General features: G+C 63.4%; 45 protein-coding genes and 1 tRNA gene (2 of these 46 only partly in view). 7 read left to right on the top strand and 39 right to left on the bottom strand.

The genetic code is table 11. From position 1 onward, the window contains the following. From epsG to CSQ95_RS17430, 23 genes are all read right to left on the bottom strand, one after another. Positions 1–375: the start of a chain length determinant protein tyrosine kinase EpsG gene (gene epsG, locus CSQ95_RS17540; RefSeq protein WP_099410430.1), read on the bottom strand. The gene continues 504 nt to the left of window position 1, outside the view; the window shows 375 of its 879 coding nt (coding positions 1–375); it begins with the start codon at positions 373–375; the stop codon falls past the left edge of the window. A gap of 18 nt (positions 376–393) precedes the next feature. Further along, entirely contained in the window at positions 394–1,803 is a 1,410-nt protein-coding gene (gene epsF, locus CSQ95_RS17535) for a chain length determinant protein EpsF (protein ID WP_099410429.1), read from the bottom strand. A 62-nt stretch (positions 1,804–1,865) separates the two neighbouring features. Beyond that, positions 1,866–2,654, bottom strand: a complete 789-nt coding sequence (epsE, locus tag CSQ95_RS17530; RefSeq protein ID WP_180279087.1) for a polysaccharide export protein EpsE — start codon at positions 2,652–2,654, stop codon at positions 1,866–1,868. A gap of 46 nt (positions 2,655–2,700) precedes the next feature. Then, positions 2,701–3,675, bottom strand: coding sequence for an EpsD family peptidyl-prolyl cis-trans isomerase (locus CSQ95_RS17525; protein ID WP_373632283.1), 975 nt, complete (start codon positions 3,673–3,675; stop codon positions 2,701–2,703). 631 nt (positions 3,676–4,306) lie between these two features. Beyond that, positions 4,307–5,689 (bottom strand): undecaprenyl-phosphate glucose phosphotransferase, encoded by a 1,383-nt coding sequence (locus CSQ95_RS17520; RefSeq protein WP_099410486.1) that lies wholly within the window; start codon positions 5,687–5,689, stop codon positions 4,307–4,309. Between the two features lie 8 nt (positions 5,690–5,697). Continuing rightward, positions 5,698–6,969 (bottom strand): XrtB/PEP-CTERM-associated polysaccharide biosynthesis outer membrane protein EpsL, encoded by a 1,272-nt coding sequence (gene epsL, locus CSQ95_RS17515; protein WP_099410485.1) that lies wholly within the window; start codon positions 6,967–6,969, stop codon positions 5,698–5,700. Positions 6,970–7,009: 40 nt separating this feature from the next. After that, a complete protein-coding gene (locus tag CSQ95_RS17510; protein ID WP_180279086.1) occupies positions 7,010–7,672 on the bottom strand; it encodes a CAAX prenyl protease-related protein in 663 nt (220 codons plus the stop codon). Positions 7,673–7,848: 176 nt separating this feature from the next. Next, positions 7,849–9,741: an ATP-binding cassette domain-containing protein gene (locus tag CSQ95_RS17505; protein ID WP_099410425.1), complete on the bottom strand. Its 1,893-nt coding sequence runs from the start codon at positions 9,739–9,741 to the stop codon at positions 7,849–7,851. 159 nt (positions 9,742–9,900) lie between these two features. After that, positions 9,901–9,975: transfer RNA gene (locus CSQ95_RS17500), tRNA-Arg, on the bottom strand. A gap of 77 nt (positions 9,976–10,052) precedes the next feature. Then, positions 10,053–10,784 (bottom strand): PEP_CTERM-anchored TLD domain-containing protein, encoded by a 732-nt coding sequence (locus CSQ95_RS17495; protein ID WP_230503970.1) that lies wholly within the window; start codon positions 10,782–10,784, stop codon positions 10,053–10,055. A gap of 119 nt (positions 10,785–10,903) precedes the next feature. Next, entirely contained in the window at positions 10,904–11,296 is a 393-nt protein-coding gene (locus CSQ95_RS17490; RefSeq protein ID WP_099410484.1) for a RidA family protein, read from the bottom strand. Between the two features lie 26 nt (positions 11,297–11,322). Further along, positions 11,323–12,483: an acyl-CoA dehydrogenase family protein gene (locus tag CSQ95_RS17485; RefSeq protein WP_099410423.1), complete on the bottom strand. Its 1,161-nt coding sequence runs from the start codon at positions 12,481–12,483 to the stop codon at positions 11,323–11,325. A gap of 4 nt (positions 12,484–12,487) precedes the next feature. Next, positions 12,488–13,342 (bottom strand): enoyl-CoA hydratase family protein, encoded by an 855-nt coding sequence (locus tag CSQ95_RS17480; protein WP_099410422.1) that lies wholly within the window; start codon positions 13,340–13,342, stop codon positions 12,488–12,490. Positions 13,343–13,352: 10 nt separating this feature from the next. Further along, positions 13,353–13,874 carry a MarR family winged helix-turn-helix transcriptional regulator gene (locus tag CSQ95_RS17475; RefSeq protein WP_099410421.1) on the bottom strand — a complete coding sequence of 174 codons (522 nt, stop codon included), beginning with the start codon at positions 13,872–13,874 and terminating at the stop codon, positions 13,353–13,355. Positions 13,875–13,887: 13 nt separating this feature from the next. Beyond that, positions 13,888–14,688, bottom strand: coding sequence for an SDR family NAD(P)-dependent oxidoreductase (locus tag CSQ95_RS17470; protein WP_099410420.1), 801 nt, complete (start codon positions 14,686–14,688; stop codon positions 13,888–13,890). A 1-nt stretch (position 14,689) separates the two neighbouring features. Further along, positions 14,690–17,092 (bottom strand): bifunctional salicylyl-CoA 5-hydroxylase/oxidoreductase, encoded by a 2,403-nt coding sequence (locus tag CSQ95_RS17465; RefSeq protein ID WP_099410419.1) that lies wholly within the window; start codon positions 17,090–17,092, stop codon positions 14,690–14,692. Further along, positions 17,089–18,708 carry an AMP-binding protein gene (locus tag CSQ95_RS17460; RefSeq protein WP_099410483.1) on the bottom strand — a complete coding sequence of 540 codons (1,620 nt, stop codon included), beginning with the start codon at positions 18,706–18,708 and terminating at the stop codon, positions 17,089–17,091. The genes CSQ95_RS17465 and CSQ95_RS17460 overlap by 4 nt, the downstream gene beginning before the upstream one ends. A 218-nt stretch (positions 18,709–18,926) precedes the next feature. Then, entirely contained in the window at positions 18,927–19,634 is a 708-nt protein-coding gene (locus CSQ95_RS17455; RefSeq protein ID WP_099410418.1) for a response regulator, read from the bottom strand. Positions 19,635–19,720: 86 nt separating this feature from the next. Beyond that, positions 19,721–23,884 (bottom strand): two-component regulator propeller domain-containing protein, encoded by a 4,164-nt coding sequence (locus CSQ95_RS17450; RefSeq protein ID WP_099410417.1) that lies wholly within the window; start codon positions 23,882–23,884, stop codon positions 19,721–19,723. 119 nt (positions 23,885–24,003) lie between these two features. Further along, the gene (locus CSQ95_RS17445; protein ID WP_070224601.1) at positions 24,004–25,173 is read right to left on the bottom strand and encodes a patatin-like phospholipase family protein; all 1,170 of its coding nucleotides are present in this window, start codon (positions 25,171–25,173) and stop codon (positions 24,004–24,006) included. 207 nt (positions 25,174–25,380) lie between these two features. Further along, positions 25,381–27,156, bottom strand: coding sequence for a gamma-glutamyltransferase (gene ggt / locus CSQ95_RS17440; protein WP_099410416.1), 1,776 nt, complete (start codon positions 27,154–27,156; stop codon positions 25,381–25,383). A gap of 210 nt (positions 27,157–27,366) precedes the next feature. Next, positions 27,367–28,125, bottom strand: a complete 759-nt coding sequence (locus tag CSQ95_RS17435) for a 3-hydroxyacyl-CoA dehydrogenase (protein ID WP_099410415.1) — start codon at positions 28,123–28,125, stop codon at positions 27,367–27,369. Positions 28,126–28,274: 149 nt separating this feature from the next. Further along, a complete protein-coding gene (locus tag CSQ95_RS17430) occupies positions 28,275–28,697 on the bottom strand; it encodes a hypothetical protein (RefSeq protein ID WP_143449995.1) in 423 nt (140 codons plus the stop codon). A 279-nt stretch (positions 28,698–28,976) separates the two neighbouring features. Here CSQ95_RS17430 and CSQ95_RS17425 point away from each other — a divergent pair, with 279 nt between their 5' ends. Next, positions 28,977–31,034, top strand: coding sequence for a TonB-dependent receptor domain-containing protein (locus CSQ95_RS17425; RefSeq protein ID WP_099410413.1), 2,058 nt, complete (start codon positions 28,977–28,979; stop codon positions 31,032–31,034). On the opposite strand, the gene CSQ95_RS17420 is transcribed toward CSQ95_RS17425, so the two are convergent. From CSQ95_RS17420 to CSQ95_RS17380, 9 genes are all read right to left on the bottom strand, one after another. After that, on the bottom strand, positions 31,031–31,531 hold the full coding sequence (locus CSQ95_RS17420; protein WP_180279085.1) for a glycine zipper family protein: 501 nt from the start codon (positions 31,529–31,531) through the stop codon (positions 31,031–31,033). The two genes, CSQ95_RS17425 and CSQ95_RS17420, sit on opposite strands and share 4 nt — an antisense overlap. Before the next feature lie 13 nt (positions 31,532–31,544). Next, positions 31,545–31,931 carry a hypothetical protein gene (locus tag CSQ95_RS30095; protein WP_099410411.1) on the bottom strand — a complete coding sequence of 129 codons (387 nt, stop codon included), beginning with the start codon at positions 31,929–31,931 and terminating at the stop codon, positions 31,545–31,547. A 200-nt stretch (positions 31,932–32,131) separates the two neighbouring features. Continuing rightward, on the bottom strand, positions 32,132–34,255 hold the full coding sequence (locus CSQ95_RS17410) for a sodium-translocating pyrophosphatase (protein ID WP_099410410.1): 2,124 nt from the start codon (positions 34,253–34,255) through the stop codon (positions 32,132–32,134). A gap of 194 nt (positions 34,256–34,449) precedes the next feature. After that, complete coding sequence (gene adk, locus CSQ95_RS17405; protein ID WP_070224611.1) at positions 34,450–35,106, bottom strand: adenylate kinase; 657 nt, start codon at positions 35,104–35,106, stop codon at positions 34,450–34,452. 275 nt (positions 35,107–35,381) lie between these two features. Next, positions 35,382–36,140, bottom strand: a complete 759-nt coding sequence (gene kdsB / locus CSQ95_RS17400; RefSeq protein WP_099410409.1) for a 3-deoxy-manno-octulosonate cytidylyltransferase — start codon at positions 36,138–36,140, stop codon at positions 35,382–35,384. Positions 36,141–36,142: 2 nt separating this feature from the next. After that, a complete protein-coding gene (locus CSQ95_RS17395) occupies positions 36,143–36,319 on the bottom strand; it encodes a Trm112 family protein (RefSeq protein ID WP_010395789.1) in 177 nt (58 codons plus the stop codon). Continuing rightward, positions 36,300–37,355 carry a tetraacyldisaccharide 4'-kinase gene (lpxK, locus tag CSQ95_RS17390; RefSeq protein ID WP_099410482.1) on the bottom strand — a complete coding sequence of 352 codons (1,056 nt, stop codon included), beginning with the start codon at positions 37,353–37,355 and terminating at the stop codon, positions 36,300–36,302. The genes CSQ95_RS17395 and lpxK overlap by 20 nt, the downstream gene beginning before the upstream one ends. Positions 37,356–37,468: 113 nt before the next feature. Continuing rightward, complete coding sequence (locus CSQ95_RS17385) at positions 37,469–37,912, bottom strand: biopolymer transporter ExbD (RefSeq protein ID WP_099410408.1); 444 nt, start codon at positions 37,910–37,912, stop codon at positions 37,469–37,471. Further along, positions 37,909–38,514, bottom strand: a complete 606-nt coding sequence (locus CSQ95_RS17380; RefSeq protein WP_058050625.1) for a MotA/TolQ/ExbB proton channel family protein — start codon at positions 38,512–38,514, stop codon at positions 37,909–37,911. The genes CSQ95_RS17385 and CSQ95_RS17380 overlap by 4 nt, the downstream gene beginning before the upstream one ends. A 1,329-nt stretch (positions 38,515–39,843) precedes the next feature. Here CSQ95_RS17380 and xseA point away from each other — a divergent pair. Then, positions 39,844–41,205 carry an exodeoxyribonuclease VII large subunit gene (gene xseA, locus CSQ95_RS17375; protein ID WP_099410407.1) on the top strand — a complete coding sequence of 454 codons (1,362 nt, stop codon included), beginning with the start codon at positions 39,844–39,846 and terminating at the stop codon, positions 41,203–41,205. Positions 41,206–41,300: 95 nt separating this feature from the next. Here xseA and CSQ95_RS17370 read toward each other — a convergent pair whose 3' ends face one another. From CSQ95_RS17370 to CSQ95_RS17345, 6 genes are all read right to left on the bottom strand, one after another. Further along, positions 41,301–43,751 carry a TonB-dependent receptor gene (locus CSQ95_RS17370; protein ID WP_099410406.1) on the bottom strand — a complete coding sequence of 817 codons (2,451 nt, stop codon included), beginning with the start codon at positions 43,749–43,751 and terminating at the stop codon, positions 41,301–41,303. A gap of 107 nt (positions 43,752–43,858) precedes the next feature. Next, the gene (locus CSQ95_RS17365; RefSeq protein WP_099410405.1) at positions 43,859–44,911 is read right to left on the bottom strand and encodes an ABC transporter ATP-binding protein; all 1,053 of its coding nucleotides are present in this window, start codon (positions 44,909–44,911) and stop codon (positions 43,859–43,861) included. A 1-nt stretch (position 44,912) separates the two neighbouring features. After that, on the bottom strand, positions 44,913–46,289 hold the full coding sequence (locus CSQ95_RS17360) for a GH1 family beta-glucosidase (RefSeq protein WP_099410404.1): 1,377 nt from the start codon (positions 46,287–46,289) through the stop codon (positions 44,913–44,915). A gap of 32 nt (positions 46,290–46,321) precedes the next feature. Next, entirely contained in the window at positions 46,322–47,140 is an 819-nt protein-coding gene (locus CSQ95_RS17355; protein WP_099410403.1) for a carbohydrate ABC transporter permease, read from the bottom strand. Further along, on the bottom strand, positions 47,137–48,129 hold the full coding sequence (locus CSQ95_RS17350; RefSeq protein WP_099410402.1) for a carbohydrate ABC transporter permease: 993 nt from the start codon (positions 48,127–48,129) through the stop codon (positions 47,137–47,139). The genes CSQ95_RS17355 and CSQ95_RS17350 overlap by 4 nt, the downstream gene beginning before the upstream one ends. Positions 48,130–48,136: 7 nt before the next feature. After that, positions 48,137–49,414: an extracellular solute-binding protein gene (locus CSQ95_RS17345; RefSeq protein ID WP_099410401.1), complete on the bottom strand. Its 1,278-nt coding sequence runs from the start codon at positions 49,412–49,414 to the stop codon at positions 48,137–48,139. Between the two features lie 425 nt (positions 49,415–49,839). Here CSQ95_RS17345 and CSQ95_RS17340 point away from each other — a divergent pair, with 425 nt between their 5' ends. The 5 genes from CSQ95_RS17340 to CSQ95_RS17320 all read left to right on the top strand — a co-directional run bounded on the left by CSQ95_RS17340 (position 49,840) and on the right by CSQ95_RS17320 (position 56,198). Then, positions 49,840–50,859, top strand: a complete 1,020-nt coding sequence (locus tag CSQ95_RS17340) for a LacI family DNA-binding transcriptional regulator (protein ID WP_099410400.1) — start codon at positions 49,840–49,842, stop codon at positions 50,857–50,859. A 211-nt stretch (positions 50,860–51,070) separates the two neighbouring features. Next, complete coding sequence (locus CSQ95_RS17335; protein WP_034751750.1) at positions 51,071–51,649, top strand: superoxide dismutase; 579 nt, start codon at positions 51,071–51,073, stop codon at positions 51,647–51,649. Between the two features lie 125 nt (positions 51,650–51,774). Then, a complete protein-coding gene (locus tag CSQ95_RS17330; RefSeq protein ID WP_099410399.1) occupies positions 51,775–54,747 on the top strand; it encodes a sensor histidine kinase in 2,973 nt (990 codons plus the stop codon). Positions 54,748–54,872: 125 nt separating this feature from the next. After that, positions 54,873–55,244: a lysozyme inhibitor LprI family protein gene (locus CSQ95_RS17325; RefSeq protein ID WP_099410398.1), complete on the top strand. Its 372-nt coding sequence runs from the start codon at positions 54,873–54,875 to the stop codon at positions 55,242–55,244. A 78-nt stretch (positions 55,245–55,322) separates the two neighbouring features. After that, positions 55,323–56,198, top strand: a complete 876-nt coding sequence (locus CSQ95_RS17320; protein WP_099410397.1) for a Kdo hydroxylase family protein — start codon at positions 55,323–55,325, stop codon at positions 56,196–56,198. A gap of 54 nt (positions 56,199–56,252) precedes the next feature. On the opposite strand, the gene CSQ95_RS17315 is transcribed toward CSQ95_RS17320, so the two are convergent. Further along, a protein-coding gene (locus CSQ95_RS17315) for a CYTH and CHAD domain-containing protein (protein ID WP_180279084.1) crosses the window boundary here: on the bottom strand, positions 56,253–57,671 show its 3' portion. 189 nt of this gene lie beyond the right edge of the window; 1,419 of the gene's 1,608 nt are visible here — the last part of the coding sequence; its start codon lies beyond the right edge, outside the window; the stop codon is at positions 56,253–56,255.

Raw genomic sequence — 57,671 nt, 5'->3', positions numbered from 1 at the left:
CACGACCAGCGCCTTATGGCCGCGCGCAAACCAGCGCAACATGAGTTGACTGCGCACAGCGCGCAACGTTTCCACTTGGGCACTGAATGGCTGATAGGCCGCCACCAGCTTGTCGGAAAAATCCCCCTGCCCCGCTTGCAGATAAGGGTAGTCAAACTGGCGCGCCAGAACTTGCTGAATATCGGCTTCCGTCACAAGCCCAAGGCGCTGCGCGGCTTCGCCAAAACGAATGCCCAGCTCTTTTTGCATGCGCAATACGCGCTCGGCATTTTCAGGCGAAATCTTGCCCGATTCAAGCAGCAAGCCGCCAATGCTCGAGTCGCCGCCACGCGGCAGGGTTGGGGTGGTCTGAACAGAATGTGGGACTGGATTCATGATGCTTTCCAAGAAAAATTAATTTGCGCGCAAAGAGCGCGGCAACAGCGACCAGAAACGATTCCCCCGTGTGCGGGCTGGCGCATTCCAGGCAATGCTGCCAAGCATGGGCAACTGCAAGGCATCGGAAAGATCATTTTCAGAACGCACGCGGCGATCCAGCATTTCAGCCAGCAAGGCCACACCGATACCGAACATTGTGCCAAGGAACAGGGCTAGTACCGTATTCAACAAGACCTTGGGGCCCGCCGGCTGGCTGGGTGGCACTGCCGGATTCAACAGCGAGATATCAGACTGCTCAGATTGCCCTTCCAGGCGCGTCTGGGACAAGCGCTGCGACGTCGCTTCGAAAGCACGCTGGGCACTTTCCACATCCTTTTGCAAAACGCCCATCTCGTCCCGGGTACGGTTCAATTCCAGCACTTTCGCCTTTTGCGCGGCAAGCGCGGCACGAATGGCACCTTCGCGCTGCGACATGATCTGCGCATTATTGCCGACACTGTTTGACGTGACGCGCAAGCTTTCCTTCAGGTCGCTGCGTAATTTATCGACTTCAGCCTTTGCAGACTGATACTGCGGGTGATTGGTGCCCAGTCGCTGGCCAATCTCGGCAAGCTTGGATTCAGCGCTACCCAGCCCCACCTTCAGGCTTTGGATCAGCGGGTTGGCCGCCACGTCGGGCGATTCGGCAAAGGCACCGCCCTGTGCCATGCGCTGGCGCGACGTCGCTTCCATTGCCAACCCTTGTGCCGCGACCAACTGCGCCGACAGGTCGTTGAGGCGGTTCGACTCGACATCGAGACGGTTATCAAGGCTAACGATGCCATTTTTTTGTTGATACTCGGACAGACGGCTTTGCGCGCTCTCCAGGGCATCGCGCAACAGCTTCGTCTGTTCCGTGAAATACGTCGATGCCTTTCTCATGGGATCGACTTTAAGTTGAATACTGGTCTTTTGATATTCGTCAGCAAAGGCATTGGCTACAGCTGCAACAAATTGCGGATCGCTGCCCTTGAAACTGATGTCGACCACGCTACTTTCGTGCGACGGAACAATTTCCAGCTTGGCCAACAGTAACTCGGCAAGCCAGTCACGCACATTGCCTACGCCCTTCGAGGCCTCATTAAACTGCGCAATCACGGCTGGACTTTCCGCCAGGTGCAATTGATCGACTACACGCAGTGCAACATTCTTGCTGCTGATAATATCAATCTGCGTTGCCATGTAGCCGGGTAACAACTGTCCAGGCATCGCCATCCCGGTAACGGGATCAATACCTTTGTAGTTCATCAATACCGACGCCGATGCCTTGTATGTCTTGGGCAGCAGCGCGCTGACGATAACGGTCGCCCCCACCGTAATCAGCAAGGTAATGATCAATATCCATTTGCGCGCACGCAGGATCAGTAAAAATTGTGAAAAATTCATGGTACAGCTCTCATATCAGAGAAATCGATTCAGACAAATTATCCGGACGTGCGCGACGCAAATTAAAACAGGCTTTCCCTGACATAAACGACGTCGTCCGTTTGCAGAAGATCATCGTGCTTCGCTTCAATCGTTTCCAATTTACCTGCGCCATCGCGACGCTTGATGCGCATGCTGCGCTCCGTGCCACGCTGCGTCAGGCCGCCACCGACAGACAGCGCCTGCAGGACGGTCATTCCCCGTTCGAGGCGGAAGGTCCCAGGTCGCTGTACCTCTCCATAGATATAGAAACGCGGCGTGCGTTCCACGTAAATCACGTCATTGCCAGTCAGATCAACGTCACGGTCCAGTGAACCGGCGCGCACCATTTCGATAATGTCGATCACTTCCTTGCTGGTCTTGCCATCGCGCTTACGGATCAGATTGATGGTATCGCCCGCTTCGGCTGTAAAGCCGCCCGCCATTGCCAGCACATCCATCAGGCTGCGCTTGCCTTCGAGCGGATAGCGTCCAGGGCGATTCACCTGTCCCAGCACGGATACCTGCTGGCTCTGCAACGACGTTACGATGATATTGACCTGTGCCTTGCGCAGAAAACCGCCACCTTCGAGAAGGTTGCCAATTTTCTTTTCTGCAGCGGCAACGGAAAGCCCCCCGATGGGTACGGCGCCAACCAGAGGAAACGTGATCTCACCCGCTTCGCTGACGCGGGTTTCCAGACCAAGGTCCGGGCTACCGTACACGGAGATTTTCAGCACATCGCCTGCACCGAGCAAAACATCGGCGGCACCGGCCACACCAGCGGTCAGCGCAAAAAAGGCTGCCATTATCCACATTGCAAGTCGTTTCATGATTTGCCTGCTTCCATAAAAATTTGCGTTCATCTTATACCTGGCATCACTTCAGCCCGGCTGCTCCACGTTCATTCACGTCGTTCGACACTGCGGCCGGCCCGGCAGGCGCTGACGCCGGCGTCGCCGGCGTAACTGTCGAGGCCGCGTCCTTGCCCGCCGCAGGCTGGTTCAAATATTCGATCTTTGCCGTTGCGCGCAAACGCTTGAGCTCAGCATCGGCCACATCCTTGGTTTTCTTATTAGTAAGAAACTGTTCGATTTGCGGCGCCGCCTGGGCCAAGGTCACAGGGCTATCCTTGATATCGGCCAGCGAAATCAGCAAGGTACGGTCACCTTCGCGAATAATGAATAACTGCCCTTTCGGCATGGCCAGCAACTTCCCGCTCAGCTCTGGCGCCAAGTCGGCGCTCGAACGGGATAGTTGCGTACGACCATACTTCACCTGATGCGTATCGAGCCAGGCTGCCACCTCATCGAGCGACTTGGCCGCGTCCATTGCGGCCTTCAGCGCATCATTCATATCGGCGCTGGCAATAATCAACTCGCGCATATCGAACTGCTTGCGCTGGGTGAAATATTGCGGATTCTTTTCAAAATACGCTTCCACCTCGGCCTTGCCGGGACGGGGCAGCGATCCGATCTTTTTCTGCATATAGGCCTGCGCAATGATCAAGGACTTCGCGCGCTCGACCGCCTGCACGACCTTGGGATCGCGGTCCATTTTCTCCTTGACTGCTTCATTCAACAGCAGTTGGCGATCAATCAACGATTCCAGCAGTTGTTTGCTCGCAGCATCTTGCTGCGCAGCCTGTACATTGGCACGCTGCATCTCTTCATTGAGCTGAAGAACAGTAATTTCCTCGCCATTCACACTTGCCAGTGCCTGCCCGGCCTTCTTTTCCTTGTTGCCACACGCGGCCATACCTACAGCGGTCAGCAAGACCAAGGCCGAACACAGCATACGAGAGTTCAGTCCCGGCACGTGCACACTCCAACGTTGTTTATGCAAGAGGTTCAAAATTACTCCTTTAGTTCAGAAAAGAAATCGCTCACGACAATTTAATGACAAAAAATACAACTATACTATCAAAAAATATTGCCAAAATAGCAGATTTCTCATGGAATTATGGGACTAGACCACACAATTGTCAATATTATAAATATGATACACAATGTACAAGAGCTGCCGGAAACTATTTGCTTAAAAATCCATTAAGCAGATTTAAAAACAACTGTTTCCAAGAAAACTTACAGCCAGACGCCTGTCATTCTTTATCTGCTCAGGCTTAAAAATAGCATTTCTTGTACTTGGTACGAATTTAGTTTTCCTGTAAGAACGCTGTAGCGACGCGTTCCCGTGCAGGATCGGCGAGGATGGGGCCGTAGTCTGAAGCGCAGCATGGACAAACACCGGTGCGTGAGATGGCGAAGCCGTGCGAACCAAGCCGGCGGCCGGTAAGGCAACCGAAGCAATACGCGTCGCCACCTGCCGCTACATGATGCTGTCGCGCCTTTCTGCTATTGTTCTTTGCATTACGCCCGATTCGCCGGTACAGACCATGGGTCCGTACTTCGAATGCTTGCTTCATTTTAACGCGTATTGATCTGACGCAAAACAAATTCCATGCAGTGTTGCTCGGTCCCTTCACTCAATGGGCATTGTCCCGTTTAAGCACAACCTTCACCGTGCGCATGATAATCCACAGATCCAGCCAGAGTGACCAGTTGCGCAGGTAGTCGAGGTCAAAATGAATGCGCGCTTCCATCTTGTCCAGGGTTTCTGTCTCGCCGCGCAAACCATTTACCTGCGCCCATCCAGTGATACCGGGCTTGACCTTGTGACGCAGCATGTAGCCTTTGATCAACTTACGATACTGCTCATTGTGCGCCACAGCATGGGGACGCGGCCCGACTATGCTCATGCGGCCCTGTAGCACATTGATAAATTGCGGCAATTCATCGAGTGAACTGCGGCGCAGGAAACCGCCGATGCGCGTGACGCGCTGGTCGTTTTTCGTGGCCTGCACCACCTTATCGCCATCCTCGCTGACCGTCATCGAGCGGAATTTATACACAATAATTTCCTCGCCATACAAGCCGTAGCGGCGCTGGCGGAAAATCACGGGACCTTTCGAGGTCATCTTCACGGCGATGGCGATGACGAGCATCACTGGCAACAACATGATCTGGATCAGCAGGCCCAGCACGATGTCGCTGCCACGTTTGACCATGCTGTTAAAGCCCGTGAACGGCGACTCGCGGATGGCGATCACCGGCATGCCGCCTACGTTGTCGAAACGCGCCTGCATCAGATCGAAGATATAGATATCCGGCAGGAAATACACGGATGCCGTCGTATCCTGCAATTCATCGAGCATCTTGCGGATGCGCGGCTGGGCTGAAATCGGCTGGCTGATGAATATCATCTTGATATTGTGTTCGCGGACATAGGCGGCAATATCGGCCATCTTCCCCAGCATGGGTTCACGCATTTTCTCTGGCCAGCGGTCATCGGTACGGTCGTCGAAGAACCCCCGCACGTTCATGAAAAGGTTCGGATTGCGCTCCACGGTCTTGGCAAACTTCAGGCTGGCGTCATTGGCCCCGATGATGACGACCGAGCGCACTTCGCTGTCGCGGCCGGGATCGGCCACCATGCGCCGTGCGGCAAGATGACTGAGCAGCAATATGAATGGCGTCAGCAGAAACCAGGCCAGTACCAGCTCGCGGTCGAAATGGAACGCCAGCCCCGTCGCCGAGCCAAGAAAGATCAGAATCAGGGCGGTAATGGTCCAGCTGACAAAGATATCGCGCGCGTAGGCGAGCATGCGGCCACTGCGCCACGTACGGTACGGATCAACATATTGAAACACCGACGATGAAATAAAAAACGCCAGTATCATCAGTACCAGCGAATAACCGGTAAAGGGCGAGCCCGACAAGGCGGACAACAAATACAGCGTGCCCATGATGATCAAAGGATCGAGGATGCGCTGGAAAAACGAAATCAGGGGTATATCATTGACCGTCATAATACTCATCAGAACTGAATGCTGGCGTTAATGGAAGCGCCTTTGGCACGGTAACTACCTGTGTTGATAATGGGAGCGCCTCTGCGCGTATCGCGGAATGCGCTGACGCCCAATTGAATATTTGGCCGCGGCACATACGTCAGACCGATGCTGGCCGTTTTCGTGGTGTCGTCGACATTAACGGGCAGCACCAAGCCGCTCGCCGCGGAAAAATCGCGTTTCTCGCGCCGCAGTTGCGCATCCATGCGCACTTTAGCCGAGATATCCCAGGCAGCAGCGAGGCTGGCGCCATTGTTCAAGCTACTGGTAATCAGGGAATTTTCCACTGCTGCAAATTCATGCCACAGGCTACCCGTAAAACGCACCTTGCCAAGCGGGGCCCAGTTCACAGTGATGCGCCCATTGGCGCCGCTGGAATCACGCCCGGAAAATAGCTCGTTCTTGCGTTTCACCCAGCCGCCAAGCAACTGCATTTGCGTCACGCCGCTGAGATTCCAATAAATATTCGCCTTCACTTCGTCCTGCTCATACCCCTGCTCGATACCGAACGCGGCCAGGTTTGCCCGGTTCGGAAAGCTCCCTTTCAAATGGCGCAGCTGTATGCCGATCCGGCTTCCGCTGGCAGGCAAATAATCGAAGCCCAGTTCAATGGCATCTTCTTGCCTGTTGGAAAATCTTTGCGCAATCGAATCATAACTATATCGATCGCGTGAGAATCCCCCCCGCACGCGCCAGCTGGGGTGAAAGCGCCAGCCGCCATTCGCATACTCGCGGCGTATCGTGCGCAGGTTACGTTCCGAGCTTCGCAAATCGCTGAACGGCGTCAGTGTCTGTGCATAGCTGGCGCCCAGGTGGCCTTCGAGGTGATTCGCAATATGCCACTCGAGATCAGCCAGATAGTCTTTGCCCGTGTAGTCGAGCTGGTCAAAATGATCAAAGTAGACGCGTGACCACTTTACCTGCCCCGTCAGCAACTGCCGGCCGATGGGACGATTGATCCGGAATCCCGCTTGCACCTGGCGCGAGGTGTCGGAACGCTGCCCATCAAAACCGGGCACATTGTCATCGATGCGGAACAAATTATCGTCATACGAGTACGACGTCGCAATAAAAGGCGAAATCGTATCGCTGATGGCGGCGCCAGCCGGCAAACTGCATGCCGCGCCACCGGCTGCCAACAGCGTAGCGGGCAATATGCGGGCCAGAACCGAGGCCAAACGGTTGCGCTGCAATCCGGATTGCCCGATATGGGCCTGGCAATGATACGGTGAAGTCAACATGGGCATTGTCTTTGAAAGAGCAAACAGTTGGTTGGCAATATTACCAGTAAGTCCAGTGGCCGCCAGAAATAATCCAGAGGCCCAACACGCCGTTCGTCACACCATGGGCGAGGATGGGCGACCACAGGTTCTGGCTGCGCATGTACAGCAAACTGTAGGCGGCGCCGGCAACGATACCGGCCAGCCACAAATTGTGTTCGAAGCCAAACAGTACCACGCTGACAACAAAAGCCTTGGCACTGGCCAGGCGTGGCTGAAATTTCAGGAAATCAGGGGCATCGATCCAACGCAGCAGGAAAGAGCGCCAGAACAGCTCTTCCATCACTGGCACCACGAGAGCCGCGCCGGCGATGCGCAGCACCACCAGACTCCATTCGACCTGGCCATCATTGCGCGGGTCGAATCCGTCCGCATTGCCGATCGTCATCCAGCCTGCATCGAGGTTGATCCACAGCAGAAAAACAACAATGCCGGTGGCCAGCGCCGCGGCCAGCGCACGCGCGCCCAATGGCACCCAGGCCAGTTCCGTGTAGCTGCGGCGCCAGTACAGCAACATACCCAGCACGACGCCGATCTTGACGGCGTACAGCCAGCGCAAGTCCTGCGCGGCGAAGCCCGCCCGGCCCAGCATGTCTGCGATAAAGATAAAGGAGAGATAGGCCAGGAATGGCGCTACCCGGGGCAAGGCGGCGCGGTCAAACATACTGATGCGCACCGGAGGTGAAACCACGCGCCGGACGCGGTGGTCCGGAGCGCGTGTTTTTGATAACAAACATGCATCCCCCGATGTAAAAAATATAATTATATAATTATATCAAGCAGAACCGTTGCCGTGGCAAATAATCCTAACTTAATTACAACAGGAGAGGCAGAAAACAATCAACCGTTGGCGCGCGCCTCGATCTGCTCCCACTTTTCCAGCGCTTCCAGCAGTTCGCCTTCGATCTCGGCCACGCGCGCATTCAGGCGCTTGCCTTCGGCCGGCGTCTTCTTGTAGAAGTCCGGATGCGACAGTTCGGCGGCCAGCACCGATTGCTCGTCTTCCAGCTTGGCGATCAATTTCGGCAGTTCTTCCAGCTCGCGCTGCTCCTTGTAGCTGAGCTTTTTCTGCTTGGCAACGGGTGTGGCGGCCTCGACCTTCACGGCCGGCTTGCTGGCCGGCGCCGTGGCGATCGGCAAGGTGCGCACGCGCTCCCAGTCCGTGTAGCCGCCGACGAATTCGCGCCACTTGCCCTCGCCTTCGGCGACGATCACCTGTGTGACGACGTTGTCGAGGAAGGTGCGGTCATGGCTGACGAGGAAGACGGTGCCGGTGTATTCTTCCAGCAACTCTTCCAGCAATTCCAGGGTATCAATATCCAAGTCATTGGTCGGCTCATCGAGCACCAGCACGTTGGCTGGCTTGGCGAACAGACGCGCCAGCAGCAAACGGTTGCGCTCGCCACCGGACAGGGACTTGACGGGTGAACGCGCACGTTCCGGCGCGAACAGGAAATCGTTCAAATACGTCATCACATGGCGACGCTGGCCATTGATCTCGACCCAGTCGCTGCCTGGCGCGATGGTTTCCATCAGATTCGCCTCTTCGTTCAGCTGCGTACGCATCTGGTCGAAATACGCGACCTGCAGCTTGGTGCCCAGGCGGATGGTGCCCGTGTCCGACTGCTCTTCACCCAGAATCATTTTCAGCAAGGTGGTCTTGCCGGCGCCGTTGGCGCCGATCAGGCCAACCTTGTCACCGCGCAAGATGGTGGCGCTGAAATCCTTGACGATGACCTTGTCGCCGTAGATCTTCGAAACGTTTTCCAGGTCCGCCACGATCTTGCCCGAGCGTTCGCCGGCCGACACGTCCAGTTTCACTTGGCCCTGCTGTTCGCGGCGCGCATTGCGCGTCAGGCGCAGCGCTTCCAGGCGGCGCACGCGGCCTTCGTCGCGCACGCGGCGCGCCTTGACGCCCTTGCGTATCCACACCTCTTCCTGCGCCAGGAACTTGTCGAACTTGGCGTTTTCCACTTCCTCGATTTCCAGCTGCTCCGCCTTGCGTGTCTGGTAAGCCGTGAAGTTGCCCGGGTACGACAACAAACGGCCGCGGTCGAGTTCGATGATGCGCGTGGCAACGTTGTCGAGGAAGGAGCGGTCATGGGTGATGAACAGCACGCTGCCCTTGAAGTCGCGCAGCAAACCTTCCAGCCACAGGATGGAGCTGAAGTCCAGATGGTTGGTCGGCTCATCGAGCAGCAGCACGTCGGGCGCCGACACCAGCGCGCGCGCCAGCGCCACGCGCTTCTGCATGCCGCCGGACAGGGTTTTCATCAGCATGTCGCCCGTCAGGTTCAAGCGGTCGAGCACGGTTTCCACCTTGTTCGGCAAGCTCCACGCATCGGCCGCATCGAGTTTGACCTGAATGTCGTGCATGCGTTCCATCAGTTCGTCGTCATTGCCCTGGCCAAACTGGCCCGTCAGCGCATCATATTCCTTCAACCAGGCCTGCGACTCGCCCATGCCGGACGCGACGGCGTCGAACACGGACATGTCCGGATCGAATTGCGGCTCCTGCTCCACATAGGCGATCTTGATGCCCTGCTGCATGACCAGCAAGCCATCATCGAGCTTGAACTTGCCCGAAATGACCTTCAACAGCGACGATTTCCCCGTGCCGTTGCGGCCGATCAAGCCGACCCGTTCCGAGGTTTCCAGTGAAAATTCCGCGTGATCGAGCAGCGCGACGTGACCGAACGCAAGTTGCGCCGATGAAAGAGAAATGACAGCCATAATGAGTAAAGGTGTACGGGCGCCGCCTCGCGCGCACCGCGTGGTACGCCAAACAGCTGCCGATTGGATGAATGAAGCACGCATTGTACCGACAACTCGGCACAACCAGTACATTGCGGCCAGCATGAACTCAGGCCACCGGCGCGCGTTGCGTGGATGTGGTGTCGCCAGCAGGAATCGAACCTGCATTTAAGTCTTAGGAGGACCTTGTACTATCCATTGTACGATGGCGACACGCGCAGCGGCATTATACAGGCTGGCGCCCGCCATGGACAGCGTGGCAAGCGGACGGCATTTTTGACTGCGACGCGTCAGGCCAGCGCGCGCTTGCGGCGGCGAACCACGCCTAGCACGCCCAATCCCGCCAGCAGCAGCGCATAGGTGACTGGCTCGGGAATGGCGCTGATGCTGAATACCTGGATGGCGCCATAAGTGATGTCAGCCCCCTTCCAGACGGAGCCATCCAGAAGGCTATAGCCCATCGTCGGCTGACCGTAGTGGTTATAGGTATACAAGTAGGACGAGCCGCCATTGGTCAGATTCTCGGGAACGTAGAGGTCATGGCCGACGCCGAAGGTAGGACCCGCCTTGGCACCGTTGAAGGTCTGATCCTTGCCCAAGCCATCCCCGCTGAAATACTGCTTCAATTGCGGCAGCATGAAGCCCGCTGTCAGATTGAACAGGAAGGCCGTGCGCTCGCTGTCCTCCATGGTCACATGCATGCCATCAGTCGAGCTCCAGCTTTGTGGATTGTAGCCGCCCACCAGCCACGTCTTGCCCGATGAATTCGTGGCTTCCATAACGGAAAATGTGCGCCCCTTGCCATCGGAGGCCTTATGGAAATCGAGCGAGGTGTCGCCCGCCGCCTTGCTGTAGATATTCGTCAGCGCCAGACGGCCCTCTCCGAGCCAAGTTTCCAATTGCGCCTGATAGCCAGGAGACAGTAGCGACGTGCCGGTTCCGGCCTGCGCGCCCAGGCAAACACCCATACCGGCCACGGCCAGCACCACACTTCTTACCGCCTTAAAATTATTGTGCATCATCTGCCTCGACTGTCAGTATTTGAAGCCGGCGTATTTTCCGGTTGCCAAATATAACATAGCAGATATTGTTTTTATATTTCTTATTTTAGCGCAAAAAATATAATTTTGACAAAAATAATTCATTCAGGCAACACGGCCGTCACTTCGATCTCGACCTTCGCTCTGTCCTCGATCAGTCCCGCCACCTGCACCGCCGTCATGGCCGGGAAGTGCTTGCCGATGATTTCCCTGTAGGCAACGCCAATGTGTGGATATGCCGCCACATATTCCTTCTTGTCCAGTACATACCAGTTCATGCGCACGATGTGCTCGGGCAAGGCGCCGGCCTCGGCCAGCACGGCGACGATATTTTGCAAGGCCTGGCGCACCTGTCCCGCAAAGTCATCCGTATGAAACTGGCCCTGCGCATCCCAGCCTATCATGCCGCTGACGTACACCGTGCGTCCGCTGGCGGCAATACCGTTCGCATAGCCGCGCGGCCTGGCCCATCCCGCTGGTTGCAGCACTTGCATCGTGTTCTCCTCGTTGTTCTTGCCGTTCATGCGTCCGCCGCCTCGCGCAGCAGTTCGCGCGCGATGATCAATTGCTGCACTTCGCTGGCGCCCTCATAGATGCGCAGCGCGCGGATTTCGCGGTACAGGCGCTCGACCGGGTGCCCGCTGACGACGCCCATGCCGCCAAACAGCTGCACGGCCGCGTCGATCACCTGCTGCGCCGTTTCCGTGGCCGTCAGCTTGGCCATCGCGGCCTCCTTCGTCACCTTGCGGCCCTGGTCGCGCTGCCAGGCGGCGCGGTAGGTCAGCAGCGCGGCCGCATCGATGCCGGTGGCCATCTGCGCCAGTTTCGCCTGCGTCAACTGGAAGTCCGCCAGAGTCTGGCCGAACATCTGGCGTGCCGTCGCGTGGCGCAGCGCTTCGTCGAACGCGCGCCGCGCAAAGCCCAGGGCGGCGGCGGCCACCGACGTGCGGAACACATCGAGCGTGGCCATCGCCACCTTGAAGCCCTGCCCCGCCTCGCCCAGGCGCTGCGACACGGGCACGCGGCAATTGGCAAAACGCAGGCGCGCCAGCGGATGCGGCGCGATGACGGCGATGCGCTCGGCGATTTCCAGCCCGGGATTGTCGGCGTCGACGATGAAGGCGCTGATGCCGCGCGCCCCTGGCGCCTCGCCCGTGCGGGCGAACACCACGTAAAAGTCGGCGATGCCGCCGTTCGAGATCCACGTCTTTTCGCCATCGAGCACATAGTCGTCGCCGTCGCGGCGCGCCGCGCACGCCATGGCCGCCACATCGGAGCCGGCCTGCGGCTCGGACAGGGCAAAGGCGGCGATGCGCTTGCCGCTGGCCACGTCCGGCAGATAGCGCGCCTTGTTCTCCAAGCTGCCGAACAGGCCGATGGCGCCGGAACCGAGTCCCTGCATGGCAAAGGCGAAATCGGCCAGGCCGTCGTGGCGCGCCAGGGTTTCGCGCATCAGGCAAATGGCGCGCGTGTCGATCTTGCCATCGGTGCCCGTGGCGTATGTCAGCCAGCCGCCCTGCCCCAGTTGCGCCACCCGCGCGCGGCAAGCCGCATCGACGTCGGCGCCATGCTCGTCGTCCAGGTGCTGCGTCGCCCACGCATCGAGGTCACGCTCAAGTTCAGCATGGCGCGCTTCGAAAAACGGCCAGTCCAGGTAAGTGGTGTCGCGTGTCTTGTTCATCTTCTCAATCGCCCTCGAACTGCGGTTTTTCTTTCGCCACGAAGGCGTGATAGGCCCGATGAAAATCGTTGGTGGCCATGCAAATGGCTTGCGCCTGCGCTTCCGCCTCGATGGCTTCATCGACGCCCATGTTCCACTCCTGCTGCAGCATTTTTTTCGTCATGCCGTGCGCGAAGGTGGGGCCGCTGGCCAGGCCCGCGGCGAACAGCTGCGCCGCCTCGGCCAGCTCTTCCGGCTCGACCAGACGGTTAAGCCAGCCCCAGCGCTCGGCCTCGGCTCCGGCCAGGGAGCGGCCCGTGTACAGCAGTTCGGCGGCGCGCCCCTGGCCGATCACGCGCGGCAGCAAGGCGCAGGCGCCCATGTCGCAGCCGGCCAGGCCCACGCGGGTAAACAAAAAGGCCGTCTTGCTGCGCGCCGTGCCGATGCGGATATCGGAAGCCAGCGCCAGCATGGCGCCGGCGCCCGCGCATATGCCGTCGATGGCGGCGACGATGGGCTGCGGGCAGGCGCGCATGGCTTTCACCACGTCGCCCGTCATGCGGGTAAACGCCAGCAGGCCGGGCATGTCGAGCCGCGTCAGCGGTCCGATGATGTCGTGCACGTCGCCGCCCGAGCAGAAATTGCCGCCGCTGCCCGTGATGACCACGGCCTTGACGTCGTCCGCATGCGCCAGCGCGCGGAACAGCTCGCGCAGCTCCGCATACGAATCGAAGGTGAGCGGATTCTTGCGCTCGGGCCGGTGCAGGGTCAAGGTGGCCACGCCGCCTTCGACGGAAAACAGAAAATGCCGCGCGGCGTAGCCGGCCAGGCTGGCGCGGTTGCCTGGCAGGTCTTGCGGCTGGCCGGGTAGATGGCGCATGGTGCTTCCTTTATTTATCGATGGTGTCACGATCGTGTTCATTCAAGTGCTGTTTCATCTGCGACAGCAGGTCGATCAAACGGGTTTTGTCATCGGGCGTCACGCCGTGCAGCAGTTCGGCGATCCAGCCTTCGTGCACGCGCGCCATCTCGTCGAACGCGCGCCGGCCGGCCGGCGTCAGCTTGACGCTGTACGAGCGGCGGTCTTTCGGATCGACCACGCGCACCACGAGTTTTTCCTGCTCCAGCTGGTCGGTGATGCCTGTGATATTGCCGCCTGTGACCATCATGCGCCTGGACAGTTCGCCCATGCGTAAACCTTCGGGAAAGCGTTCGAGCTGTGCCATCAAGTCGAAGCGGGGCAAGGTGATGCCGAAGGTGGCGCGCAAGCGCGTGCGCACTTCGTTTTCGATTTTCACCGTGCACGAGAGCATGCGCAGCCACAGCTTGAGCGACTGGTGGTGGTCCTGCGTCAGCCGGCTGGCCAGATCCAGCACGGGTTCGTCCTGCACATTTTCGTTTTCTTTGTCCATGATCTTCATTCTGTTACATGACTTCGCCGCCGGCGACGGCGATCGATTGTCCATTCATGGCGGACGACGCGGGCAGGCAAAGCCAGGCCACCGCATCGGCCACTTCGCGCGGCTGCACCAGCCGCTGCTGCGGATTGCCAGCCGCCAGTTCCGCGCGCGCCGCGTCTTCGCCGCGCCCCGTCTTGCGCACGATGTTCTGCACGGCTTGCGCCACCATGTCCGTTTCCGTGTAGCCGGGGCAGACGGCGTTGACGGTGACGCCGCGCGGCGCCGCTTCCAGCGCCAGCGCGCGCGTCAGGCCGATCACGCCATGCTTGGCGGCGACATAGGCGCTGACGTAACGATAGCCTTTCAGGCCCGCCGTCGACGCCACGTTGACGATGCGCCCCCAGCCCGCTTCCAGCATGGCCGGCATGGCCGCCTGGCAGCAGTGGAACACGCCCGTCAGGTTCACGGCCAGCATCTGCTGCCAGATGGCGGCATCCGTCTTGCCGAATGGCGCAGCATGCGCCTGGCCGGCGTTATTGACGAGGATATCGATGCGGCCGAAATGCGCGGCGGCCTGCGCGAAGCCCGCCTGCACGGACGCTTCCACGCTCACGTCGAGCACGCAGATGGCCACCCTGCCCGCATGGCCCGCCTCTTCCAGCTGCATGCGCGCGCGCGCCAGCCGCGCGCCATCGCGCCCGGCCAGGGTGACCCTTGCGCCCGCGTCCAGCAAGGCGTGCGCGCAGGCCAGGCCGATGCCGCTGCCGGCGCCCGTCACCAGCGCATGTTTTCCTGATAGTGCGTCCATCGATGCTTCCTTGCTCATGTCATCCTTCCAGCAGCCGCGCGGCCACCTGTTGCGGGGTGAGACCCGTGTTGGCGGCCGCCAGCTGGCGCTCGCGCTGCAGATTGCGTTCCAGCTGCTGCTGGCCCGGCCGGTACTGTTTCGGCCAGGCTGCGCCGTTCCCAGCGCCTGCGCCGCTGTAGCCGATGCGCGCCATTTCCGTCAGGGTCCAGGCCGGGTTGGCCAGGTGCGGGCGGCCCACGGCGCACAGATCGGCGCGCCCGGCGGCGATGATGCTGTTGGCGTGGTCGGCTTCGAAAATCGAGCCGACGGCCATGCTGGCAATGCCCGCCTCGTTGCGCACGCGGTCGGCGAACGGCGCCTGGAACATGCGCCCGTAGACGGGCCGTTCGAGCTTGCTGACCTGGCCCGAGGAACAGTCGATCAGGTCGGCGCCCGCCTGCTTGAACAGGCGCGCGATGACGACCGCATCGTCTGGCGTGATGCCGCCTTCGACCCAGTCGTGGGCCGAGATGCGCACGCTCATCGGTTTATCCTGCGGCCACGCCGCGCGCATGGCGCGGAACACGCGCAGCGGATAGCGGCAGCGGTTTTCCAGGCTGCCGCCATATTCGTCGGTGCGGCGGTTGGTCAGCGGCGAAATAAAACTCGACAGCAGATAGCCGTGCGCGCAATGCAGTTCCAGCCAGTCGAAACCGGCGACGGCGGCGGCCAGGGTGGCGCGCACGAAGTCCTGTTCGATGCGCGCCAGGTCGCTTTCCGTGGCCGCGCGCGCCGTTTGCGACACGCCGGCGAGATACTGCTGCTCCGAGGCCGAGGTCAAAGGCCAGTTGCCTTCCCTGAGCGGCAGGTCGATGCCGTCCCACATGGGCCGCGTCGAGCCTTTCGCCCCCGCGTGGCCCAGCTGCAGGGCGATCTTCGCATCGCTGTTCGCGTGCACGAAATCGACGATGCGCCGCCACGCCTGCGTGTGCGCTTCGCTGTACATGCCGGGGCAGGCGGGCGTGATGCGCGCGTCGGCCGAGACGCACGTCATCTCGGCAAACACGAGGCCGGCGCCGCCCATGGCGCGCGCGCCCAGGTGCATCAGATGGTAGTCGCCCGCCACGCCGTCGACGGCGCTGTACTGCGCCATCGGCGAGACGGCGATGCGGTTTTTCAGCAGCACGCCGCGCAGCCGGAAAGGCGTCAGCATGGGCGGCATGGCTTCGTCCCGCAAAGGTTCTTGCGAAAACACAACGCCGGCCTGCTCGCCCGCGCGCCGCGCCAGCCACGATTCATAGCCGGCCACGTAGGCGGGATCGCGCAGGCGCAGGTTTTCATGCGAGATGCGCTGGCTGCGCGTGAGCATCGAATAGGCAAACTGCGGCGCTTCCATGGCGCTGTAGCGCTCGACGTTTTCAAACCACTCCATGGAATTGCGCGCCGCGCTCTGGATCTTCAGCACCTCGATGGCGCGCAGCTGCTGGTAGGCGGCCAGCGCAGCATCCGTACCAGCATGCTGGCCGAAGCAGCGCGCCAGTTCGATCGCGTCTTCAAGCGCCAGCTTGGTGCCGGAGCCTATCGAATAATGCGCCGTGTGGGCCGCGTCGCCCATCAGCACGACGGGCACGCCGTCCTGGCGGTGCACCCATTGCCGGCAGACGATGCGGGGAAAGGTGATCCACTGTGCCGAGCCGCGCAAGTGCGGCGAATTGCTCAGCAAACCGTGGCCGTCGAGTTCCTCGGCGAACAACGCTTCGCAAAAGGCGATGCCCTCTTCCTGGCTCATGGCGTCCAGTCCCGCGGCGCGCCACACGTGTTCGGGCGTTTCGACGATGAAGGTCGAGGTCTCGCCATCGTATTGATAGATATGCGCCTGGAACCAGCCGTGCGGCGTTTGGCGGAAGGCAAACGTGAACGCCTCGAATTTCTTGCGCGTGCCCAGCCAGACGAAGCGGCAATGGCGCTGGTCGATCTCGGGCTGGTAGCTGGCCGCATAGCGCGTGCGGATGCGGCTGTTCAAGCCGTCGCTGGCGATCACCAGGTCGGCGCCGTACTGGCGCGCGATCGCCTGGTCGTCCCGCACTTCCGTCTCGAACACCAGCTGCACGCCGAGTTCCTCGCAGCGCGCCTGCAGGATATTGAGCAGGCGCTTGCGGCCGATGCCGCAAAAGCCATGGCCGCCCGAGCGCACGGTCTCGCCCTTGAAGTGGATCTCGATATCGTCCCAGTGATTGAACGCCTGCAGGATGGCGCGCGCCGTCGGCTCGTCCGCGTTGGCCAGGTTGCCCAGGGTCTGGTCGGAAAACACCACGCCCCAGCCAAACGTGTCATACGGGCGGTTGCGCTCGATGACGCTGATGCGGTGATGCGGGTTCTGCTTTTTCATGAGCAGGCTGAAATACAGGCCGGCGGGGCCGCCGCCGATGCAGACGATATTCATGGGGTGTCCGTGCGAAGTTTGAAGCGCTGCAGCTTGCCCGTTTCCGTGCGCGGCAGCGCAGGCAGGAAATGGATGGCGCGCGGGTATTTATACGGGGCGATCTGCTGGCGCACGAAGTCCTGCAGTTCGGCCGCCAGCACGTCGCCGGGCTGGAAACCATCTTTCAGCACCACGTGCGCCTCGACGATCTGGCCGCGCTCGGCATCGGCGCGCCCGACCACGCCGCATTCGGCCACGGCAGGGTGGCGCAGCAGCGCCTCTTCCACTTCCGGGCCTGCGATGTTGTAGCCGGCCGAGACGATCATGTCGTCGCTGCGCGAGCGGTAATAGAAATAGCCGTCGGCATCCATCTCGAAGGTGTCGCCCGTCAGGTTCCAGCCGTTCTGCACGTACTCGCGCTGGCGCGGGTCGGACAGGTAGCGGCAGCCGGTGGGGCCTTTCACGGCCAGGCGGCCCGTCACGCCGGGCGGCTGCGGCACGCCCGCATCGTCGACGATGCATGCCTGGTAGCCGGGAATGGCCTTGCCGATGGCGCCGCGGCGGATGCCCTCGCCCGTGGCGGAAATGAAGATGTGCAGCATTTCGGTGGCGCCGATGCCGTCCGTCATGGCCAGTCCCGTCGCCGCCTGCCAGGCGTCGCGCGTGGCCAGCGGCAGCGCCTCGCCTGCCGATACGCACAAGCGCAGGCTGCTCAAATCGTGGCCGGCCGCCAGGGGCGCCATCTGGCGGTAAAAAGTCGGCGCCGTGAAGCAGATCGTGGCCTGATAGGCACCGATGGCGCGCAGCAGGCCGTCGGGCGTGAGTTTTTCCAGCAGCACGGTGGCCGCGCCAAAACGCAGGGGAAACAGCAGCAGGCCGCCGAGACCAAAAGTAAAAGCCAGCGGCGGCGTGCCGATGAAGATATCGTCGGCGCGCACCTGCAGCATGGAACGGGGAAAGCAGTCGCAGATGGCCAGCAGGTCGCGGTGCATGTGCATGGTGCCCTTGGGGACGCCCGTCGTGCCCGAGGTAAAGCTGATCAGGCAGACGTCGTCGGCCGCCGTGTCGTGCGCGGGAAACGGCGCATCGTGGGCCGCCATGCGCCGTTCCAGTTCCGCATCGGCGGCGCCAAAGCACAGCATGGCCGACAGGCCGGGCAAGCCATCGAGCTCCGCGCGCAAGCCCTGCGCGCACAGCACGGCATTGACTTGCGCTTTGGTCAGGATGGTGGACAGTTCGCGCGCGCGCAGCAGCGGCATGGTGGGCACGGCGATGCAGCCGGCCTTCAGCACGGCCAGCAGGCAGGCGGCCATCATCGGGGTATTGGCACCGCGCAGCAGCACGCGGTTGCCGGGGATCAGGCACAGGTCGGCGCGCAGCACGTGGGCGATGCGGTCGACTTGCCGCGCCAGATCGGCGTAGCTCCAGCGCTGGCCGTCGGCAAGGATGGCGGTGCGCTCGCCGCCGCCGTTGGCCACGGCCGCATCGAGCAGCGCGGCGACGCAATTGAGGCGCGGCGGATACTGCAGCTCGGGCAAATCCAGGCACAGCTGCGGCCAGAGTGCGCGCGGCGGCAGGTGCGTGCGCGCAAAGTCGTCCTGGGGAGATGCGGTGGTAGGCGAAGGGTCGCTGCTCATGCTCATCCTGGCTGGTGACGGGCGCGTGCGCAAGGCCCGGAAGCAGATACTTTAAACCTAAAGTATTTTTCCAGCAAGCAGAAAACGGCAATTTCAACACACCTAACAAAACCGTAGCGAGCGAATGGGAGTTGTGGCCGAGAAGCGGAGCTGTGCGGATGCACAGTGAGCATCGGAAGCCGCAAATCACGACGCGCAGTAGGTTTTGTTATGGTGTATCAGTCGGCGCCGTCCTGGCGCAGCAAACGCGCCTGCTGCGCCGCGCTGCGCGCCAGCGCGGCCAGGGCCGCCTGTATCTGCTCGCCATCGAGCACGGCCGACTGCAGCAAGGCGCTCATGCCGGCTTCCGCGCCATGCAAGCCCAGGGTGCGGCAACCGAGGTGCAGCCGTTCGAGCTGCTGGCGCGCCTGGGCCGGTTCGCCGCGCGCCAGCAAGGCGTCGACCTGTTCGCTGGCGGCGACTATCTGCCCCTGGAAGCCCGTCAGGTAGGCCAGCAGGCGTTCGCCGTCAATGCCCAGCCGCTGCAAGGTATCGCGCGGCGCCTCGGCCGGCAAGGCGGAGACGTCGAAGCAGGCGTCGATATGCTGGCGCACCTGCTCCGGCTGAAAGGGCTTGACGATGTAGCCGGCGGCGCCGGCCTGCACGGCGTCGCGCACCGTGTCGTGGTCATTGGCCGACGAGACCAGCACCAGCGGCATGGCGTCGAGCGCGCTGTCGGAGCGGATTTTCTGCAGCAGCTCCATGCCGGACAGGCGCGGCATGCGCAAGTCGCAAAAGCACAGCGCGGGGCGCAAGCCGCCTTCGAGCTGCTCCCACGCCGCCGCGCCATCTTCGGCTTCCACGATGTCGTGCACGCCGCAGCTGTCGATCAGATGCATCAATACCATGCGCGACACGACATCATCGTCAACCACCAGTACTTTCATTGCTTTCTCCATTGGCGGCAGCGTCAGGGTGCCTGGCCGTATTCTACCCAGTTTCGCCGCGCGCTCCACGGCTGGAATTGCCTATTTTACATTTCCTTGCCCGAAACGGCTATTTGCGCCAACAGTGCGCGCAATTGCGGCAAATGCAGGGCCACCTGCGTCCAGCGCCCGCCGTCCGCAGCCTCCTCCATTTCCGTGCACAGCATGTGCAGCTGCGTTTCGTCGAGATAGGCGGCGCTGCCCTTCAATCCGTGCAGCAGGCGCCCTGCGTTGTCCTGGTCCTGCGCCGCCAGGGCATCGTCGAGTTCGCGCAAGCGCCCCTCCAGGTCGGCGACGAAGGCGACGCGGATGCGCCGCTGCAGTTCGCCGCTGCGGATGGATTGGGCGGACGGTGCGGCGGGGATGGCCGGCGCGACGCCGAACAGGGCGTCGAGTTCCGCCTGCCCCCGCGCGCTAGCGCGCGGCGCGTTCGACGGCATGCGCGGCAACATGAAACCGCGCTGCAGCTGGCGCTCGATGGCGCGCGCCAGCAAGCCATGCAGCACCGCCTCGTCCACCGGTTTGCTGAGGAAATCATCCATGCCGACGCCCAGATAGCGGCTGCGGTCCTCTTCGCTGGCGTTCGCCGTCAGGGCCACGATCATCAGTTCCTGGTCGCGCACGGGCTGGTCCGGCCAGCCGCCCACGCGGATCAGACGCGTCGCCGTGGCGCCGTCCATCTCCGGCATGCGCCCGTCCATCAGGATCAGGTCATAGCGCGTATGCACGCAGGCAGCCACCGCCAGCACGCCGTTGGCGACCACGTCGACCCGGTGCCCCAGTTCTTCGAGCATGACGCGGATGATGATCTGGTTGGTGGGGAAGTCTTCCGCGCACAGCACGCGCAACTGGTGGCTGTGCGGCGCCAGCGCCACCTGCGGCACCAGCGGCGGCGCCACGCCGTCGGCCAGCGGCAAGGTGAAGGCAAAGGTGCTGCCCTGCCCCGGCGTGCTGGCCACCTCGATCTCGCCTTCCATCAGTTCGACCAGCTGGCGGCAGATCGCCAGGCCCAGCCCCGTGCCGCCGTAGCGCCGCGTGGTGCTGGCATCGGCCTGCTCGAACTTCTGGAACAGGCGCGCCATCGCGTCCGCATCGATGCCGATGCCGCTGTCGCTGACGCTAAAGCGGATCAGGTTGACACGGCGCCCGCCGCTGCCGCTGGCCACGCCGGCCCGCTCGACGCACACGCTGACGCCGCCGCGCTGGGTGAACTTGAAGGCATTGCCGACCAGGTTGACCAGTACCTGGCGCAAGCGGGTCGGGTCGCCCACCACGAAGGGCGGCAGGTCGGGCGCGAAATCGATGGAGAAACCGATGCTGCGCGCGGCCGCCTGCTCCTCGAACAGGGTCACGACCGTCTCGATGGCCGCGCCGAGCGCGAAATCGATGTTTTCGATACTCAGCTTGCCCGCCTCGATCTTGGAAAAATCGAGCAAGTCATTGATGATCACCAGCAGCGACTGGGCATTGGCCTGGCCGCGCAGGATCTGCTCGCGCGTGGCGTCGTGCAGCTGCTCGTCGCGCAGGGCAAAGCCCAGCATGCCGATCACGCCGGCCAGCGGGGTGCGCATCTCGTGGCTCATGTTGGCCAAAAATTCCGACTTCTGGCGCGTCGCATCCTCGGCCTTGCGCTTGGCCTGGCGCAGGCTTTCCTCGTTTTTCGTCAGGCTGCTGTTGACTTGCGCCAGCTTTTCCGATTGGGCCAGCACCTCGATTTCCTTGCTCTGCAACTCGGCCGTGCGTTCGCCGACCAGTTTTTCCAGCTCGTTCTGCTGGCGCCGCAGCGCGCGCACGCGCTGCCGGTACGCGCCATACACGGCGCCCAGCAGCAGCAGCGCCATCAGGGTGCGGAACCACCAGGTCTTCCAGAACGGCGGCAAAATCGTGATGGCCAGCGTGGCGCCGCTCTCGTTCCACACGCCGTCCTTGTTGGCCGCCTTGACGCGAAACACATAGTTGCCCGCGTCGAGGTTGGTGTAGGTGGCAAAGCGCCGCCCCGCATCCGTCATGACCCAGTCCTGGTCGAAGCCTTCGAGCCGGTAGGCGAACATATTGCGCTGGGGCGCGGCGAAATGCAGGGCCGCGAATTCCAGCGAAAAAACGCTTTCGCGGCTGGTCAGCACCAGCTCGCGCGTATGGTCGATGGCCTTCTTGAGCACATGCGCGAACTCGCCGCGGCCGATGGCCACCGGCTTGTTGAAGATCTGCAGTTCCGTGACGGCCACCAGCGGCGGCACGCGGTTGTCGTGGATATCCTGCGGCATGAACGCCGTCATGCCGTTGAAGCCGCCGAAATACATGGTGCCGTCCGACGCGCGCAAGGCCGCGCCGTCGAAGTACGAGCCTTCCACCGTGCCATCGGCGCTGTCGTAGTTGCGAAACAGGCCGCTGCGCATGTCGAGCCGCGTGATGCCGCTGTTCGTGCTCAGCCACAGCTGTTCGTTGTCGTCGCCGAGGATGCTGGCGACGGCGTCATCGGCCATGCCATCCTTGCGCAGGAAGCGCCGGAAGCGGATCCCGCCCTTGGCGTCGACGTCCATGCGGTTCAAGCCATTGGCCGTGCCCACCCACAGCACGCCGCGCTTGTCTTCGTGCAGGAAATGCACCTCATCGTGGCTCAGGCTCTGCGGGTTTTGCGGATCGTGGCGGAAATGGCGGAAGCGGCCGCTGGCGCGGTCCAGCAAGTCCAGGCCGTGGAAGGAGCCTATCCACAACCGCCCCTTGCCGTCTTCCAGCACGGGCCGCACCATGTTGTCGGACAGGCTGTTCGGATCGGCCGGGTCGTGGCGGTAAGTGGTAAAACGCTTGCTGGCCGGGTCGAAACGGTGCACGCCGCCCCGCGTCGACACCCACAGCATGCCGCTGCGGTCGCTCACGACATTGCGGATGGTGTCGCTGTTCGGGTCGCCGGCGGCAAAGCGCATGGTAAAAAAACGGCCCAGTGCCGGATCGAAGCGGTGCAAGCCCGTCGAGCCGCCCACCCACAGCACGCCGTCCGGCGCCTTGTACAGGGTCGTGACCTGCTCGTCGCGCGACATGCCGGGTGCGCTGCGCAGGTCGAACAGGCGCGAGCTGCCGTCGCGCGTGTCGTACAGTTTCAGGCCGCCCTTGGTGGCCAGCCACAGCTTGCCATTGCCCGCGTCGGCCACGGCGCGCACTTTCTTGTCCGCCAGCGCGCCCACGTCGCCGGGCGCGCGCGCCATGCGCGCAAAGCCGCCGCTGCCCAGGTCGACCCGGCTCACGCCGTTGTACCAGGAACCGACCCAGAAGGTGCCGGCGCGGTCGCGGTAGAGCGACGACAGCTGGTTGTCGGCGACGCTGAACTTGTCGCCCGTCTGATGCCGGTACTGCAGGAAGGTGTCGCTGTCGGGCAGCCAGCGGAACAGGCCATCGGCATTGCTGCCCAGCCAGACGGTGGCGTCGACATCCTGGTACAGGCTGGCCACGCGGATGGCGGAAAAGCCATGCTTCTCGCCGAAGCGCACGCGCGCCTGCGGCGCCTCGCCGGCGCCGCCCAGACGCCAGCGCTCGGCGCCGGCCATGGTGCCGATCCACAGGTTCTGCTGGCGGTCGACCAGCAGCGACTGGATCACGTTGTACTTCGAGCCGGGCGTCGCATCGACGGCGAAATGCTCGAAGCGCTCGCTGCCCGGCGCCAGCATGTCCAGGCCCGTTACCGTGCCGACCCACAGGCGCTGTTGCGCGTCCAGCGCCAGCGCCTTGATTTCATTGTCGCCCAGGCTGTGCGGGTTGCCTTCTTCATGGTGCCAGGTGCGGAAGGCGCCCGTGGAGGGGTCGAAATGCTGCAAGCCGTCCGAGGTGGCGATCCAGAAGCCGCGCGCGCCATCGTCGAGAATGGCATGGATATGCCGGTTGCCGTTGCCGCGCTTGCTCTTTTCGCCGGGGCCATAATGGATGAAGGTCTGGCTGGCGGCGTCGAAGCGGTCGAGGCCATTGTCCGTACCCACCCACAGCTGGCCCTGGCTATCGACATGCAGCTCGCCGACCCAGTTGTCGGCCAGGCTGGTCTTGTCGCCCTCGATATTCTTGTAGACGACCATCCGGTAGCCGTCGTAGCGGCTCAGGCCGGACTGGCTGCCGAACCACATATAGCCCTGCCGGTCCTGAGCGATGGCCAGCACCGATTCCTGCGCCAGGCCCTGGTCGACGCTGAGCTGGTCGAAACGCAGGGTGGGCGCAGGCGCCGCCATGGCCCAGCCGCCCAGCAGTAAAATTAACAGTGAGGCAACATCGCAAACACGTCGAAATACCAGCACAATCGTCCTGTCAAAAAAAACGCGAAACTCCGGCAACTGTTCCGGGGGCCGTCTCAAGAACCAAAAAACGCCAGTACATCGTCCTTGCGGGCCTGCGTATCGCGCTGTCCAAGACGGATCAGCTCGTTAGTATACGTCGATTCGAACAATAAATACGATGCCAGCGCCGCGCCGCGCGCTTCGGCTGCGCCGATGCCCGACAACATGGTGCGGATGGGACGCGGCAAACTGCCGATATGCCGGCTGGCGATGGCGTCAAGCCGCTCGGACGGCGCGATGACCAGCAATTCCACCGGCCGCAAGGCCGTCTTGCCCAGCAACTCGGGCGGCAGCATCGACAAGGTCAGGTTGATGCGGTTCAGGCGCTCAATGTCGACGGCCAGGCCATCGAGGAAGATCGACGACAGCGCGTGGCCGGCGATCTGCGCCAGGCTCGGGTAGCGCGCCGCTTCGGACGCGGCCGGTGCCGGTTCCGTCATGCGCCCCGCCCCAACCACCAGCACTTTGTTCGCGCCCAGGTGGATGGCCGGCGAAATCGGCGCCAGCTGGCGCATGGAGCCGTCGCCGCAGTATTCGCGCTGGCCGCCCACGTACAGGGGCACGGCGGGGAAGATGAACGGGATGGCGGCCGAGGCCAGCAAATGCTCCACGCCGATCTGGTCCGGCAGGGCCAGGCGCTGCGTGCGCACCCAGGGCGCGATATCCCCGGCCGTCTGGTAAAACGTCATGTGGCGGCTGCCCGAATACGACGACGCCGTCACGGCCAGCGCATGCAGCAAGCCGTCGGCCAGGGCCGCGTCCAGGCGCGGCAGGTCGAGCATGCGGTGCAGCAGACTGACCAGCGGGGTATTGTCGAGCAGGGAATTGGGCGGCGACGCATGCCACTGGCGCAGCAGCCAGCCGAACGACAGCAAGGACAGCCAGCGCGCGCCCGAGCGTATCACGCCCAGCGAATCGGCACGGTAGACCTGCTCGACCTCGATGTGCTGCCACACGTCGAGCAGCTTTTGCACGCCTTCGCCGAAGTTGTCGGCGCGGCAAGCCAGCGCCGTGGCGTTGATGGCGCCGGCCGAGGTGCCGCAGATGATGTCGAACGGGTTGCGCGCCGGCGCCCAGCCCGCTTCCCACAGAATCGCAGAAATCGCCTGCAGCACGCCCACCTGGTAGGCGGCACGGGCGCCTCCTCCCGTGAGTATCAAGCCTGTTTTATTTTGCATTCCCATGCCGGCAGATTAGCAGGGTCTGGATGCTTTGTGGAAAAGTTTGGAAGGTAGACGCCAGTTCCTGCAGGTATATTGTTGGCAGCACGGCGCCGGACAAAACCGTAGCGAGCGGAAGGGAGAGGTGGCTAAGAAGCGCAACCGTACTCTAGTACGGTGAGCATCGCAGGCCGCCTATACCGACGCGCAGTAGGTTTGGTCCGGTGCCCCCTAATCGCCCCGAACCATGCCTTCGCGCCGCGGATCGGCGCCGCCAAACCAGAAATCCTTGCCATGCGCGTTCAGCCGCATGATGCCCTGCAGGCCGGAATTCTGCTCGATGACGCGCACCTCGTGGCCCATCGCCTGCAGCGCCTCGACCTGGGCGGCCGGCGCGCGGCCCTTTTCCAGTTCCGTCGGACCGTTGCGGCTGCCGAAGTTGGGCAGGCTGATGGCCTGCTGCACGTTCAAGCCCCAGTCCATGGTGCCGACCAGGACCTTGGCCACATAATTGATGATGGACGAACCGCCCGGGGAACCCGTGGCCAGCACCAGCTTGTGCGTGCCCTTCTCGAACACGAGGGTGGGCGACATGGCGCTGCGCGGACGCTTGCCCGCCTCGACCCGGTTGGCGATGGGACCGTCCGCATCGCGCGAATCGAACGAGAAATCCGTCAGCTGGTTGTTCAGCAAAAAGCCGTCGACCATCTGGCGCGAGCCGAACGCATCTTCCACACTGGTGGTCATCGACAGGCCGCCCCCAAAAGCATCGACGGCCACCAGGTGCGACGTCGACGGGCGCTGCAGGGCGTTGTCCATGCCCCACGCCACCTGCATGCCGGGCGGCGTGCCGGGCAAGGCTTTACCCATGGATTTTTCGCCGATCAGGGCGGCGCGCTGCGCCAGATAGGTTTTATCGAGCATCGAAGCGACGCCCTTGCCCGGCAGCGGCACGAAGTCCGTGTCGGCCACGTAGCGGTTGCGGTCCGCGTAGGCCAGGCGCCCCGCTTCCGAGAACAGGTGGATCGCCTGCGCATCGGGCACGCCGTCAACGGGCGCATATGGGCGGATGTCCTTCACTTCCAGGATGCCCAGCATCTGCGCGATGGCGATGCCGCCCGACGATGGCGGCGGCATGCCGCACACGGTCCAGGCCTTGTAATCGCTGCAGACGGGCTCGCGCACCTTGGCCTTGTAGCCGGCGATATCCTGCGCCGTCAGCTTGCCCGGATTGGTCGGGTGCGACGCCACCTTGGCGGCGATGTCGCGCGCGATGCGGCCCTGGTAAAAGGCGTCGGCGCCGCCGCGGGCGATCTCGCGCAGGGTGCGGGCCAGCTGCGGATTTTTCAGCACGTGGCCGACGGGCCAGGCCTTGCCCTCGCCGTCATAGAAATACGTGGCGGCGACAGGGTCGCGCTTCAGGGCCTGGTCCCAGGTCAACAGGCCGTTGAGGCGCTGGCTGACGGGAAAGCCGCCGTGCGCGAGGCGGATGGCGGGGCCGAACAGGGTCGCCCACGGCAGCTTGCCATGCTCCTTGTGTGCCAGCTCCAGCATGCGCAGCACGCCCGGCGCACCCACGGAGCGCCCGCCCACCACGCCCGTGGCGCGCGAGACGGGGCTGCCGTCGGCATTCTGGAACAGGTGTTCATCGGCGGCGGCCGGCGCCGTTTCGCGCCCGTCGAAGGCCTGCACGCCCTTGGCCGTGGAGTACAGCAGGAAGGCGCCGCCGCCGATGCCCGACGATTGCGGCTCGACCAGGGTGAGCACCAGCTGCGTGGCGATGGCCGCGTCGATGGCGCTGCCGCCCTTTTTCAGCATCTGATAGCCGGCATCGGCGGCCAGCGGATTGGCGGCGGCGACCATGAATTTCTGCGCCGCCCAGCCGTTTTTTTCCGCATACGCGGTGGCGATTTCCGGCGCCTTTTGCGGCACTTCGGCAAATACGGGACTGGCAGCGAGGGCTCCCAGCAAGGTCAGGCTCAGCGCCAGCGGCTTCAATGCGATCATGGATTCTCCGATAAAAAAAGGGCGCACAGCCAGGCAAGGCTGTACGCCCCATACGGGGGTATCCTACATCAAATGCCCATTAGGGCACTGCCTTCGTAAGAGTGCCTGGCGATGTCCAGGGCTAGGCGCGTGGCCGAAGACAGTACGAATAGTACAAAGCATGACAAGCCCGGGCCATGCAACAACGCTCTGGGCATTGTCCAGGTGCTCTTACTTTGGCTGCATGCGGATCGCACCATCGAGACGGATCGTTTCGCCATTGAGCATGACGTTTTCCACGATGGCCTTCACCAGTTGCGCGTATTCGCCGGGCTTGCCCAGGCGCGAAGGGAACGGCACCATCTTGCCCAGCGCATCCTGCACTTCGGCCGGCATGCCCAGCAACATCGGCGTCTCGAAGATGCCGGGCGCCACCGTCATCACGCGGATGCCGTTGCGCGACAGGTCGCGCGCCATCGGCAGGGTGAGTCCCACCACGGCCGCCTTCGACGAGGCGTAGGCCGCCTGGCCGATCTGACCATCGTAGGCCGCCACGGAAGCCGTGTTGATGATGATGCCGCGCTCGCCTTCGGCCGTCGCATCCTGTTTCGCCATGGCGTCGGCCGCCAGGCGGCACATATTGAAGGTGCCCACCAGGTTGATGTTGACGACTTTCTGGAACAGGGCCAGCGGGTGCGGGCCATCCTTGCCCACGGTTTTCACGGCAGGCGCCACGCCGGCGCAGTTGACCAGGCCGCGCAAGGTGCCCAGCTTGGTGGCCGCCGCTACCACGGCCAGGCCGTCCTCTTCCGACGTCACGTCGCACTGCACGAACACACCGTTCAGTTCAGCGGCCAGCGCCTGGCCCGCTTCCGTCTGCACGTCAGCCAGCACGACCTTGCCGCCGGCCGCCGTCAGCATGCGCGCCGTGGCCGCGCCCAAACCCGATGCGCCGCCCGTGATGATGAATACATTGTTCTGAATCTGCATGAAAACTCCTGAGTGATAAGGGCCGTGTTCCCGGCGCCTGATGGTTGCATGGTGCCATAGTTACGTTTACGTAAACGTAATGTCGGCGACAATTGTAGCCATTTTTGAGCGCACCGAGCGAAAACTTGCAGCGCCAGCGTATGGCCGGCTTAAAAACACTGGATGAAAGCGCCGTTGCGGTGGCAGATGCGCCCGTTGGCATCGAGCGTGGCGTTGCCCGCGCCGTTGTAGCGCGCGCCGGCAGCGTCGCGGCAACCGCCCGTGTCGCATGAACCGATGGGCTGCGGCGCGCGCGGCATCGGCACGGCCGGGCTGGGCGGCAGCGGCGCCATGGGCACGACCGGTGGCGCTGGCTGGGCCGGCATGCGGCCGATCACCTGCGCCACGGAACGGCGCGGCTGCACGGGCGGCGCCGGGCGGCACGGTTCCACCGCGAGCTTGCCGCTGTCACGCGGGTCGAGCTGGCACACGGGCAGTTGATCGGACGCAGCAGGTTCCTGCGCCCAGGCATGGCCGCCAGCGAGCAGCAGGGCGCCGGCCAGCGCCAGCATGTTTTTTGTCATCGTCTTCATGCCCCCTCCCCAAGCATTGATCATACCGCTTTCATTATTGGCACGCACGGCGCCAGATGCCAGCGCGAGTAACACGCACACGCTGGCAGCCGTCATGTCCACGCTGCAACGGTGTTTTATTTCCTTTCAGCACTTTCCTTCTTGCCAGGATGGCATTACAATAAGAACGATTCTTATTCTCATTCGCGGAATAGGAGCGCAGTTTATTGCATTTTCAATCATTCATACCCGAGCCACCCGGAAGGCAGCCAGGAAAAAACAACATCCGGAAAGTTCACCATGACCAAGCGCAGTCCCGCCTTCATTCATCCTGTTACGCTCGCCCGCCCCATCCATTGCGCCACTCTGCTTCTGCCCTGCCTGCTCTCCTTGGCCGTCAGCAGCGCCTGGGCCGAAGGCAATGCGGCCGCCGATCCCACCATGAACACGGTGGTCGTCACGGCATCGGGCACGGCCATCGATATCAAGGATGCGCCGGCCAGCATCAGCGTCATCACGCGCGAGGAAATCGAGCGCCAGCCCGTGTATGACTTGAATACCCTGCTGCGCCGCATCCCCGGCGTGACGGGCGGCACCAGCCCCGTGGGCGAAGAGTCGAAGATCAAGCTGCGCGGCCTGCCAGACAAATACACCTTGATCCTCGTCGACGGCAAGCGCGTCGGCAGCTCGGCCGACACGGCCTACCGTCCCGACCTGGGCCGCCAGGACTTGAACTGGATTTCGCCCGACATGATCGAGCGCATCGAAGTGGTGCGCGGCCCCATGTCGTCGCTGTACGGCTCGGACGCCATGGGCGGCGTGATCAACATCATCACGCGCAAGGTGCCGGGCAAATGGAACGGTTCGGCCACGGCCAACTACACGCAGCCGCAGGACAGCGGCCGCGGCACGGCGCACCAGCTGGGCGTGAACCTGGCCGGCCCCTTGTCGGACACGGTGGGCATGCGCCTGGGCGTGGGCCAGACGCGCCAGAATCCCGATGAAAAAGCGATCGGCAAATCGGGCGGCATCGGCGGCGAACGCAACCAGACTGTCTCGGGCCAGCTGAACTGGGCGCTGGACAAGAAGCAGAACCTGTCGCTGGACGCCAGCTACGGCAAGCAGCAATCGACGGATTCGACCACGCTCGATGCGGACGGCTACCCGCTGTTCGGCGCCTGGGGCGCCAGCAAGCTGATACGCAAGAGCGCCAGCATCGGCTATGAAGGCCGCTGGGACTTCGGCAAGGCCGTGGTCAACCTGTACCACAACGATTTCGACAACGAAGTCGTCGGCACGGTGGCCAAATCCAAGGACAGCACGCTGGACGCCAGCCTGGAAAAACGGGTCGGCTGGGGCGGCATCGAGCAAATGCTGGTGATGGGCGGCCAGTGGAAGCACCAGGAACTGACGAACACGGACACCATCGGCACCATCCCCACCGATTACCTGGGCAACCCCGTGAGCGGCGCCACCCTGTCCGGCACCACCTCGGCCCTGTTTGCGGAAGATCAGCTGTTCCTGCGCGACAACCTGACGGCCACGGCCGGCCTGCGTCTCGATCACCACAGCAAGTTCGGCAATCACTACAGCCCGCGCCTCTACCTCGTGTACCACCCGGCCCCGGCCTGGACCATCAAGGGCGGCATCTCGCAAGGCTTCCGCGCCCCCAGCCTGAAGGAAAACTCGCCGGCGGCGGCCACGCAGTCGGGCGGACGCGGTTGCGGCAGCCTCAAACCGCTCGGCTACATCACGGGCGGCTGCTACATGGCCGGCAATGCGGACTTGAAGCCGGAAACGAGCACGGCCGGCGAGATCGGCGTGGCGTGGGAACAGAATGGCTGGGACGTGGGCCTGACGTACTTCCACACGGATTTCAAGAACAAGATCGACTACGCGCCGCTGGGTTTTTACCAGAAGCAGTGGTGGACCAAAATGACGAATATCCAGAAAGCGCGCACCAGCGGCCTGGAAGCGACGGCGAATATCCCGCTGACGAAAAACCTGAACTGGCGTAACAACGTGACCTACATGGCCGAGGCGAAAAACCTGACCACGGGCGCCAACCTGCTGTCGACGCCGAAGCTGTCGTGGTATTCGGCGCTGGGCTGGCAAGTCAACGACCAGCTGTTCGGCGAAGTGTCGGCCCAGTACACGGGCAAGGAACTCGACGCGGGCAAGCTGGCCGACAAGGCCTACACCATCGTCGACACCGTCGTGTCGTACAAGGTCACACCCCAGTGGACCGTGCGCGGCGGCGTGCAGAACCTGTTCAAGAAGGGACCGATGGCCGACGGCCTGGTCGACTACTACGTGCCGGGACGGCGCATGTTCGTGGGCCTGACCTCAAGGTTCTAATAACGGGGCGGCGGCGCATCGGGCGGCGGCGTGGCGGCATTCGCCGGGACGCTGCTCAGCATCTGCCCGGCGACGGGCACCTTGTGGCCGCTCGCATACATGCATTGCTGGTAGGCGTAGTCATAACGGCGCTGCATGCCATACGCGGAACTGTCCGCCGCGCCCGTGCCTGCCAGCGCGCCGAACAGCAAGCCCGTGCCCGCACCCACGCCGGCGCCATGGCCGCCATCGATGGCGGCGCCGGCCGCCGCACCGAGCACCGTACCCAGCGCCGCGCTGCGCACGCCGCTGTCGACGCTGGCCTGCTGTGCCGAACTGCCGCCCAACTGGCCTTGCGCATAGCCGCGGCACTGCAGATCGTCGCTGCGGAATTGTTCGAAACTCTTGCTCGTGCCGGGCAAGACCATGGCCGACGGCCCTTCCGGCATCACCGTGCAGGCGGCCAGCAGCAGCGGCGCCAGCAGGCCGGCACGCCCCATTAACGCTCTCGTATTCATGTTGACCTCCCCGTCAGCGCACGCTGGTCGGCAGCACGGCACGCCATGCCGTACTGCAATTTTTCACGTAGGGATAATAGCCCTGCGGCCGCGCGCAGTAGTACCACATCTGCGCCGTCGGCTCGCCGCCCTGCTCGATGTACACGGGTGCCGGCTGCACGACCACCGTGCGCCCATACGGATAGGGATAGCCATACCACGGGTCGCCATACCAGCCCGGCCCATAGCCATACCACAAGGGCGCTCCCACCCAGACGCCCACGTGCGAATGGCCATGGAAGTGGCCGTGATGGCCGTGGAAACCGCCGTGCCGGCCCGGCTCCGCCTGGGCCAACCCGGCAACACCGCTCAATATCAGCAACGCCAGCAGCGCGCCGCCCTTTCTGTTGATGCTGTCCATGACATCCTCCCGCTTTCCCTGCCAGACTGTGAAGCTCACCTTTTCACTCCATTATTGGCAAGGGGCCGGCACAAGCAAAGGCGCCGTAACAATTGCTCACTTTTGATACGCCGAGGATATGGAGTGCAGGAAAGTTTCACCTGCAGAAAATGCAAACAGCCCCGCGGCGCGGGCCACGGGGCTGCATGGAGTGGCGCGGTCTATTGCGCCGGCAAGCTTTGCACGGGTGTCGCCGGTGCCAGGATGGGCGGCACGGGCGCGTGGACAGGTGCTGGCGCCTTGACGGCCAGCCAGCCCGTGGCCGGCAGCAGCGGCACCAGCAGCAGAGCCACGATATTGATGATCTTGATCAAGGGATTGACGGCCGGTCCCGCCGTATCCTTGTACGGGTCGCCCACGGTGTCGCCCGTGACGGCCGCCTTGTGCGCGTCGGAACCCTTGCCGCCGAAATGGCCATCCTCGATGTATTTCTTCGCATTGTCCCAGGCGCCGCCGCCCGTGGTCATGGAAATGGCCACGAACAGACCCGTCACAATGGTTCCCATCAAGAGGCCGCCCAGCGCCGCCGGCCCCAGCAGCATGCCCACGACGATGGGCACCACGACGGGCAGCAAGGAGGGCACGATCATTTCGCGGATGGCCGACGCCGTCAGCATGTCGACGGCCTTGTCGTATTCGGGCCGCGCCGTGCCTTCCATGATGCCCTTGATGTCGCGGAACTGGCGGCGCACCTCGACCACCACGGCGCCGGCCGCGCGGCCCACGGCTTCCATCGCCATGGCGCCGAACAGGTACGGTATCAGGCCGCCGATGAACAGGCCGACGATCACCATGGGGTTCGACAAGTCGAAGGTGATGTGCTGGCCCACGGATTCGAGCGCATGCGTGTAGTCGGCGAACAGCACCAGCGCGGCCAGGCCCGCCGAGCCGATGGCGTAGCCCTTGGTAACGGCCTTGGTCGTATTGCCGACGGCGTCGAGCGGGTCGGTGATGGCGCGCACGGAGTCGGGCAGGCCCGACATTTCCGCGATGCCGCCCGCGTTATCGGTGATGGGGCCATACGCGTCGAGCGCGACGATGATGCCCGCCATCGACAGCATCGAGGTGGCCGCGATGGCGATGCCGTACAGGCCCGCCAGCTGGTACGACACGAGGATGGCGACGCAGACGGCCAGCACCGGGTAGGCGGTGGACTTCATCGACACGCCCAGGCCGGCGATGATATTCGTGCCGTGGCCCGTCGTCGACGCTTCGGCGATATGGCGCACGGGCTTGAAGTCCGTGCCCGTGTAGTACTCGGTGATGTAGACCATCAGGCCCGTGAGGACGATGCCGACGACGGTGGCGCCCAGCATCTTGTAGCGCATGGCGTCGTCGGGCCACAGCAGCCACGTGACCACGGCAAAGCCCACCAGCGACAGGCCGGCAGCCCACCACAGGCCCGTGTACAGGGCCGACATGATTTTCGCGCCCGGCTTGGTCTTCACCATCGAGCAACCGACGATGGAGGCGAGGATGGAAACGGCGCCCAGCAGCAGCGGATAGAGGATGGCCGTGCTGCTCGCTTCGGCCATCAGCAGCGCGCCCAGCAGCATGGTGGCGATCAGGGTCACGACATAGGTTTCGAACAGGTCGGCCGCCATGCCGGCGCAGTCGCCCACGTTGTCGCCCACGTTGTCGGCGATGACGGCAGGGTTGCGCGGATCGTCCTCGGGAATGCCCGCCTCGACCTTGCCCACCAGGTCCGCGCCCACGTCGGCGCCCTTGGTGAAAATGCCGCCGCCCAGACGCGCGAAGATGGAAATGAGCGAGGCGCCAAAGGCTAGGCCGATCAGGGGCTTGATCAGGTCATGCTGGGTCAGGCCTGGCGCGCCCGTCGTCACCAGCAGCCAGTAAAACAGGGTCACGCCCAGCAAGCCCAGACCGACCACCAGCATGCCCGTGATCGCCCCGCCCTTGAAGGCCACGTTCAATGCCTGATTGATGCCCAGGGTGGCCGCCTGCGCCGTGCGCACATTGGCCCGTACCGAGACATTCATGCCGATGAAGCCGCAGGCGCCCGACAGCACGGCGCCGATCAGAAAGCCCAGCGCAGTATGCAGGCCGAGCAAGATATAGATGGCGATCAGCAGCGCCACGCCGACGATGGCGATGGTGCGGTACTGGCGTGCCAGGTAGGCGGCCGCGCCCTGCTGGATGGCCAGCGCGATTTCCTGCATGCGCGCGTTGCCGGGATCCTGGCGCAGGATCCAGCTGCGCGACACCAAACCATAGATGACTGCGACCACGCCGCAGGCTACCGCAAACCACAAACTGGCTGCCATATCGTCCCCTTCTGTTTTTATCCGACGTCATTGCCGACAGCTGCAGACCGCACCGGGTAGGCGCGCGCAGCCAGGAAAACACGACCTGCAAAAAACTTCAACTACGAAAACGTAAGACATACAGCCATGCTTGCAGTCTGCCTGAAAAGCGGGCACAAAAAAAGCGGACACTGAGGTCCGCTTTTCAATACTGCTTATTCCGCCAGGGCGGCAAATGCGCTGTCGCGGATTTGCTCGACCGGACCGACGCCGGCGATGCGGCGGTATTTCGGCGCGCCCGGCAGGCCGGACTTGGCCCAGTCGTTGTAGTAACCGAGCAAGACCTTGGTCTGGTTGTGGTACACGTCCAGGCGCTTCTTGACCGTTTCAGCCTTGTCGTCGTCGCGCTGGATCAGCGGCTCGCCCGTGATGTCGTCGACGCCGTCGACCTTGGGCGGATTGAATTTGACGTGGTAGACGCGGCCCGAACCCGGGTGGCTGCGGCGGCCGTCCATGCGCTCGATGATCGACTCATCCGGCACGTCGATTTCCAGCACGTAGTCGACATTGATGCCGGCATCCTTCATGGCGTCCGCTTGCGCGATGGTGCGCGGGAAGCCGTCGAACAGGTAGCCATTGGCGCAATCGGCTTCCTGCAGGCGGTTCTTGACCAGGCCGATCATGATGTCGTCCGACACGAGGCCGCCCGCATCCATGACTTTTTTAGCTGCCAGGCCCAGTTCGGTGCCTTCCTTGATCGCCGCGCGCAGCATGTCGCCCGTGGAGATTTGTGGAATATTGTATTTTTCTTTGATGAAGTTAGCTTGGGTGCCCTTGCCGGCACCGGGTGCTCCTAAAAGTATCAGACGCATTGAAAAGTTCCTAAAAAACAGATTTTGGATGGTGGTATGTGTAATTATTTTTAGATGATGTTGCTATGGCTATCTTTCCCTACGAAACTTACCACAAAAAATCCCCGGAACGCCAGTTTGCTGTCGAATTGCTATGCCCTGATTGATCAAAGCCAGCAATTAGCGAAGCAGGTGTTTCAAAATGTGGTTTTTTGTGGCAGGCCCCGCATAAAGTTTTTCTCGCGCACGCACGACGCCTGAAATACGTTCAGGGCAAGGCAGCCATGGACGTTTTCTCAGGTGGCGTGGCGGTAGTGCGCCTGCACGCGTTCCAGATCTTCCGGCGTGTCCACGCCGGCGGCCGGGGCCGAGTCCGTGACGTGCACGGCGATGGCGTAACCGTGCCACAGCACGCGCAACTGCTCCAGCGCTTCGATCGCTTCCAGCGGCGACGCGGAGAGCGTGGGATACGTTTGCAAAAATGCATTGCTGTAGGCATACAAGCCGATATGGCGCAAGGGCACGTAGCCGGCCGGCAAGCTGTCTTTCGACTGGGCAAAGCCGTCGCGGTGCCAGGGGATGGTGGCGCGCGAAAAATACAAGGCGCGGTTTGCCTTGTCCAGCACCACCTTGACGACATTCGGATTGAAGGCCTCAAGCACGTCATGCAGCGGATGGGCGCACGTGGCCATGGGGACGGCGGCGCTGATCTGCCCCGCGCAGGCGGCCAGCAGGGCCGGATCGATCAGCGGTTCGTCGCCCTGCAGGTTGACGACGACGGCGTCCGGCGGCAGCCCGAGCGTGCGCGCCACTTCGGCGATGCGGTCCGTGCCCGACGGATGGTCGGCAAGCGTCATGCACACTTCCACGCCATGCGCGGCGCAGGCGTCGCGGATGGATGCATGGTCGGTGGCGACGATGACGCGCGCGGCGCCGGACAGGACTGCCTGCTCGGCCACGCGCACCACCATGGGCTTGCCGCCCAGGTCGGCCAGCGGCTTGCCCGGAAGGCGGGTCGAAGCCAGGCGGGCCGGGATGATGACGATGAACGCCATCGTTATTCCACTGCGTCTTGCAGGGTGCGCGCTTCGTCCGCCCACATGATGGGGATGCCATCGCGGATAGGATAGGCGAGACGGTCGGCGCGGCAAATCAGTTCCTGCGCCTTCTTATCGTGTTCAAGCGGACCCTTGCAAACAGGGCAGACCAGGATATCAAGCAGTCGAGCGTCCACGACATTTCTCCACAATTTGTTGGGCCAGCGCGCTATCGATGCGCGCACTGACGGGGACGACCCACAGTCTCGGGTCATCTTTGAGATATTCAATTTGCGCACATTTTACTGCATCCTTCTCGGTGATCAAGATCACATCCGTGTCGAGTGCTGCAAATGGCTGGTCGAGAAAGTCGTGATGGTCGGGCAGGGGCAGCTCGGCAAAACGCAATCCGGCGCCGCGCAGCATGCTGAAAAAGCGCTGCGGATTGCCGATGCCGGCCGCCGCCACGATGCGCCGGCCGCCGGCCGCCAGGGTCTCGAGCGGCATGCGCTCGTTGCGGTCTGTCATGCGCTCGGCCATGCCGCCATCGAGCCGCATCTGCACCACCAGGCCGCCCTTGGGCGCGACCTGGTCCACCAGCGCCGGCGCCAGCTCGGGCGCATTGATCACCGTCACGTCACGCCGGCGGCGCGGCGATTCGCGCAAGGGGCCGGCCGGCAGCAGCCAGCCATTGCCCGCGCCGCGGCTGTCGAACAGCACGATTTCCACGTCGCGCCGCAAGGCGTAATGCTGCAAGCCGTCGTCCGTGACGAGCACGTTGACGTCCGGGTGCGCGGCCAGCAGCGCCCTGCCCGCTTGCGTGCGGTCGCGCCCCACCATCACGGGGCAGCCGCCGCGCTGGAAGATCAGCAGCGGTTCGTCGCCCACCTGCTGCGGCGTGGAAGCGGCGGTGACGGCGCGCGGCGAACGGTCGGCGCTGCCATGGCCGCGCGAAATGACGCCCGGGCGCATGCCCGCGTCGCGCAAGGCTTGCACCAGCCAGATCGTCAGCGGCGTCTTGCCCGTGCCGCCGATAAAGATATTGCCGACGACGACGACGGGCACGGGCAGGCGCGCGGATTTGATGATGTTGGCGCGATACAGGCCGCGCCGGATGGCGCTCAGGGCGCCGAACAGCAGGGAAACGGGCCACAGCGCGCACGCCAGCGGGCCGCGCGACAACCAGGCGCGGGTCAATGTGGTTTCAAGCTTGGCGGGGGAGGATGTGGGCATGAAGGAAGACGTAAAAATGGTGTAGGTCGGATTAGCCGCGCCGCCAGGCGCAGCGTAATCCGACATGCTCGGCTGCGGCTTGTGTCGGCTTACGCCGTTCCGGCTAAGCCGACCTACTTGCTGCTGCCCGCCTGCGCCGCAAACGTCAGCTTTTCATAGCCGGCCAGGCGCGCCGCTTCCATCACGTGGATGACCATCTGGTGCATGGCGAACTGGTCGGCGTTGACGACGACCACGGGCGTCTGCGCGGGCGCCTTGCCGCCGTTGGCCGCCTTGGCCGCGTTTTGCAGGGCGTCGGCCAGGCCGGCCACGTCGCGGAATGATATGGGTTCGCGGTTGACCGTGTAATTGCCCTTGGCATCGATGGTGACGTCGATCTGCTGCGGCTTCTCCTTGGCTAGCTCGGCGTCGGCCGTCGGCAAGGTGATCTGCAACTCCGTAAACTTGCTGTAGGTGGTGCTGACCATCAGGAAGATCAGGATCACCAGCAGCACGTCGATGAACGGGATCAGGTTGATTTCGGGGTCTTCACGCCCCTTGCCTTTGCGGAAGTTCATTTGCGGCCACTGTGGACGATGTCGACGAACTTGACGGCTTGCTGCTCCATGTCAATGACGAAACTGTCGACGAGGGCGCGGAAATGGCGGTAGAAGACGAGGGTCGGCATGGCGATGGCCAGGCCGAAGCCCGTGTTATACAGGGCCACCGAGATACCGTGGGCCAGCTGGGCGGGATTCGAGCCGCTGGCGTTTTGCGAACCGAAGATTTCGATCATGCCCACCACCGTGCCGAACAGGCCCATCAGCGGGGCCAGGGTGGCGATGGTGCCCAGGGTCGTCAGGAACCGCTCCAGCGTGTGGGCCACGCCGCTGCCCGCCTCTTCGATCGATTCCTTCATCACTTCGCGCGGCGCGTCGACGTTGCGCAGGGCGGCGGCCAGCACCACGCCCAGCGGCGAATTGCCTTCCAGCTTGGCCACCGTGTCCGGCGTGATCTTGCCGCTGCGATATACCTGCACCACTTCATCGAACAGCTTGCGTGGCAGGATCTTGGCGCGTCGCAAATACAGCAGGCGCTCGATGATCAGGGCCAGGGCGACGATGGAAGCGATCAACAACAGCCAGATGGGCCAGCCAGCGGCTTGAAATATAGCGAGCAAAAGAAACTCCTGGTAAAGGGAAGGCGATGAACCGCCCGGACAGCCTGTATTGTACCGAGCGCCGAAGACCGATGGCACGTGCGCGCAGGAATGGCGCAATGTAGCGCGTTGCCGCGCCGGCGGCAAGTGGCGCCTGCATGTGCCCTTATCCACATCACGCTCCGGGCTGCGGCTCCAGCGCACAGTTTTGCACACTTTGTGTGGATAAGATTGTGAGCAAGCATGAAGTCCAGCGCACAAGTCCTTGATTTACATGGGAATTATCATGCTGCGCAAAATACAGGCATAGCAGCTTATCGACAGTAGTCAATGTCAATAAATTAATACTTGCAGAGTTCTGCACATTTACTGTGGACAAGATTGTGCGCAAAGCCGTGAAATTTAATTAAGCCATTGATTTTAAAGGAAATTAAATTAATGAGTAAAAAAGTGGCAGACGGCGCACAATCGGCGGCAGAGGGACCGTCAAAGTTCTGCACACAATCTGTGGACAAGATTGTGTGCAAGCGCAAAGATAGATGCTAAGTACATTGATTTATATCGTTTTTATTTCCCTGCATAAAAATGTGGCAATGGCCTAAAACAGCGATTTTTATGGCGAAATCGGGCGCCGCCGTGGCACTTTCCCACCGCCTGGACAGTTTCACACATAAAGTGTGGATAAGATTGTGAGCAAGCCGATTGACTCCATGCAAGATCATTGATTTTAAAGGAGTTTTTTTCGATGCTGAAAAATAAGGCAGCGCAAGCGCCTGCTCGCGCCGTGGAAAACTCCCGGAAAAAGCGAAACGGTTTATGCGGTTTTGCACATATTCTGTGGATAAGATTGTGAGCAAGGCGCACGCTCGAACGCTAGGCCATTGATCTATATGGCTATTTTTATGCTGCGTAAAATTCAGGCAAGCCATGCAATAGGCATTCCGGTGGATAAATCCGCTGCCGCGCGGGAGTTCTGCACATTTTTTGTGGATAAGATTGTGCGCAAGGCCATGCATGGCATACTAAGCGCTTGATTCCTATGCACTTTATTTCCGTGCGCAAAAATGTAGCAAGGCACTTTTATCGCTCAATCAGGGCCAGCCGGGCCATGTTTGACCAAGGCAAAAAGTTCCGCACACTTTCTGTGGATAACTTTGTGCGTAAGTGGCAGGGGCTGCACTGATGTGCTTGATATTAAAGGATTTTTTCCCTGTGCACGCAAATCAGGCATACGGGAATTCATCATGAAATCAATTACTTAGAAATAGAACTTGTTGTTTTGCACGATATATGACATAAGCATGACCTCGCCGATAATATGTGGACAGTTCCCTTCCCGCTCCCAGCTTTATGATGACAGACACCCCGACTGACAGCGGCTTTGCCGCCCCGCCCGTGCTGACCGTCAGCGCCCTGAACCAGGCCGTCGCGCGCCTGCTCGAGCGCTCGTTCCCCCTGACCTGGATCGCCGGCGAGATTTCCAACTTCACGCGCGCCGCTTCCGGCCACTGGTATTTCACCTTGAAGGACGATGGCGCCCAGGTGCGCGCCGTGATGTTCCGCGGCCGCGCCCAGTACGCCGGCTTCACGCCGCGCGAAGGCGACAAGGTCGAAGTGCGCGCCCTCGTCACCCTGTACGGCGCACGCGGCGACTACCAGATCAACGTGGAAGCCATCCGCCGCGCCGGCGTGGGCGCCCTGTACGAAGCGTTCCAGCGCCTGAAGGAAAAGCTGGCCGCGCAGGGCCTGTTCGACCAGGAACGCAAGCGCGCCATTCCCATGTTCGCGCGCAGCATCGGCATCGTCACCAGCCCGCAGGCGGCCGCCCTGCGCGACGTGCTGATCGCCTTGCAGCGCCGCGCGCCGCACGTGTCCATCATCCTGTATCCCACGCCCGTGCAGGGCCAGCAGGCGCCGGAAAAAATCGCCCAAGCGATCCGCACGGCATCGGCCAGGGCCGAGTGCGACGTTCTGCTGGTGTGCCGTGGCGGCGGCAGCATCGAGGATTTATGGTCGTTCAACGATGAAGCCGTGGCGCATGCGATCGCCGATTGTTCCATGCCCGTGATCAGCGGCGTGGGCCACGAGACGGATTTCACCATCGCCGACTTCGCAGCCGACCTGCGCGCGGCCACGCCGACGGCGGCGGCCGAACTGGCGGCCACGCCGCGCGCGGACTGGATGGCTTCCCTGCGCGCCGACGCAACGGACTTGCGCCGCGCCATGCGCCGCCGCCTCGACGACGCGGCGCAAACCCTGGACCGCCATAGCCGCCGCCTGCTCAACCCGAAGGCGCAGCTGCAGCAGCAGCGCCTGCAGCTGCTGGCCCTGTCCACGGCCATGACGCATGCGGCGCGCGCGCCCGTGAACCAGTCGCAGTACGCACTGGAACGCCTGCGCAACCGCTGGGCCGCCTTGCGGCCCGACGTCACTGCGCCGCGCGCGCGCCTGGTGGAAGCGCAGCGGCGCGGCGGCGCGGCCATGGCGCAGCTGCTCAGCCAGCGGCGCCACCGCCTCGACGGCCTGGCGGCGCAGCTGGAGCTGTTGAATCCGCAGCGCACCCTGGAACGCGGCTACGCGATCCTGCGCGATGAAAAAGGCGCCATCGTGCGCTCGCCGGCGCAACTGCAGGCGCGCCAGAACGTCAACGTGCGCCTGGCCGAAGGCAGCGCGCAGATCGGCATCGCCAGCGTGCAGGCAACTCTGGAATAAGCGCTGGAATAAAAAAGGCCGGGGAAGCTCCCCGGCCCAACACCTTCCCCTACTGAGTGGACTGCGACTGCAACTGCTCTTTCACACTACCTCATTTAAAACTTCATCGACACGCGCGCGCCAAACGTGCGCGGCGCGTTGTAGAAGGCGCCGTAGATCTGCTGCGTGGGCTGGCATGGCATGCCCACGTCCGTGCAGATTTCATTGACGTCCAGCTTGACCGCCTTGTCGGTGGCGTTCTGCACGAACGCTTCCACCGTGTACGCCTTGTTCGCCGGCTGGAAGCGCAGGCTCAAGTCCAGGGTCGTGTAGGCTTCCTGGCGCTTGACGCCCGCATGGCCCGGCACGTCGCCGTTGAACGCGCCCGCGCCCACGTACGACATGGTTTCATAATGCACCGAGGCGCGCGGCGTGAGCTGGCCGCCGGCCACCGTGAAATCATGCTCGTACTGGACCGTGGTGGAAAACTTCGGCGCGTGCTTCATGGTGCTGCCGCCCACGTTCACCAATGGCGCCGTCGACCCGCAGGACTGGCCATTCGCGCGCGCCGCATCTACGTCGCACGACATGAAGTCGTCATACACGGCTTTGAGCCAGGTGGCGTTGCCCGTCAGGCGGTCGACCTTCGTCGGCCGCCACACCCATTCCGCTTCCAGGCCCTTGACGGTGGCGCCGGCCGCATTGAAGTTGGCCAGCACGCTGTTGACCACCTGCGATTCGAGCTTGTCCTTGTACTTCATCAGGAAGGCATCGAGGTTCAGGGTCAGTTCGCGGTTCAGCAAGTCCGACTTGAAGCCGATTTCATAGCTGGTCAGCTTTTCCGGCTTGGTGGTGGCGCCGCCGTCGCCGATGGCCGGCGAATGGAAGCCCGTCGTCACGGAGCCAAACAGCAGAATGTCCGGACGCAGCTTGTACTCGATGCGGCCCAGCCAGGTGGCCTGGCCGTATTTCAGGTCGGCCGTATTGTCGCCCGGCGTATTGCCGCAGGCGGCCGCCGTGATGGCGCCGCCGGGGCCGATATTGTGCGTGTTGGCCAGGCCCGTGCCCGGCGTGACCAGCTGGCGCAGCTGGTCGGCGGTCAGCACGGTGGTGCCCAGCGGCGTGTTCGCGGGCCAGTTCGGGCACGCCCAGTTCTGGCCGCCGATGTCGAATTTATGGTCTTTCGTGTAGCGCGCGCCTGCCGTCAGCTTGATCTGGTCCGTCAGCTGCTGGCTGACCTGGCCGAACACGGCTTTCGATTTGAGCTGGCGGTCGCCCTGGATGAAGGACATGGACGACGCATACTGGCCCACGGTGGGCTGCACGAAAATCACGGCGCCATTGGCGATATCCTGCTGCACGGCCGCCTGCGAAATCTGGCTGCGGTCGATATCGAAGCGCACCTTGTTCTTTTCGTTGAACAGGAACAGGCCGGCCACCCACTGGAATGGCGCATCGTCGTCCGAGCGCGCCTGCAGTTCGTGCGAATAGCTGTCGAACTGCGCCCAGTCGGTGCGGTTTTCCGACTTGAAGCCGGGGAACAGCCCCGCATCGGCATCGTTGCTGTTCTGGCGCTTGTAGCGGCTCCAGCTGCCCAGGTACGTGAAGTCCAGCGCATCCGTCGGCTTGTAATTAAGCTTGCCCTTGTAGGTCAAAATCGACTGGTCCAGGGTGCCCGGCGTATCGATCAGGGCCGAGCGCAGCTTCTCGCCCGGCTTCGGTTCCGCCGCCAGGTAGACGTTGCCGGCGCCCTGGTCGAGGAAGTAGTCGGCGATGAAGGTGCCGCGCAGCTGCGGCGTGAACTTCCACAGCAGCGAGGCGCGCACGCCCATCTGGTCGCCGGCGCCATACTTGGCCGTGCCCGGCATGACGTTCGAGCCGCGGCGGAAGTCCACCGTGCCGTCGTGACTATCCTTGATGGCGGCGATGCGCAGCGCCACGTCGTCGGAGAACGGAATGTTGATCATGCCCTGCGTCTGCAGGTGGCGGTAGTCGCCGACGGTGATGCCGGCCGAGCCCATGAACTTGGCCGTGCTTGGCGCGGCGGAGACGAGGTTGACGGCGCCGGCCGTCGAATTGCGGCCGTTCAGGGTGCCCTGCGGTCCGCGCGCCACCTCGACGTGGCTCAAGTCGTACATCAGCGCCGTGGCGCCCTGGGGACGCGGCGAATACACGCCGTCGACATAGAAGGCGACGGCCGGGTCGCCCAGCTCCGTGTGGTTGGCCGAGCCGACGCCGCGCATGTAGACGTGCACGCCCCCTGAGTCGCCATGCTGCTCGACGACGAGGCTGGGCACCATGGTGGCCAGCGACGCCAGGTCTTTCACTTGATTGTTTTGCAGGGTGTCCTGGTTGAAGGCGGTGACGGCCAGCGGCGTCTCCTGCACGAAGGTATTGCGGCGCGTGGCCGTGACGACGATGCGGTCCATCTGTTCGGCTGCCGGTTTTGCCGCATCCGTGGCTGCAGCCTCCTGGGCCATGGCGGCGCCGCTGCCCAGCAAGATGAACTGGGCGAAGGTCGCATGCGCCAGGCTGAGGGCGATGGTATTGCGTTTGAGCTGTTGCATTGTTGTTGTCTCCTGTACCGCTGGTTGAATGATGATCACATAGCTCTTTGGCTACTGCTGCACATTTTTTGGGTGTCAATCTGAAGTCATGTCGCCTCCGTGCGGGGTCAATGGGTGGCCACGGCGCGCCCGGCCGTGTCGAACAGAAAGGCATGGCCTTCTTCCGGCGCGAAGCCGATGGCGCTGCCCTGCGCCAGCGCGTGGCGCGCCTCGCCGTGCAGCTTGATGGCCACAGCATGCGGGCCGCCGTCGATGCGATCGTCAAGCGTCGCGTGGATGATCTGCGCATCGCCCAGCTGCTCGATCAGGGTCACCGTGGCGCCGTAGCCTTCATTGCGCGGCACCAGGCGCAGGTGTTCGGGGCGTATGCCGACCAGCATGCCCGCCGCGCCGCCAAGCTGGCTGGCCAGGGCCGGGACGGCGGCGCACGGCAAAAAATTCATGCGCAGCGCGCCGATGAAACCTGCCACGAACTGGCTGGCCGGATGGCGGTACAGGTCCAAAGGCGCGCCCACCTGCTCCAGGTGCCCACCGTGGAAGACGGCGACCCTGTCACCGAGGGTCATGGCCTCGACCTGGTCGTGCGTCACGTAAATCATCGTCGTGCCCAGTTCCTGGTGCAGCTTGGCCAGCTCGATGCGCGTCTGCACGCGCAACGAGGCATCGAGGTTGGACAGCGGCTCATCAAACAAGAACACCTTGGGCTGGCGCACGATGGAGCGGCCGATGGCCACGCGCTGGCGTTCGCCGCCGGACAAGGCCTTGGGTTTGCGGTCAAGCAGGTGCGTGATCTGCAAAATCTCGGCCACCTTGCCGACGGCGGCGCGCACTTCGGCTTCCGGCTGGCCCGCCAATTTGAGGGCAAAGCCCATGTTGTCGCGCGCCGTCATGTGCGGATACAGGGCGTAGCTCTGAAAGACCATGGCGATGCCCCGCTCGGCCGGTGCCACGTCGTTGGCCAGCAAGTCGCCGATGCGCAGCTGGCCCGCGCTGATGTCTTCCAGTCCCGCGATCATGCGCAGCAGGGTCGACTTGCCGCAGCCGGACGGCCCGACGAAAACCATGAATTCGCCGTCGTGGATATCGAGGTCCAGGCCCTTGACGATTTCCGGGCCGTCGCCGTAGGTCTTGCGGATGCCGCGCAGCGAGATGGCGGCCATGTCAGTGCTCCCCGGCCAGGACCAGCTGGGCCGGTGCGTGGGATGCGCGCTGCGCGGCGATGAAATCGCGGTACCACAGGGCGCTGTCCTTGAAGCTGCGCTGCTGCGTGGCGTAGTCGACGTACAGCATGCCGAAGCGCTTGGCGTAGCCCGAGTTCCACTCGAAATTGTCCATCAGGCTCCAGTAGAAATAACCGCGCACGTCGATGCCCTGCGCGATCACGGCGCGCAGGGCATCCAGGTGCAGCCGCACGTACTCGATGCGCGGTTCGTCGTGGATCTTGCCGCCGACGGGCTTGTCGGCGACGGCCATGCCGTTTTCCGTGATGTAGACGGGCGGCAGCCGGTACTCGCGGTGCAGGCCGACCAGCAGTTCCGTCAGGCCTTGCGGATAGGTTTCCCAACCCATGTCGTTGACACCGAGCTTGCATTCGGGCTTGCGCGGCGGCGTCTCGGCGCTCATGTAAGCGCGCGTGTAGTAGTTCACGCCAAGGAAATCGATGGGCTGCTTGATATCTATGAAATCGTTTTCAAAGATAGCCAAAGCAGAAGCGTCGGCGTGTTTCAGGGCCAGGGCCGGGTAGCGGCCCTTGAAGATGGCGTCCATATACCACTGCACCGAGCGCGCATATTCGAGTTCGGCCAACTCGCGGTCCTGGGCGCTGTCCGTGGCCGGCGTGGCCGTCCATTGATTGAGCACGATGCCCAGCTTCGCCGGCGCATTCACCGTGCGCATGGCCTGCATGGCCAGGCCGTGCGACAGCAGCAAGTGGTGCGACACTTGCACGGCGGCGGCCGGATCGGCCATGCCGGGCGCGAACTGCCCCGTGCCGTGGCCCAGCACGGCCGTGCACCACGGTTCGTTGTGCGTGGCGATGCTGGCGACCTTGTGGCCGAAGCGGCGCGCCACCTCGGCCGCGTAGGCGGCGAAGTGGTAGCAGGTGGCGCGGTTGAGCCAGCCGCCCTCGTCCTGCAAGGCTTGCGGCAAGTCCCAGTGGTACAGGGTCAGATGGGCATCGAGACCCTTGGCGGCCAGGGCGTCGAGAAGGCGGGAGTAAAAATCAAAGCCGGCCTCGTTCCAGGCGCCGGAACCCGCAGGCTGCACGCGCGACCAGGACATGGAAAAGCGGTAGGCGTTTACGCCCAGGCTGGCGATCAGCTCCACGTCCTCGGCATAGCGGTGGTAATGGTCGCAAGCCACGTCGCCATTGCTGCCGTCGATGATCTTGCCATCCGTGTGGCTGAAGGTGTCCCAGATGGACGGGCCGCGGCCGTCGATGGCGGCAGCGCCCTCGATCTGGTAGGCGCTGGTGGCCACGCCCCAGGTGAACGTGGCGGGGAAGTTGGTGTCGATGTCGTCGTTATGCATGGTGGTCATGTCAGTGTGAGGGGTTGAGATAAATGTGTGGATCAGCCTTTGACGGCGCCCTGGGTCAAGCCTTCGATCAGGCGCTTCGAGGCGACAAAAAACATCAGCAGCAGCGGCAGCACGGCGATGGCGGCACCCGTCATCAGCGCGCCCCACTCCGTGTTGTTCGGCGCCTGCATGCTGCGCAGGGCCAGCGGGATCGTGTAGTTCTCGACCGAGCGCATGACGACCAGCGGCGTGATGAAATTGTTCCACGAGTTGATGAAGGTGATCAGGCCCAGGGTGCCCATGGCGGGGCCGATCAGCGGCAGCACGACTCTCCAGTAGATGGCGAATTCGCCGCAGCCGTCGATGCGCGCCGCCTCGATCAAATCCTTCGGAATCGCCGTGCCGATGTACTGGCGCATCAGAAAGATGCCCAGCGCGCCGGCCGCTCCCGGCACGTACAGGGCGCGCGGCTGGTCCAGCCATCCGAGGAAATCCATCAGCATGAAGGTCGGGATCATGTTCATGAACGACGGGATGATCATCGACGCCATCACCAGGGTAAACAGGGGCCGCTTGAAGCGGAATTCGTACATGGCGAAGGCATAGCCGCCCAGCGAGCAAAAGAACAAGGTCAGGATGGTCGTCATCAGGGCCACGTACAGGCTGATGCCGATATTGCGCCAGAACGGCAGGCGCTCCTGCAGCAGTTCGAGGTTGTTCAGCAGGGCCATGCCGAACCAGCGCGGCGGCGGCAGGCTGTAGATCTCGGCGCTCGTGTGCGTGGCGAAGACGAACATGAAGTAGAACGGCGCGACCATGATCAGGGCGCCGATGGCCACCATGGCGTAGGCCGTCCAGCGGGTAGTCTTCATTTGGCCTCCTTGGCTTCTCGGCGTTCGTTGCGGCTGAAAATGCGGTTATTCACCCAGGTGGTGCTGGCAATGATGAGGAACAGCAGCCAGGAAATGGCCGACGCCGTGCCGAAGTCGCCCGAGGAAAACGCCGTCTTGTAGACGAAGATGGCCGTCGTCATCACCGACTGGCTCACGCCGCTCGATTCGGCCACCAGCACGAACGGTTCCTCGAACAGCTGCAGATTGCCCATGATGGTGAGGGTCACGGCCAGGTAGATCATGGGGCGCAGCTGCGGCAGGGTGATGTACCAGAACTGCTGGCGTGTCGAGGCGCCGTCGATGGTGGCCGCTTCATATAAATCCTTCGGGATGACCTGCAGCGCGGACAGGTACAGCACCAGGTTCCAGCCCAGGTAGCGCCAGAAAATCACGAAGGCGACGGCCGGCTTGATGAACAGCGAGCTGCCCAGCCAGTCGATGGACTCTGACGGGAACAGCCCGCCCACCAGCGGCAGGCTGGCGCACCACTGGAGCAGCACATTGATCTGGCCATAGTCGCGCGAGAACAGGGTGTTGAAGACCATGGCGATGGCCACGCTGGAGGTGATGAACGGTAAAAAGTAAATGCCGATCACCAGGTTGCGCGAGCGCTTGAAGCTGTTGTGGATAAACGCTGCCAGCGGAATGGCGACCAGGTGCTGCGGCACGCCCGAGGCCAGCGCCAGCCACAGCGTATTGCCCAGCGAGCGCAAGAACCACGGGTCGCTCAAGGCATATTTATAGTTGTCCAGGCCCACCCACTGCATGGCTTCCACGCCGCTGGCCGCTTCCCACTGGTTGAACGACAAATAGATGGAAAACAGCAGCGGGAACAGGCTGAAGACGGCGAACAGGATGAAGAAGGGGCTGATGAAAATATACGGCGCCCACTGCTTCATGTTGTAGCGCTTCCTGGCGCGCCGCGTCGGGACGGCGGCCTCTTCGGCACAAGGCATGGTCGTATTCATGCTGCTCCTAGCGACGCGCGCGGTGGGTAATCAGGGCCTTGGCGTCGGCCAGCGCCGTCTTGATATCCTTGTTTTGCGCCAGCACGCTTTCCAGTTCCATGTTGACGATGTCGCGCGCCACGGCGTCAAACTTGTCGACGCGGATGACGGGAATCTTCGCCGCCGTGTCGCGTGCCAGCAGGCGCGTCTTCTGGCCGCCGAAGTACGCTTGCGGCTCGTCCATCATCGGGTCCGTATATGCCGCTTTCAGGGCCGGGAAGGCGCCGATCTCTTTCAGCGAGTGCAGCTGGATATCCTTGTTGACGGTCATGAACTTGATGAATTCCCACGCTTGCGCCTTGTTGGCCGCCTTTTTCGGGATGCCGTAGAAGGAGCCGCCGTAGGACGCCAGCGCGCCGGCCGGCAGGTTCGCCGCGCGCCACTGGCCCTTGGAATCGGGCGCCAGCCACTTGGCCAGGTGGCCGCTGAGCCAGGACCCCATCATCTGGCTGGCCACCTTGTCGCGTTTAAAACCTTCGGCCCACTCGCCCGTCCAGGCCACGGTGCGCGCATCGATGCCGGCCACCCGCGCCGCCTTCGCCAGTTCGAAGGCCTTGACGAAGCGGGGCGAGTCGACCAGCACCTGGCCCTTGTCGCCAAAGTAAATGCCTTCGCCATCCTTCAGATTGGCGCGGATAACGATGTCGGCCAGGTCGCTGGCGCCGGCCAGCAGATAGGTGCCGGTGGCGGCCTTGAGCTTCTTGCCGGCGGCGATATACGATTCCCACGAAGCGGTCAAGTCGCTTTCCTTGATGCCCGCCTTGTCCATCAAGTCCTTGCGGTAGAACAGGGTACCCGGTCCCAGGTCGGCCGGCATGGCGCCCAGGGTACCGCGCGAACTGGTCGCCTGCACGAAGGTGAACGGCACGAACTGGGCGCGGTACTGCCCTGCCCCGTATGGCGGCTGCAGCAAATCTTCCATGCCCTTCGATTCAGCGAAGCTGCCTACATAGCGGAAGTCGATGGCCATCACGTCGGGCAGGCGCGCGCCGGCCGCCAGCGCCGTCGTCATCGAGTTATGGTGGTCGTCGATCTGCAGGCTGACCAGCTTGACCTTCACTTGCGGATACAGCTTTTCCCACAGGGGCAAGGCCGTCTTGACAGCGCGGTCCAGGTCGGGGAACGAGGCGACAGTGATGGTCGCGGGCGCCAGCGCCGGCAGCTGTGCGGCAGGCGGGGCGGCGGCCACGCTGGCGGCCAGGGTCAGCGCGGCCAGCGGGACGGCGCCAAGGATGCTTGACTTCATTATTTCATCTCCGTTTATTGAGCGTCTTCTATCTTGAAAACGTTTTCACAACATGCGTCCATTTAACACCGCAAAGAAAACCAAGTCAACCGAAAAAGTTGTCATTTTTATTGAGGGTGGCATGGCAAGCTGCACGCCGTGGCGTGTGTTTTCCTATGAAAAAGGGTAAAAATTCGTCATTTGAGCCGCCGTTGTTTTTTGTGAAAACGTTTTCAAACGTAGGTCGGATTAGCGGGGCCGCCGAGGCGCGTGAGCGCGTAATCCGACATGCACGGCCAACAATATGTCGGGTTACGCCCGCAGGGCTAACCCGACCTACGCCGACCTACCCCGATCTGCGGCGCTATCGGCCATTTATGGTAATCTTTCGCTGAAAAGGTTTTCAGAGCACTGACGACCAGCCATCTTGACACCCAGGAACCGCCTTGAACGATAGCGCCCACGCTGCTCCCCCTTCCACCCTGCTCGACGTGGCCCGCCAGGCCGGCGTGTCGCCCAGCACCGTCTCGCGGATCCTGAACGGCACGGCTAAAGTGTCCGACGACAAGCGCGACGCCGTGCTGGCGGCCATTGCGCACATGAAATTCGCGCCGAACCAGATGGCGCAGGGCTTGAAAAAGGGCCGCTCGATGACCATCGGTATCGTGGTGCAGGATATTTCCAGCCCCTTCTTCGATGAAAGCCTGCGCGGCGTCGACGATGGGCTGAAGGACACGGGCTACGCGTCCGTCATCGTCAGCGGGCACTGGAATGCGCAGGAAGAAGCGGACCGTATCCGTCTGCTGCTGGCGCGAAAGGTCGACGGCATCATCCTGCTGTCCGGGCGCATCTCGGACGAGAGCGTGCTCGATTTCTCGCAGCAGCGGCCCATCGTCTCGACGGGCCGCCTGCTGGCCACGAAAAGCGCCATCGGCTTCAAGCTCGACAACGAATACGGCGCCTACCTGGCCGTGCGCCACTTGATCGAACTGGGCCACCGGCGCATCGCCTTCGTGGCCGGGCCCGCCAACAACACGGATGCGGCCGAGCGCCTGACGGGCTACCAGCGCGCGCTGCGCGAAGCGGACATCGCCATCGACCCGAAACTGATAGCGGAAGGCGATTTCCACGAGGCAAGCGGGATGCTGGCCATGAACCACTTGTTTGATACGCAGCAGCAATTCAGCGCCGTCTTCGCCGCCAATGACCTGTCCGCCTATGGCGTGCGCCTGTGTTTGTACCGCAAGGGCATCCGCGTGCCCGACGATATATCGCTCGTCGGTTTCGATGACTTGCCCGGCTCGTCCTACACGACGCCGCCGCTGACGACCATCCACCAGCCCTTGTACGACATCGGCCGCATCGCCACGGAAGCGCTGCTGGGGCTGATCAATGGCGAAGCCGTGCAGGCCGCCATTCCACCGCTGGAACTGATCGTCAGGGAAACCACGCGGCGCATCAGATAGCGCCCGCGGCGGGGAACACGGCACCCGATTCAGGCTGAACGAGAATCACTACGCCACCCGCATCCGCGACGCGTGGCGGAATCTGCAGCAATGGCGCATCCGCTTTACAATAGTGGCTCGTTCAGCAAGAATGCCTGCTTCAAGCAAGCTTGGCTCAACCCTCCGGCCGCAGGCCGGTAGACTCCGAATACTCACCATAAAGGGACATCACATGGAACATACTCTGCCACCACTGCCGTATGAAATGGACGCTCTGGCGCCGCATATTTCGAAAGAAACCCTGGAATACCACTATGCCAAGCATCACCAGGCGTATGTCACCAACTTGAACAACCTGATCAAGGGTACCGAGTTCGAGAACCTGTCGCTGGAAGAGATCATCAAGAAATCGTCGGGCGGCATCTTCAACAATGCGGCGCAAGTATGGAACCACACCTTCTACTGGAACGGCATGAAGCCGGCCGGCGGCGGCGCGCCTGCGGGTGCCGTGGCTGACGCGATCAACGCCAAATGGTCGTCGTTCGACAAGTTCAAGGAAGAATTCACCAAGTCGTGCGTGGGCAACTTCGGTTCGGGCTGGACCTGGCTGGTGCAAAAAGCCGACGGCTCCGTCGACATCGTCAACACCTCGAACGCCGGCTGCCCGCTGACCACCGGCGACAAGCCGCTGCTGACCTGCGACGTCTGGGAACACGCCTATTACATCGACTACCGCAACCTGCGCGCCAAGTACGTGGAAACGTTCTGGGGCCTGGTCAACTGGGACTTCGTTGCCAAGAACTTCGCGTAAGCGGTCCTTGTCAACGTAGGGCAAAAAAAGCCTGCGCCATCCCGCGCAGGTTTTTTTTCGCCTGCTGAAAAGCAGGGCGCTGCGCTACAATCACTGCCCCGCCACCGCCATCTTCCTCTGCACCGATGTCCGCTCGCCTGCTGCGCCGCCTGTTGATGTTGCCCCTGCTGGCGTGCCACCTGCACGCATGCGCGGCCGCCCCCTCGCCCCTGCTGTCCGACTACACCCACAATGCCTGGGGCGCCTTGCAAGGCGCGCCCGTCGACGTGCTCAAATTCGCCCAGGGCAAGGATGGCTGGCTGTGGATCGCCACGGCCACGGGCTTGTACCGCTACGATGGCGTGCGCTTCGACCGCGTCGACAGCGTGTACGGCCACCGCCTGCCGTCGAGCAATGTGCTGGGCCTGGCCACGCCGCCGGACGGTGCCGTGTGGGTCGGCTACCGTCTCGGCGGCGTCAGCGTCTTTCGCCAGGGTGGCGCGCGCACCTACCGCGAAGCGGACGGCTTGCCGCCGGGCGCCGTGTTCCATATCGAGGCGGCGCCCGACGGCGCCATCTGGGTCGGCACGCGCGATGGCGCGGCGCGCCTGGCGCCCGGCGCGGACCGCTTCGTCGCGCAAGCGGCCAACGTGGGCCTGCCCGACAAGCGCGTGTACCAGATCCTGTTCGGGCGCGATGGCACGCAGTGGATGGGCACCATGCATGGCGTCTTTTTCCGCAAGCCGGGCCAGGCGCGCTTTTCCCATGCCTGGCCGCGCACCATGCTCACCAGCATGGATGAAGCGCCCGATGGTGCCATCTGGGCCGTCGACACGCACAGCAATTACTACCGCGTGCGCACCAGCGCGCCGCGCGGCGATGCGCCCATCCGGCCCGACGCCAGGGGCAACGGCATGCGCTTCGACCGCGCCGGCACCATGTGGCTGATGACACCCGATGGCATCGAACGCAAGTTCGACCCTGCCGGCCCCAGTCTGCCGGCTCAGCGCCTGACGCGCCAGAACGGCATCAGCGGCCCGCTGCCGCAAACGTCGTTCCAGGACCGCGAGGGCAATCTGTGGTTCGGCACCTCGACGGGCCTGGACCGGCTGCGACCGAACCGCCTGCAGACCTTGCCCGTCGCCGTGCCCTTCGACCACCCAGGCATGCTGGCGGGACCCGATGGCGACGTGTGGATCGGCGACTACGTGAGCGACGTGCGCAGCTTTACGGCCGACGGGGTGAAAAAAGTGATCCTGAAAGGGGCGTTGGCGGCCAGCCACTGGGCGCCCGACGGCACGCTGTGGCTGGGCAACGAGCAGGAGCTCCACCACCGCGCGCGCGACGGCGCCATGACGCGCGTGGCCGCGCCCGTGCAAGGACTCGATCCGCAGGCGCTGCAGCAGGACCGCTCGGGCGCCCTGTGGGCCTCGTTTTCCGGCGGCGGCCTGTTTCGCCTGAGCGAAGGAAAATGGATCGCCAACGGCGGCCTGTCCGGCCTGCCGGCGGTGCTGACCACGGCCATGGCGATCGATGGCGCCGGCACCGTCTGGCTGGGCCATGCCGACAATACGGTCAGCCTGGTGGCCGACGGCCAGCGCGCGGGCGCCGTCAGGCGGCTCGGCGCGGCCGAGGGCCTGCAGGTGGGCACGGTGCTGCAGCTGTACCGCGATGGCGACGCGATATGGGCCGGCGGCGAAAACGGCGTGGCCCTGTACCGCGCCGGGCGCTTCCACACCTTGCGCGGCGCGCGCGGCGCGGCGTTTCGCGGCGTGTCGGGCATCGTGCGCCTGCCGGACGGCGACCTGTGGCTGCATGGCGCGGACGGCATCGACCATATCGGCGCCGCCAGCCTGGCCGCGTGGATGCGGGACGGCAGCGCCGTCGTCTCGGAACGCTTCGACGCGCTCGACGGCTTGCAGGGCCATGCTTCGCAACTGCGCCCCGTGCCTTCTCTGATCCATGCGCCCGATGGCAAGCTGTGGTTCTCCACCTCGGCCACCATCGCCATGCTCGACCCGCTGCATATCCGCCGCAATCGCCTGCCGCCGCCGGTCCAGATCCACAGCTTGCTGGCCAATGGCGCGCGTTACGCGCTGGACGATGGCAAGCCGCTGCAGCTGCCGCAAGGCAGCAAGACCCTGCAGATCGGCTTCACGGCGCTGAGCCTGTCGATGCCGGAACGCGTGCGCCTGCGCTACCGGCTGGCGGGCGTGGACGCCGGCTGGCAAGAGGCGGTCGGGCGCCGCGAGGCGTACTACACCAACCTGGCACCGGGCAGCTACCGCTTCGACGTCACGGCGGCCAACGAAGACGGCGTGTGGAACACGCAGGGAGCCAAGCTCGATATCGTCATCGCGCCCGCCTTCGTGCAGACGCCGTGGTTCGTCGTGCTGCTGGCGCTGGGCGCCGCGCTGCTGCTGTACGGCGGCTATGTGCTGCGCATCCGCCACCTGACGCGCAACATGCAGGAGCGGATGCAGGAACGCTTGCAGGAGCGTCTGGCCGAACGCTCGCGCATCGCACGCTCGCTGCACGACACCCTGCTGCAAAGCGTACAGGGCCTGATCCTGTCGTTCCATGCGCATGCGGACATGCTGCCCAAGGGCACGCGCGAACGGGCGCGCCTCGACGGCACCCTCAACCTGGCCGACCAGCTGCTGATCGAAGGCCGCGACCAGATCATGGACTTGCGCGCCTCGGCCGAACCGGACGAACTGCGGCTGGCGCTGCAGCAATTCGGCAAGGGCCTGGCCGAGCACCGCGCGCACGCCTTCACCGTGCACGTCAGCGGCAGCTGCCGGCGCCTGCAGCCGCGCGTGCATGACGAAGTCTATGCCATCGCGCGCGAAGCGCTGTTCAACGCCTCGCGCTATGCCGAGGCGGCAAACATCGTGCTGGAACTCGACTATGCGGAGCAGGCATTCACCCTGCGCGTGCGCGACGACGGCTGCGGCCTCGATGACGCCGTGGCGCAAACGGGCCAGCGGCCCGGCCACTGGGGCCTGGTCGGCATGCGCGAGCGCGCCGCCGGCATCGGGGCCAGCCTGCGCATCGACAGCCGGCCCGGCGCCGGCACGCAGATCGAAGTGAGCGTGCCGGGCCGCCTGGCCTACTGAGGGCGCTGGCGATGCTGACGGAACACGGCCGCAAGCGTCTGCGGCCTGGAGAGAAAATGTTATACGATGCGCAAGAGCGCCGTCTTGCTCACCGATCCTGCCCCACCACTTCCTGAAAGCCCGCCATGAAAAAATGCATCCTTGCCCTGCTCGTGTTTGCTTCCGGTTCCGCCTTCGCCAACTCGGCCTGCGACACGCCGCGCAACGACTTCGACGGCCTGTATTGCCTCAACAAGGTGTACCAGGAAGCGGACAAGGAACTCAACGCCAGCTACAAGACACTCGCCGCCAAGCTCGATGCCGGCGGCAAGCAAAAGCTGAAATCGGGCCAGCTGGCGTGGATCGCCAACCGCAACGACGCCTGCTCCAAACGCGAATCGTCGGGTTTCTATGTGAATCTCGATTGCGCCACCAAGACCACCATCGAACGCGCGCAATTCCTGCAGGACCGCGTGCGCGAATGCGTGAGCGCCGGCTGCCAGAACAGCAAACTGTGATGTAAGTCTGCGCAAGCGCAAACGGGAGCGGGCGGCAAGCGCCCATACTGGCCGCTCCGATGTTTCCCCGTCTGTGCCATGAGCAAACTCATCGATATTTCCCTGGACCGGTGGGACGCCAGCGGCAGCGCCGCGCAGCAGGCGGCAGCGCTGCAGGCACTCGAAGATGGGCAAGTCGTGCTGCTGCCCCGCCTGGGCTTTTCCCTGCAACCGGAAGAGCATGCCCTGCTGAACGGCGCTGTGGGTAGCGCCAGCAGCGCCAAGAACATCAGCTGGGAAGCGGCGCGCGGCGTGCGCGGCCACGGCGATGCCTGCGATACGGCCCTGCTGGCCGCGCTGATGCAACGTTATGCGCAACACACGCAGCGCTTGCTGGCCGGCTTGCTGCCCGGCTATGTTCCCCATCTGCAGCAAGGCAAGGGCAGCTTTCGTCCCGTGGAAATCGCCGGGCGCATCACCTCGTGGCGCAAGGACGATACGCGCCTGCACGTCGACAGCTTTCCTTCCTCGCCCACGCAGGGCCGGCGCATCCTGCGCGTCTTCACCAACATCGATCCGCGCGGCGCGCCCCGCGTGTGGAAACTGGGCGCGCCGTTCGAACAGGTGGCGCAGCATTTTCTACCCCTTGCAAAGCGTCCGCAACCCGTGCTGGCGGCGCTGCTGCAATGGCTGCGCATCACCAAGTCGCGGCGCACGGCCTACGATCACTACATGCTGCAGCTGCACGACGCCATGAAGGCCGATCTCGCTTACCAGGCGCAGGCGGAGCAGCACACCCATGCATTCGCGCCGGGCCAGACGTGGATCGTCTTCAGCGACGCCGTATCGCACGCCGCCCTGCGGGGACAGCATGCGCTGGAGCAAACCTGGCTGCTGCCCGTACGCGCCATGGCCGCCCCCCACAAATCGCCGCTGGCCATCCTCGAGCGCCAGTTGCAGCGGCCGCTGGCCTAGTCTGGTCTGGCCAGGCCAAGTCTGGCCGGGGCTCGCGCCCCGATAAAAGCGGATTCAGGCCGGCAAGCGGGCCGCCTTGAAGCGCCGCCAGGCCTTGTGCATGCGGCCATCGCTGCCATCGGCCTGCGCGCGCGCCGCCAGATAGCCGCGCACGAAGGCCGCGTGCAGCCGCAAGCCGTCCTGGGCGGACTGGTCAGCCTGGTCGGCCTGGCCAGCCTGAACTTCGGGCAATTGCTGCAGCAGCCGGTCGGCCACCTGCACATCGTTGAGCCAGCCCAGTTCATCCTGCAAGGCCGACAAGCGTCCCACATACGGTTTCACGGCCCGTCCCGCAAACAGCGAGGCAAAGAATTCCGTCGCATAGCGCGTCTTCTTGGCCGCGATGCGCACTTGATGGCGCTGCTGCGGCGTGGCATGCAGCAGGCGCTTGCCACGCTTCATCAGGCGGCGCTGGTCCTTGCGCAGGGTGGCGCGGGCAAACGGCGACACGCGCGCATCGAGGCGCCGCAATTGGCGCGCGGAACAGCCATCGCGCCAGGCGCGCGCCTGCAGCCAGCGTTGCAAGCCCAGCATGCAGGCCGTGTAGCGCGCCGAGGTGACGGCCTGGGCGGCTTGTTGGTGCTTGAGCCGCGCCTGCGCGTGCGCCGCCTGTGCCAGCGCCGCCGCATCGGCCTGCGCCTCGCCATCGAGCTGCGCCAGGGTATTGCCAGCCAACACATCCCAGTCGCGCGCCTCGCCCAGCGCGCCGCCCAGCCAGTCGAGTTCGGCCTTCAAGGCGTCCGGCAAGGCCAGCAGGGACTTGAACATGCCCAGCGCCGAGCGCAAACGGCGCAGTCCCACGCGCATCTGGTGCACGCTTTCCACATCCTCGCCCGCCGCCACGCCATCCTGGTTGCCGCTGACCTGTTCCAAGCAATTGCCGGCGATGGCCACAAACACCTGCTCCACCGACATGGCCGCGTCCAGCGCCAGCGGTTGCGCCTTGACGGCTTGCAAGGGGGGCGATGCCGCCAGCCGATAACCGCGTTCCGCCTTGCTCATGTGGCCTAGCTGCAGCGGCACGTCCTGCAGCAATGCCAGCGCCACGTCGAACAGGCTGGAAGCTTGCCCCTGCTTCAATTCCAGTTCGACCTCGCTGACGGGCACGCTGTATACGGTACCATCAGCCCCATCAGCCCCATCGGCACCATCCGCGCCGCTTTCAATGACACCCTGGTCCAGCACGCATTCGATCTGGTCGCCCTGCGGCGTGCGCAGCTGCCAGACGGTGCGCTCGATGCGCGTGGTAAACACGGGCCGCAAGGCGTCGCGGACGGCGTCCCGGCGCAGCAGCGTGCGGATGGGCTGCTTGCGGCCGATGGCCGAGTCGAGCGCGGCCAGATCCGGCTGCGGCCCCGGCACGTCGCCTTCCCATTCATGGCGGCTGTGCAGGCCGCCGTTGACGGTGCCGCCCGCCTTCAGGGTTTGCACCCA

Source organism: Janthinobacterium sp. BJB304 (assembly GCF_002735765.1).
Classification (GTDB): domain Bacteria; phylum Pseudomonadota; class Gammaproteobacteria; order Burkholderiales; family Burkholderiaceae_D; genus Janthinobacterium.
This window is presented reverse-complemented; position numbering and strand designations above follow the sequence as displayed.

What these genes read in the sequence shown, in the direction of transcription:
- epsF (WP_099410429.1), bottom strand. Translation starts at nt 1,803, where the DNA reads ATGAATTTTTCACAATTTTTACTGATCCTGCGTGCGCGCAAATGGATA.
- epsE (WP_180279087.1), bottom strand. Translation starts at nt 2,654, where the DNA reads ATGAAACGACTTGCAATGTGGATAATGGCAGCCTTTTTTGCGCTGACC.
- CSQ95_RS17520 (WP_099410486.1), bottom strand. Translation starts at nt 5,689, where the DNA reads ATGACGGTCAATGATATACCCCTGATTTCGTTTTTCCAGCGCATCCTC.
- epsL (WP_099410485.1), bottom strand. Translation starts at nt 6,969, where the DNA reads ATGTTGACTTCACCGTATCATTGCCAGGCCCATATCGGGCAATCCGGA.
- CSQ95_RS17510 (WP_180279086.1), bottom strand. Translation starts at nt 7,672, where the DNA reads ATGTTTGACCGCGCCGCCTTGCCCCGGGTAGCGCCATTCCTGGCCTAT.
- CSQ95_RS17505 (WP_099410425.1), bottom strand. Translation starts at nt 9,741, where the DNA reads ATGGCTGTCATTTCTCTTTCATCGGCGCAACTTGCGTTCGGTCACGTC.
- CSQ95_RS17495 (WP_230503970.1), bottom strand. Translation starts at nt 10,784, where the DNA reads ATGATGCACAATAATTTTAAGGCGGTAAGAAGTGTGGTGCTGGCCGTG.
- CSQ95_RS17490 (WP_099410484.1), bottom strand. Translation starts at nt 11,296, where the DNA reads ATGCAAGTGCTGCAACCAGCGGGATGGGCCAGGCCGCGCGGCTATGCG.
- CSQ95_RS17485 (WP_099410423.1), bottom strand. Translation starts at nt 12,483, where the DNA reads ATGAACAAGACACGCGACACCACTTACCTGGACTGGCCGTTTTTCGAA.
- CSQ95_RS17480 (WP_099410422.1), bottom strand. Translation starts at nt 13,342, where the DNA reads ATGCGCCATCTACCCGGCCAGCCGCAAGACCTGCCAGGCAACCGCGCC.
- CSQ95_RS17475 (WP_099410421.1), bottom strand. Translation starts at nt 13,874, where the DNA reads ATGGACAAAGAAAACGAAAATGTGCAGGACGAACCCGTGCTGGATCTG.
- CSQ95_RS17470 (WP_099410420.1), bottom strand. Translation starts at nt 14,688, where the DNA reads ATGAGCAAGGAAGCATCGATGGACGCACTATCAGGAAAACATGCGCTG.
- CSQ95_RS17465 (WP_099410419.1), bottom strand. Translation starts at nt 17,092, where the DNA reads ATGAATATCGTCTGCATCGGCGGCGGCCCCGCCGGCCTGTATTTCAGC.
- CSQ95_RS17460 (WP_099410483.1), bottom strand. Translation starts at nt 18,708, where the DNA reads ATGAGCAGCGACCCTTCGCCTACCACCGCATCTCCCCAGGACGACTTT.
- CSQ95_RS17455 (WP_099410418.1), bottom strand. Translation starts at nt 19,634, where the DNA reads ATGAAAGTACTGGTGGTTGACGATGATGTCGTGTCGCGCATGGTATTG.
- CSQ95_RS17450 (WP_099410417.1), bottom strand. Translation starts at nt 23,884, where the DNA reads ATGGCGGCGCCTGCGCCCACCCTGCGTTTCGACCAGCTCAGCGTCGAC.
- CSQ95_RS17445 (WP_070224601.1), bottom strand. Translation starts at nt 25,173, where the DNA reads ATGGGAATGCAAAATAAAACAGGCTTGATACTCACGGGAGGAGGCGCC.
- ggt (WP_099410416.1), bottom strand. Translation starts at nt 27,156, where the DNA reads ATGATCGCATTGAAGCCGCTGGCGCTGAGCCTGACCTTGCTGGGAGCC.
- CSQ95_RS17435 (WP_099410415.1), bottom strand. Translation starts at nt 28,125, where the DNA reads ATGCAGATTCAGAACAATGTATTCATCATCACGGGCGGCGCATCGGGT.
- CSQ95_RS17430 (WP_143449995.1), bottom strand. Translation starts at nt 28,697, where the DNA reads ATGAAGACGATGACAAAAAACATGCTGGCGCTGGCCGGCGCCCTGCTG.
- CSQ95_RS17425 (WP_099410413.1), top strand. Translation starts at nt 28,977, where the DNA reads ATGACCAAGCGCAGTCCCGCCTTCATTCATCCTGTTACGCTCGCCCGC.
- CSQ95_RS17420 (WP_180279085.1), bottom strand. Translation starts at nt 31,531, where the DNA reads ATGAATACGAGAGCGTTAATGGGGCGTGCCGGCCTGCTGGCGCCGCTG.
- CSQ95_RS30095 (WP_099410411.1), bottom strand. Translation starts at nt 31,931, where the DNA reads ATGGACAGCATCAACAGAAAGGGCGGCGCGCTGCTGGCGTTGCTGATA.
- CSQ95_RS17410 (WP_099410410.1), bottom strand. Translation starts at nt 34,255, where the DNA reads ATGGCAGCCAGTTTGTGGTTTGCGGTAGCCTGCGGCGTGGTCGCAGTC.
- adk (WP_070224611.1), bottom strand. Translation starts at nt 35,106, where the DNA reads ATGCGTCTGATACTTTTAGGAGCACCCGGTGCCGGCAAGGGCACCCAA.
- kdsB (WP_099410409.1), bottom strand. Translation starts at nt 36,140, where the DNA reads ATGGCGTTCATCGTCATCATCCCGGCCCGCCTGGCTTCGACCCGCCTT.
- lpxK (WP_099410482.1), bottom strand. Translation starts at nt 37,355, where the DNA reads ATGCCCACATCCTCCCCCGCCAAGCTTGAAACCACATTGACCCGCGCC.
- CSQ95_RS17385 (WP_099410408.1), bottom strand. Translation starts at nt 37,912, where the DNA reads ATGAACTTCCGCAAAGGCAAGGGGCGTGAAGACCCCGAAATCAACCTG.
- xseA (WP_099410407.1), top strand. Translation starts at nt 39,844, where the DNA reads ATGATGACAGACACCCCGACTGACAGCGGCTTTGCCGCCCCGCCCGTG.
- CSQ95_RS17370 (WP_099410406.1), bottom strand. Translation starts at nt 43,751, where the DNA reads ATGCAACAGCTCAAACGCAATACCATCGCCCTCAGCCTGGCGCATGCG.
- CSQ95_RS17365 (WP_099410405.1), bottom strand. Translation starts at nt 44,911, where the DNA reads ATGGCCGCCATCTCGCTGCGCGGCATCCGCAAGACCTACGGCGACGGC.
- CSQ95_RS17360 (WP_099410404.1), bottom strand. Translation starts at nt 46,289, where the DNA reads ATGACCACCATGCATAACGACGACATCGACACCAACTTCCCCGCCACG.
- CSQ95_RS17355 (WP_099410403.1), bottom strand. Translation starts at nt 47,140, where the DNA reads ATGAAGACTACCCGCTGGACGGCCTACGCCATGGTGGCCATCGGCGCC.
- CSQ95_RS17350 (WP_099410402.1), bottom strand. Translation starts at nt 48,129, where the DNA reads ATGAATACGACCATGCCTTGTGCCGAAGAGGCCGCCGTCCCGACGCGG.
- CSQ95_RS17345 (WP_099410401.1), bottom strand. Translation starts at nt 49,414, where the DNA reads ATGAAGTCAAGCATCCTTGGCGCCGTCCCGCTGGCCGCGCTGACCCTG.
- CSQ95_RS17335 (WP_034751750.1), top strand. Translation starts at nt 51,071, where the DNA reads ATGGAACATACTCTGCCACCACTGCCGTATGAAATGGACGCTCTGGCG.
- CSQ95_RS17330 (WP_099410399.1), top strand. Translation starts at nt 51,775, where the DNA reads ATGTCCGCTCGCCTGCTGCGCCGCCTGTTGATGTTGCCCCTGCTGGCG.
- CSQ95_RS17325 (WP_099410398.1), top strand. Translation starts at nt 54,873, where the DNA reads ATGAAAAAATGCATCCTTGCCCTGCTCGTGTTTGCTTCCGGTTCCGCC.
- CSQ95_RS17320 (WP_099410397.1), top strand. Translation starts at nt 55,323, where the DNA reads ATGAGCAAACTCATCGATATTTCCCTGGACCGGTGGGACGCCAGCGGC.